50 protein-coding genes (1 of these 50 cut by a window edge) are annotated in these 55,090 nt (G+C 72.1%); 26 read left to right on the plus strand and 24 right to left on the minus strand.

What is annotated here, in order from left to right:
• Positions 1 to 48 precede the first annotated feature (48 nt).
• The 7 genes from metG to ACFZ8E_RS13365 all read right to left on the minus strand — a co-directional run bounded on the left by metG (position 49) and on the right by ACFZ8E_RS13365 (position 7,648).
• Positions 49 to 1,629, minus strand: coding sequence for a methionine--tRNA ligase (gene metG / locus ACFZ8E_RS13335; protein ID WP_405042958.1), 1,581 nt, complete (start codon positions 1,627 to 1,629; stop codon positions 49 to 51).
• Positions 1,630 to 1,722: 93 nt separating this feature from the next.
• Positions 1,723 to 2,784, minus strand: a complete 1,062-nt coding sequence (locus ACFZ8E_RS13340; protein ID WP_243945889.1) for a DNA polymerase III subunit delta' — start codon at positions 2,782 to 2,784, stop codon at positions 1,723 to 1,725.
• Entirely contained in the window at positions 2,774 to 3,490 is a 717-nt protein-coding gene (gene tmk, locus ACFZ8E_RS13345; RefSeq protein WP_243945890.1) for a dTMP kinase, read from the minus strand. Before tmk ends, ACFZ8E_RS13340 begins: the two co-directional genes overlap by 11 nt.
• Positions 3,491 to 3,536: 46 nt before the next feature.
• Complete coding sequence (locus tag ACFZ8E_RS13350) at positions 3,537 to 4,757, minus strand: D-alanyl-D-alanine carboxypeptidase family protein (RefSeq protein ID WP_243945891.1); 1,221 nt, start codon at positions 4,755 to 4,757, stop codon at positions 3,537 to 3,539.
• Positions 4,758 to 5,069: 312 nt separating this feature from the next.
• On the minus strand, positions 5,070 to 6,314 hold the full coding sequence (locus tag ACFZ8E_RS13355; protein WP_243945893.1) for a septal ring lytic transglycosylase RlpA family protein: 1,245 nt from the start codon (positions 6,312 to 6,314) through the stop codon (positions 5,070 to 5,072).
• Positions 6,315 to 6,639: 325 nt separating this feature from the next.
• Positions 6,640 to 6,957 carry a ribbon-helix-helix domain-containing protein gene (locus ACFZ8E_RS13360; protein WP_147727996.1) on the minus strand — a complete coding sequence of 106 codons (318 nt, stop codon included), beginning with the start codon at positions 6,955 to 6,957 and terminating at the stop codon, positions 6,640 to 6,642.
• Complete coding sequence (locus tag ACFZ8E_RS13365; protein WP_147727997.1) at positions 6,941 to 7,648, minus strand: ParA family protein; 708 nt, start codon at positions 7,646 to 7,648, stop codon at positions 6,941 to 6,943. Before ACFZ8E_RS13365 ends, ACFZ8E_RS13360 begins: the two co-directional genes overlap by 17 nt.
• A gap of 485 nt (positions 7,649 to 8,133) precedes the next feature.
• Between ACFZ8E_RS13365 and ACFZ8E_RS13370 the strand changes: the two genes are divergently transcribed.
• Positions 8,134 to 8,730 (plus strand): PAS domain-containing protein, encoded by a 597-nt coding sequence (locus ACFZ8E_RS13370; RefSeq protein WP_147727998.1) that lies wholly within the window; start codon positions 8,134 to 8,136, stop codon positions 8,728 to 8,730.
• Between the two features lie 75 nt (positions 8,731 to 8,805).
• Positions 8,806 to 10,452, plus strand: coding sequence for an acyl-CoA synthetase (locus tag ACFZ8E_RS13375; protein ID WP_243945897.1), 1,647 nt, complete (start codon positions 8,806 to 8,808; stop codon positions 10,450 to 10,452).
• Between the two features lie 54 nt (positions 10,453 to 10,506).
• Here ACFZ8E_RS13375 and ACFZ8E_RS13380 read toward each other — a convergent pair whose 3' ends face one another.
• Positions 10,507 to 12,750, minus strand: coding sequence for a TonB-dependent siderophore receptor (locus ACFZ8E_RS13380; RefSeq protein WP_405042959.1), 2,244 nt, complete (start codon positions 12,748 to 12,750; stop codon positions 10,507 to 10,509).
• 257 nt (positions 12,751 to 13,007) lie between these two features.
• Positions 13,008 to 14,204: an alpha/beta hydrolase gene (locus ACFZ8E_RS13385; RefSeq protein ID WP_147844607.1), complete on the minus strand. Its 1,197-nt coding sequence runs from the start codon at positions 14,202 to 14,204 to the stop codon at positions 13,008 to 13,010.
• A gap of 340 nt (positions 14,205 to 14,544) precedes the next feature.
• On the opposite strand from ACFZ8E_RS13385, the gene ACFZ8E_RS13390 reads away from it, so the two are divergent.
• Positions 14,545 to 14,706: a hypothetical protein gene (locus ACFZ8E_RS13390; protein ID WP_187274950.1), complete on the plus strand. Its 162-nt coding sequence runs from the start codon at positions 14,545 to 14,547 to the stop codon at positions 14,704 to 14,706.
• A 22-nt stretch (positions 14,707 to 14,728) separates the two neighbouring features.
• On the opposite strand, the gene ACFZ8E_RS13395 is transcribed toward ACFZ8E_RS13390, so the two are convergent.
• The gene (locus ACFZ8E_RS13395) at positions 14,729 to 15,259 is read right to left on the minus strand and encodes a winged helix-turn-helix domain-containing protein (protein ID WP_243945901.1); all 531 of its coding nucleotides are present in this window, start codon (positions 15,257 to 15,259) and stop codon (positions 14,729 to 14,731) included.
• A gap of 161 nt (positions 15,260 to 15,420) precedes the next feature.
• Positions 15,421 to 16,560, minus strand: coding sequence for a replication protein RepA (locus ACFZ8E_RS13400; RefSeq protein WP_405042960.1), 1,140 nt, complete (start codon positions 16,558 to 16,560; stop codon positions 15,421 to 15,423).
• An 802-nt stretch (positions 16,561 to 17,362) separates the two neighbouring features.
• On the opposite strand from ACFZ8E_RS13400, the gene mazG reads away from it, so the two are divergent.
• On the plus strand, positions 17,363 to 18,187 hold the full coding sequence (gene mazG / locus ACFZ8E_RS13405) for a nucleoside triphosphate pyrophosphohydrolase (RefSeq protein WP_243945904.1): 825 nt from the start codon (positions 17,363 to 17,365) through the stop codon (positions 18,185 to 18,187).
• 121 nt (positions 18,188 to 18,308) lie between these two features.
• Here the strand turns inward: mazG and rimO are convergent, their stop codons facing one another.
• Positions 18,309 to 19,664: a 30S ribosomal protein S12 methylthiotransferase RimO gene (gene rimO / locus ACFZ8E_RS13410; protein WP_243938454.1), complete on the minus strand. Its 1,356-nt coding sequence runs from the start codon at positions 19,662 to 19,664 to the stop codon at positions 18,309 to 18,311.
• A gap of 301 nt (positions 19,665 to 19,965) precedes the next feature.
• Here rimO and pabB point away from each other — a divergent pair, with 301 nt between their 5' ends.
• The 4 genes from pabB (at position 19,966) to ACFZ8E_RS13430 (ending at position 23,428) form a co-directional block, all read left to right on the plus strand.
• On the plus strand, positions 19,966 to 21,375 hold the full coding sequence (pabB, locus tag ACFZ8E_RS13415) for an aminodeoxychorismate synthase component I (RefSeq protein ID WP_243938455.1): 1,410 nt from the start codon (positions 19,966 to 19,968) through the stop codon (positions 21,373 to 21,375).
• Positions 21,376 to 21,520: 145 nt separating this feature from the next.
• On the plus strand, positions 21,521 to 22,141 hold the full coding sequence (locus tag ACFZ8E_RS13420; protein ID WP_147729349.1) for an aminodeoxychorismate/anthranilate synthase component II: 621 nt from the start codon (positions 21,521 to 21,523) through the stop codon (positions 22,139 to 22,141).
• A complete protein-coding gene (locus ACFZ8E_RS13425; protein ID WP_243945905.1) occupies positions 22,128 to 22,979 on the plus strand; it encodes an aminotransferase class IV in 852 nt (283 codons plus the stop codon). The genes ACFZ8E_RS13420 and ACFZ8E_RS13425 overlap by 14 nt, the downstream gene beginning before the upstream one ends.
• Positions 22,980 to 22,993: 14 nt before the next feature.
• Positions 22,994 to 23,428, plus strand: a complete 435-nt coding sequence (locus ACFZ8E_RS13430; protein ID WP_147844675.1) for a DoxX family protein — start codon at positions 22,994 to 22,996, stop codon at positions 23,426 to 23,428.
• A 172-nt stretch (positions 23,429 to 23,600) separates the two neighbouring features.
• On the opposite strand, the gene ACFZ8E_RS13435 is transcribed toward ACFZ8E_RS13430, so the two are convergent.
• Entirely contained in the window at positions 23,601 to 24,368 is a 768-nt protein-coding gene (locus ACFZ8E_RS13435; RefSeq protein ID WP_147860186.1) for an invasion associated locus B family protein, read from the minus strand.
• 302 nt (positions 24,369 to 24,670) lie between these two features.
• Between ACFZ8E_RS13435 and ACFZ8E_RS13440 the strand changes: the two genes are divergently transcribed.
• Together ACFZ8E_RS13440 and ACFZ8E_RS13445 are read left to right on the plus strand one after the other, a co-directional pair.
• Positions 24,671 to 26,011, plus strand: a complete 1,341-nt coding sequence (locus tag ACFZ8E_RS13440) for an AMP-binding protein (RefSeq protein ID WP_405042961.1) — start codon at positions 24,671 to 24,673, stop codon at positions 26,009 to 26,011.
• 317 nt (positions 26,012 to 26,328) lie between these two features.
• A complete protein-coding gene (locus ACFZ8E_RS13445) occupies positions 26,329 to 26,673 on the plus strand; it encodes a hypothetical protein (RefSeq protein ID WP_147729746.1) in 345 nt (114 codons plus the stop codon).
• Positions 26,674 to 26,700: 27 nt separating this feature from the next.
• Here the strand turns inward: ACFZ8E_RS13445 and ACFZ8E_RS13450 are convergent, their stop codons facing one another.
• Together ACFZ8E_RS13450 and ACFZ8E_RS13455 are read right to left on the minus strand one after the other, a co-directional pair.
• A complete protein-coding gene (locus ACFZ8E_RS13450; RefSeq protein ID WP_147729745.1) occupies positions 26,701 to 26,997 on the minus strand; it encodes a succinate dehydrogenase assembly factor 2 in 297 nt (98 codons plus the stop codon).
• Positions 26,998 to 27,057: 60 nt separating this feature from the next.
• Positions 27,058 to 27,408: a 4-fold beta flower protein gene (locus ACFZ8E_RS13455; RefSeq protein ID WP_147729744.1), complete on the minus strand. Its 351-nt coding sequence runs from the start codon at positions 27,406 to 27,408 to the stop codon at positions 27,058 to 27,060.
• Positions 27,409 to 27,639: 231 nt separating this feature from the next.
• On the opposite strand from ACFZ8E_RS13455, the gene recG reads away from it, so the two are divergent.
• The 3 genes from recG to mfd all read left to right on the plus strand — a co-directional run bounded on the left by recG (position 27,640) and on the right by mfd (position 35,238).
• Positions 27,640 to 29,796 carry an ATP-dependent DNA helicase RecG gene (gene recG / locus ACFZ8E_RS13460; protein WP_243945908.1) on the plus strand — a complete coding sequence of 719 codons (2,157 nt, stop codon included), beginning with the start codon at positions 27,640 to 27,642 and terminating at the stop codon, positions 29,794 to 29,796.
• 186 nt (positions 29,797 to 29,982) lie between these two features.
• Entirely contained in the window at positions 29,983 to 31,200 is a 1,218-nt protein-coding gene (locus ACFZ8E_RS13465) for a UbiH/UbiF family hydroxylase (RefSeq protein ID WP_405042963.1), read from the plus strand.
• A 408-nt stretch (positions 31,201 to 31,608) separates the two neighbouring features.
• A complete protein-coding gene (mfd, locus tag ACFZ8E_RS13470; RefSeq protein ID WP_405042964.1) occupies positions 31,609 to 35,238 on the plus strand; it encodes a transcription-repair coupling factor in 3,630 nt (1,209 codons plus the stop codon).
• Positions 35,239 to 35,245: 7 nt separating this feature from the next.
• On the opposite strand, the gene ACFZ8E_RS13475 is transcribed toward mfd, so the two are convergent.
• Positions 35,246 to 36,550, minus strand: a complete 1,305-nt coding sequence (locus ACFZ8E_RS13475) for a patatin-like phospholipase family protein (RefSeq protein ID WP_243938470.1) — start codon at positions 36,548 to 36,550, stop codon at positions 35,246 to 35,248.
• A gap of 226 nt (positions 36,551 to 36,776) precedes the next feature.
• Between ACFZ8E_RS13475 and ACFZ8E_RS13480 the strand changes: the two genes are divergently transcribed.
• On the plus strand, positions 36,777 to 37,829 hold the full coding sequence (locus ACFZ8E_RS13480; protein WP_405042965.1) for an HpcH/HpaI aldolase/citrate lyase family protein: 1,053 nt from the start codon (positions 36,777 to 36,779) through the stop codon (positions 37,827 to 37,829).
• Positions 37,830 to 37,940: 111 nt separating this feature from the next.
• On the opposite strand, the gene ACFZ8E_RS13485 is transcribed toward ACFZ8E_RS13480, so the two are convergent.
• The gene (locus ACFZ8E_RS13485; protein WP_243938437.1) at positions 37,941 to 38,960 is read right to left on the minus strand and encodes a GlxA family transcriptional regulator; all 1,020 of its coding nucleotides are present in this window, start codon (positions 38,958 to 38,960) and stop codon (positions 37,941 to 37,943) included.
• 54 nt (positions 38,961 to 39,014) lie between these two features.
• Here ACFZ8E_RS13485 and ACFZ8E_RS13490 point away from each other — a divergent pair, with 54 nt between their 5' ends.
• Both ACFZ8E_RS13490 and hspQ read left to right on the plus strand, forming a co-directional pair.
• Positions 39,015 to 39,731, plus strand: coding sequence for a DJ-1/PfpI family protein (locus ACFZ8E_RS13490; RefSeq protein ID WP_243945912.1), 717 nt, complete (start codon positions 39,015 to 39,017; stop codon positions 39,729 to 39,731).
• Between the two features lie 134 nt (positions 39,732 to 39,865).
• Positions 39,866 to 40,219 carry a heat shock protein HspQ gene (gene hspQ, locus ACFZ8E_RS13495; RefSeq protein WP_147728590.1) on the plus strand — a complete coding sequence of 118 codons (354 nt, stop codon included), beginning with the start codon at positions 39,866 to 39,868 and terminating at the stop codon, positions 40,217 to 40,219.
• A 46-nt stretch (positions 40,220 to 40,265) separates the two neighbouring features.
• On the opposite strand, the gene ACFZ8E_RS13500 is transcribed toward hspQ, so the two are convergent.
• Together ACFZ8E_RS13500 and ACFZ8E_RS13505 are read right to left on the minus strand one after the other, a co-directional pair.
• Entirely contained in the window at positions 40,266 to 40,901 is a 636-nt protein-coding gene (locus tag ACFZ8E_RS13500; protein ID WP_243945914.1) for a nicotinamidase, read from the minus strand.
• 58 nt (positions 40,902 to 40,959) lie between these two features.
• The gene (locus ACFZ8E_RS13505; protein ID WP_147842384.1) at positions 40,960 to 41,934 is read right to left on the minus strand and encodes a quinone oxidoreductase; all 975 of its coding nucleotides are present in this window, start codon (positions 41,932 to 41,934) and stop codon (positions 40,960 to 40,962) included.
• A gap of 277 nt (positions 41,935 to 42,211) precedes the next feature.
• Here ACFZ8E_RS13505 and ACFZ8E_RS13510 point away from each other — a divergent pair, with 277 nt between their 5' ends.
• Entirely contained in the window at positions 42,212 to 42,490 is a 279-nt protein-coding gene (locus ACFZ8E_RS13510) for a hypothetical protein (RefSeq protein WP_147728587.1), read from the plus strand.
• 1 nt (position 42,491) lies between these two features.
• Here ACFZ8E_RS13510 and ACFZ8E_RS13515 read toward each other — a convergent pair whose 3' ends face one another.
• Both ACFZ8E_RS13515 and ACFZ8E_RS13520 read right to left on the minus strand, forming a co-directional pair.
• On the minus strand, positions 42,492 to 43,310 hold the full coding sequence (locus tag ACFZ8E_RS13515) for a DUF502 domain-containing protein (RefSeq protein ID WP_405042966.1): 819 nt from the start codon (positions 43,308 to 43,310) through the stop codon (positions 42,492 to 42,494).
• A gap of 94 nt (positions 43,311 to 43,404) precedes the next feature.
• Entirely contained in the window at positions 43,405 to 44,607 is a 1,203-nt protein-coding gene (locus ACFZ8E_RS13520) for a PepSY domain-containing protein (protein ID WP_243938427.1), read from the minus strand.
• A 374-nt stretch (positions 44,608 to 44,981) separates the two neighbouring features.
• Between ACFZ8E_RS13520 and ACFZ8E_RS13525 the strand changes: the two genes are divergently transcribed.
• From ACFZ8E_RS13525 to ACFZ8E_RS13550, 6 genes are all read left to right on the plus strand, one after another.
• Positions 44,982 to 45,689: a DUF1013 domain-containing protein gene (locus ACFZ8E_RS13525; protein WP_147727603.1), complete on the plus strand. Its 708-nt coding sequence runs from the start codon at positions 44,982 to 44,984 to the stop codon at positions 45,687 to 45,689.
• Positions 45,690 to 46,027: 338 nt separating this feature from the next.
• Entirely contained in the window at positions 46,028 to 47,752 is a 1,725-nt protein-coding gene (gene rpsA, locus ACFZ8E_RS13530; protein ID WP_147727602.1) for a 30S ribosomal protein S1, read from the plus strand.
• Between the two features lie 398 nt (positions 47,753 to 48,150).
• Positions 48,151 to 49,134 (plus strand): signal peptide peptidase SppA, encoded by a 984-nt coding sequence (gene sppA, locus ACFZ8E_RS13535; protein ID WP_147842387.1) that lies wholly within the window; start codon positions 48,151 to 48,153, stop codon positions 49,132 to 49,134.
• Positions 49,135 to 49,187: 53 nt separating this feature from the next.
• Positions 49,188 to 49,499 (plus strand): integration host factor subunit beta, encoded by a 312-nt coding sequence (ihfB, locus tag ACFZ8E_RS13540; RefSeq protein WP_147727600.1) that lies wholly within the window; start codon positions 49,188 to 49,190, stop codon positions 49,497 to 49,499.
• Between the two features lie 103 nt (positions 49,500 to 49,602).
• Complete coding sequence (locus ACFZ8E_RS13545; RefSeq protein ID WP_147842388.1) at positions 49,603 to 49,959, plus strand: lipopolysaccharide assembly protein LapA domain-containing protein; 357 nt, start codon at positions 49,603 to 49,605, stop codon at positions 49,957 to 49,959.
• 23 nt (positions 49,960 to 49,982) lie between these two features.
• Positions 49,983 to 50,624: a phosphoribosylanthranilate isomerase gene (locus tag ACFZ8E_RS13550; protein WP_243985097.1), complete on the plus strand. Its 642-nt coding sequence runs from the start codon at positions 49,983 to 49,985 to the stop codon at positions 50,622 to 50,624.
• A 7-nt stretch (positions 50,625 to 50,631) separates the two neighbouring features.
• Here ACFZ8E_RS13550 and ACFZ8E_RS13555 read toward each other — a convergent pair whose 3' ends face one another.
• Complete coding sequence (locus ACFZ8E_RS13555; RefSeq protein WP_405042967.1) at positions 50,632 to 51,342, minus strand: GNAT family N-acetyltransferase; 711 nt, start codon at positions 51,340 to 51,342, stop codon at positions 50,632 to 50,634.
• The gene (locus tag ACFZ8E_RS13560; RefSeq protein ID WP_243938415.1) at positions 51,339 to 51,995 is read right to left on the minus strand and encodes an FMN-binding negative transcriptional regulator; all 657 of its coding nucleotides are present in this window, start codon (positions 51,993 to 51,995) and stop codon (positions 51,339 to 51,341) included. The genes ACFZ8E_RS13555 and ACFZ8E_RS13560 overlap by 4 nt, the downstream gene beginning before the upstream one ends.
• Before the next feature lie 159 nt (positions 51,996 to 52,154).
• On the opposite strand from ACFZ8E_RS13560, the gene ACFZ8E_RS13565 reads away from it, so the two are divergent.
• The 3 genes from ACFZ8E_RS13565 to ACFZ8E_RS13575 all read left to right on the plus strand — a co-directional run bounded on the left by ACFZ8E_RS13565 (position 52,155) and on the right by ACFZ8E_RS13575 (position 54,481).
• Positions 52,155 to 53,621: a PLP-dependent aminotransferase family protein gene (locus ACFZ8E_RS13565; RefSeq protein ID WP_405042968.1), complete on the plus strand. Its 1,467-nt coding sequence runs from the start codon at positions 52,155 to 52,157 to the stop codon at positions 53,619 to 53,621.
• Between the two features lie 145 nt (positions 53,622 to 53,766).
• A complete protein-coding gene (locus tag ACFZ8E_RS13570; RefSeq protein WP_405042969.1) occupies positions 53,767 to 54,087 on the plus strand; it encodes a BrnT family toxin in 321 nt (106 codons plus the stop codon).
• Entirely contained in the window at positions 54,029 to 54,481 is a 453-nt protein-coding gene (locus tag ACFZ8E_RS13575) for a BrnA antitoxin family protein (protein ID WP_405042970.1), read from the plus strand. The genes ACFZ8E_RS13570 and ACFZ8E_RS13575 overlap by 59 nt, the downstream gene beginning before the upstream one ends.
• Before the next feature lie 26 nt (positions 54,482 to 54,507).
• On the opposite strand, the gene ACFZ8E_RS13580 is transcribed toward ACFZ8E_RS13575, so the two are convergent.
• Positions 54,508 to 55,090, minus strand: partial view of an ABC transporter ATP-binding protein gene (locus ACFZ8E_RS13580; RefSeq protein WP_243938530.1) — the 3' portion only. Its footprint extends 434 nt past the window's final position; the window shows 583 of its 1,017 coding nt (coding positions 435–1,017); its start codon lies off the right edge, out of view; the stop codon is at positions 54,508 to 54,510.

A 55,090-nucleotide genomic window follows, 5' to 3' on the forward strand; every position in this document is an offset into this window, starting at 1 on the left:
CGGTCCGGGAGCCTGGGCGAGGGGTTCGGTGTGGCGGGAACGGCCGGCTCACGCAGCCGGTGCCTCGGGCTTCTCGAACCGCGGGAAGATCGGGCTCGGCGCCGGCAGCGGCGTTCCGGGCGCCAGGCGGCCGCCCTCCCCCACGTCGGCGAAGAGGCGCCGGTCGGCCGGCACCGCCAGCACGTCGAGCAGGCTCGCGGCCGACCGCGGCACGAAGGGCTGCACCAGGATGCCGACCGCGCGCAGAACCTCCGCGGTCACGTAGAGCACGGTGCCCATCCGCTCCGGATCGGTCTTCTTCAGCTTCCACGGCTCTTCGGCCGCGAAGTAGCGGTTGGCGTCGGCCACCACCGCCCAGATCTCGGCGAGGATGGAATGGAGCGCGAGGTCGTCCATCAGAGCCCGCGCCCGCGCCGGCAGGGCGTCGGCGGCGGCGAGCAGTGTCCGGTCGGCCTCGGTGAAGGCACCCGGCTCCGGGACCGCTCCGGACACGTTCTTGGCGATCATCGAGAGCGAGCGCTGGGCGAGGTTGCCGAGGTCGTTGGCGAGGTCCGCGTTGATGCGGGTGATGATGGCCTCGTGGCTGTAGCTGCCGTCGCCGCCGAAGGGCACGTCGCGCAGCACGAAGTAGCGCACGGCGTCGACGCCGTAGGTGTCGGCGAGGTCGATCGGGTCGAGGACGTTGCCGAGCGACTTCGACATCTTCTCGCCCTTCGAGAGCAGGAAGCCGTGACCGAAGACGCGCTTCGGGAGCGGCAGCCCGGCCGACATCAGGAAGGCCGGCCAGTACACCGCGTGGAAGCGGACGATGTCCTTGCCGATGACGTGCAGGTCCGCCGGCCAGAATTTCCGCCGTTCGTCGGCCTCGTCGGGGAAGCCGGTGACGGTGAGGTAGTTCGTCAGCGCGTCGACCCAGACGTACATGACGTGGCCGGGCCGGTCGGGCACCGGCACGCCCCAGTCGAAGGTGGTGCGGCTGACGGACAGGTCCTTCAGGCCGGAGCGCACGAAGCTCGCGACCTCGTTCTTCCGCGATTCGGGGCCGATGAAGTCCGGTTGCGCGTCGTAGAGGGCGAGCAGGCGGTCGGCGTAGGCCGAGAGCCGGAACAGGAAGTTCTCCTCCTCCATCCACACGACGGGCGTGTCGGTGGCGAGCGAGCGGCGGGTGCCGTCCTCCAGGAGGCGGGTCTCGTCCTCGCCGTAATAGGCCTCGTCGCGGACCGAGTACCAGCCGGCATAGGTGTCGAGGTAGATGTCGCCGTTGGCCTCCATCCGCCGCCACAGTTCCTGCGCGGCGGCGGTGTGGGCGGGCTCCGTCGTGCGGATGAAGCGGTCGTAGGCGCAGTCGAGCCGGTCGGCCACCGCCTGGAACCGGGCCGCCATGCCGTCGACGAAGGCGCGCGGCGTGGTGCCGGCGCGCGACGCCGTCTGCTGGATCTTGAGCCCGTGCTCGTCGGTGCCGGTGGTGAACAGCACCTCGTAGCCGTCGAGGCGCTTGAAGCGCGCGATCGCATCGGTGGCGACCACCTCGTAGGCGTGGCCGATATGCGGCGCGCCGTTGGGGTACGAGATCGCCGTGGTGATGCTGAAGGTCTTGGTGCTGTTCGTCTTGGCGGTCACGTCGGACATTCCCGGATACGCGGCTCTGCAGGATCGGCGCCGTTCCGGCGCGGCGTCGTGCGCGTTCGCCGGCGCCGAACCGGCACCGTTCGGGACGATGCTCTAGCCGGTCCGCACGGCGCCCGCGAGGTCCGCGAACAGCGACAGGACCACGGGCCGGCGATCGAGATTGTAGGTCGCGGCCTCGCGCGCCGTACGGCCGAACTTCTCACACACCTCGACCAGGGCCGCAAGGCGCGCCGGCGGCTCCGCCCGCCGGCGGTGGAGCTCGGCCGAGACGAAGCGCTCGACGGTCTCCAGGCCGGCCGCGAACAGGGGCTCGGCCTCGCGCCCGGCGAGCTTGTCGGCGAGCTTGAGGACGCGGCCCCAATCGGGATGGTCGGCGCGCGACAGCAGGGTCTCCATCTCGGCGACCAGCCCCTGCATCGCCGGATCGAGCATCGCGACGGCGCGCGCCACCGAGCCCTCGGACAGGTCGGCGGCCCGGGCGAGCGCCTCGGCGGAGGGCGCCGGGAACGGCGGCGGGAAGCCGGACACCACCGCCGCCACGGCGCCCGCGTCCAGGGGCCGGAGCGCGAGGGCGCGGCAGCGCGAGCGGATCGTCGGCAGGAGCCGGCCCGGCGCATGGCTGACGATGAGGAACAGCGCGCGGGGCGGGGGCTCCTCCAGCATCTTCAGCAGTGCATTGGCGCCGTTGGCGTTCAGGTCCTCGGCGCTGTCGACGATGCAGATGCGGTAGCCGGCATTGCCCGCGGTGGAGCCGAACAGCTCGAGCGCCTTGCGCACCGCGTCGACCGGGATCTTGGTCGGCAGCGTCTTCGCGGTCGGCACCCGGTGGCGGCGCAGGGCCACGAGGTTCGGGTGCGAGAGCGCCGCGATCTTGGCCGTCACGGGATCGCCCGCGGCGATGTCGAGGCCGGGCGCGCGCGAGACCCCGTCGGGGTCGGCGAGCAGGCGGCGGGCGACGCGGTAGGCCAGGGTCGCCTTGCCGACGCCGGCCGGGCCGCCGATCAGCCAGGCATGGTGCAGGCGGCCCGAGGCGATGCCCTCGGCGAAGGCCGCTTCCGCCTCGGCATGGCCGACGAGGCGCAGCGTCTCGCGCGGGCGGACGATGCCGGGAAGGTCGCCGGGCTCGACGTCGTCGGGGGCGCGATCAGGCGGCATCGGTGCGGCCTTCGGTGTCGGCAAGGAGGCCGGGCAGGCGGCCGGCGACCGCTGCGCGGACCGCGTCCGCGACGGCATCGGGATCGCGCGCCGCGTCGACGAGGACGCAGCGCGCCGGCTCGGCCTGCGCGATCGCCCGGAAGGCATCGCGGAGGCGGGCGTGGAAGGCCAGCGCCTCGGCTTCGAAGCGGTCCGGTGCGGCCTGCGCCCCTTGTGCCCCCTGCCCGGCCGCCCGCGCCCGCGCACGGGCCAGGCCGATTTCGGGGTCGAGGTCGAAGATCAGGGTGAGGTCGGGCCGGGTCGGCCCGACGACGACCCGCTCGAGCGCCGCGACGGCTTCCGCATCGAGACCGTCGGCGGCGCCCTGGTAGGCGCGGGTCGAATCCATGAAGCGGTCGCACAGCACGACCTCGCCCGAGGCCAGCGCCGGGCGGATCAGGCGGTCGAGGTGGTCGATGCGGGCGGCCGAGAACAGCAGCGCCTCGGCGAAGGGCCCGTAGGGCTTGGCGACCCCGGCGAGCAGCGCCGTGCGGATCTCCTCGGCGCGGGTCGAGCCGCCGGGCTCGCGGGTGGTCGTGACCGTGCGGTGCGCGCCGAGCGTCCGGGCGAGACGGGCCACCTGGGTCGACTTGCCCGCGCCCTCCCCGCCCTCGAAGGTGATGAAGACGCCGCGAGGTGTCGAAGCGGTCGGGGTCGAAGCGGTCATGGCTGCCGAAGCGGTGGTGGCAGCATGGGGCCGCGCCTCTCGGTCCTCACGACGGGTTGGCGGCCTTCTCGCCAGGCTTGTCGCCGGCTTTCTCGCCCTTGCCCGCCTTGTCGAAGGCGCGGCGGACGAGGCCGGTGCCGAACTCGAGCGCGGCATCCATCGCGCGCTGCTGGATGGTGCCGGCCTCGACGGAGGCGCCGGCATAGAGCGGCTGGTCGAGCGCCACCGCATCGCCGCGCATGATCTTCAGGCGGCCGACCTCGCGGCCCTCCTCCACCGGGGCGACCAGCGGCCCCTGGTAGACGGCGCGCGCCGTCACGCGATCGGAGGAGCCGCGCGGCAGCAGCACCCGCACCGGCTTCTTGGCGACCAGCGGCACCGATCCCGACGCGCCGCCGAACACCGAGGCCTCGGCCACCGTCTCGCCGGGGGTGAACACCTGCCGCGGCTCGAAGGCGCGGAACCCCCATTCCATCAGCTTGCGCGCCTCGGCCGCACGGTCCCGCGCGGTCTTGAGGCCGGAGATCACCATGATCAGGCGCTGGCCGTTCTGCACCGCCGAGCCGGTGAGCGCGTAGCCGGATTCCTCGAGGTAGCCGGTCTTGAGGCCGTCGGCGCCGATGTCGAGGGCGAGCAGCGGGTTGCGGTTCTGCTGCTTGATCTTGTTCCAGGTGAACTCGCGCTCGGAGAAGATCTTGTACAGGTCCGGGTAGGTGTCGATGATGTGCGCGGCGAGCCTGGCCATGTCGCGTGCGGTGACCCGCTGGTCGGGCGCCGAGTAGCCGGTGGCATTGCGGAAGGTCGAGCGCGTCAGCCCGATCTCCTTCGCGCGCTGGTTCATGATGGCGGCGAAGGCCTCCTCGGAACCGGCCATGTTCTCGGCGATCGTGATCGCCGCGTCGTTGCCCGACTGGACCACGAGCCCGCGCAGCAGGTCCTGCATCTTGATGCGGCTGTTGACCTGGGCGAACATCGACGAGCCGCCGCCCCCCGCCCCGCCCCGGCGCCACGCGTCCTCGGTCACCGTGAACTCGGTCTCCATCGTCAGCCGCCCGGATTTGAGGGCGTCGAACACGATGTCGGTGGTCATCAGCTTGGCCATGCTGGCCGGGGCGAACGGCTCGTCGGCCGCCTTCTCGAACAGCACCGAGCCGGAATCGGCGTCGACCAGGATCGCGTGCGGCGCCGCGGTCTGGAAGACCTGCGCGCGGGCCGGCGTTGCGAGCGCGCAGGCCGCCGCCAGAAGGAAGACCCAGGTCCTGCGCATCAAAAACTCCCGTGCGGCCGGGCCGCCACGCTCGCGAACATCCCGCCTCGGATAACAAGCGTGACCATATTACGGTTTCCGCGCCGGATCGAATGCGAAATGACGCAGCGCACCTGCCCGCGCACCGACCGATGCGGGTTCTTCTACGATCCGAGGTTGCTTCGGGCCGAGATCGCCGGGACTTGAACGATCCCCCGGCCGCAGGGATACGCAGGGGGTCGGTCCCGGCCCGCCGGCCCTCCCCGCGACCGCGGGACCGACGGTCGTCTTGCGGACGACCGGGCTCCGCCAGGACGGGACGGCGCCGGCTCGTCAGTAGATCCCGGCGAGCCGCGCGCCGCGCTTGTCGGCAGGCTTGCCGGGCGGCTTCGCGGCGAGGTCGACGCGGCTCTTCACGACTGCGCGGGCCGTTCCCTTGTCGCCCGAGCTCTTGTCGCTCGGGGCCGCGGCGCCCGTGAGCCGGGCCAGCGCGAGCTTGGCCGAGGGCGGCATCGCGGGCGGGACGGAGCCCGGCCGGGCCGCCGGCACCCGTGCGGGCACGGCCTGGGCCGTGCGCGTCGCGGGCGAAGTCGCGGCGAGACGGACCGGCGCGTCCTTGCCGGGGAGCCGGGCGATCGGCGCGGAGGCCGTCGCCATGCGCTCCGCGGCCGGGTTGAGCCCCGCCACCCGCACCGGCGCCGGCCGGAACGCCTGGCCGCGCACGGCCGTCGGCTGCAGGGCGGCCGGCACGGCCACCGCCGCCCGCGCCAGCACGATCGGCGCGCGCACCGGATGCGGGGCGGGGGCCTCGTCGCGCTCCTCGCGCTCCGGTGCCGGCTTGAACGCCAGCGGCGCCGGCGTCGTGCGCGAGAACCGCTCCGGCTCCTCCGAGGGCCCGAGATCGGCCACCATCACCGGGGTGCGCACGCCCGCCGGCCCGCCGTCGGTGCGCAGCGTTGCCAGGAGCTTGCGGTCGTCGGAGCCGGCGACCGAGGCCTTGCCGAGATAGGCGACGCGCACGTGCGCGGTGCCCTTGTTGTGGAACTCGAGCGCCCGGGCGACCTCCTCCGAGACGTCCATGACGCGGTCGGCATGGTAGGGGCCGCGGTCGTTGACGCGCACCACCATCGAGTAGCCGTTCGCGGTGTTGGTGACGCGGACGTAGCTCGGCAGCGGCAGGGTCGGGTGGGCGGCGGCGATCGAGTGGCGGTCGAACACCTCGCCGTTGGCGGTCATCCGCCCGTGGAAGGCGGCGCCGTACCACGAGGCCAGGCCCTCGCGGACGTAGCCGCGGGCATCCTCCTTGGGCACGTAGGTGCGGCCGGCGACCACGTAGGGCTTGCCCGAGAAGCGGCGTCCGCCGCCCTTCGGGATCACGTCGCCCTCGTTGTAGAGGCGCGGGCTGGTCTTCACGCCGTATTTCGGGTCGAGCCCGTTGCCGGCGGGGCCGGCGAACTTCTGCGGGTTCGTGCTGCAGTTGGCGGTGGCCAGCGCGATCGCCGAGACCGCGAGCAGGCGCCGCAAGGGAAGCGGGCCGCGGCGCGAATCCGGGATTCGAAGAAGCGTCGAACGCGCCATGCCCACCGGATCCGCCTGTACGCCACGTGCCGAAGGTCCGGCCCGCACGGGAGCGGTCACGCCGGGGCGTCCGGCTCGCCCCCTGCACAAGGGGGCGGCGACCGAACGAGCCGACACTTGTCCGAACGCCGTAAAGGAAGCCTGAACGGAACGCGCCGCGCGCCGTCCGACCGCCGCGATTCACAGGGTTTCGCGTTCCCGCATCGCTTGAGCGTTCGGCGCCAAGGCGTTCCAGAATCGTTCAGAAACCGCTCGCACGCGGATCGGCGAGACCGGGCGGGGGCAAGGCCCGTACCCGTGATCTCGCCGGTGCGGTTGCGGAGCCTCAGCGCTGAAGCGGCTCCGAGAGCTGCTCGATCGAGCGGGCGCCGCGCTGCTTGAACAGCAGGTCGAGGGCTTCCAGCATGATCGCGTGCATCTTGGTGCGCTCGGCATAGGCGAGGTCGCGCAGCTGGTCGTAGACCGGCGGCTCGAGATAGACCGACATCTGCCGGGCGCGCTCCTTCAGGGTGGCGGGCCCGCGCTTCGGCGGGCTCGCGCCGCGGTCGAGCTGGACGATCTCGGCGGTCTGCGGCACGGCGCGCGCGGCCGGCACCGAGGCCGCGACGATCGAGGCGAGATTGAGCTTAGGCGGCTTCGACATGCTTCACCGCCTTGCCGGATCCTATCTGGCCCGAAACGGGCTTGCCCGAGACCGCCTGTCCCGATCCGACCTTGCCCGCCTGCGTGCGCTTCTCGATCCAGGACCACAGCCGGCGCACCTCGCCCGCCGCCTGCCCCTTCGGGTTGAACTCGGTGACGCCCTGGCCGACGCCGATCGCGTCCTGGTGGTCGGTGCGCGCCACGATGTTGACGTCGGGGAGGATGCCCAGCACCGCGAGGCCGTCGGCCGCGTCGCGGATGCGGTAGGAGCGCGGCGGCGTCTGGTTGAGGACGAAGGCGAACTTCTTCTCGAGCCGGTACACGGCGGCGAGCGTCGGCTTGAACGCGCGCAGGTCCGCGGGCGTCGGCCGGCACGGGATGATGCAGAGGTCGGCGGCGCGGATCGCCGAGAGGGTGCCGGTGGAATCGACGCCGGGCGTGTCGATGAAGACGTAGTCGTAGGCCGAGTCCCGAAGCTGGGTCATCACGGCGTCGATCTGCGTCGCATCGATCTGCGCGACCTCGGGGCCCTCCGCGGTGCGGTGGTCGAGCCAGTCGGAGATCGTGGCCTGCCGGTCCATCTCCAGGATGCAGACCGAGCGGCCGGCCTCCTGTGCGGCGACCGCGAGCGAGATGCAGAGCGTGCTCTTGCCGCTGCCCCCCTTCTGGGTGACGAAGGTGATCGCTTTCATCGGCCGGTCCTCGGTTCAAGCTGCCTTGGCTCAAAAGCGCGCGCATGCGCGTCGCGGTGCGGCACGATCCGGCGTCCTGCCGGGCGCGGGCATGCCGCCGTCCCGTTCGCAGGCCAAAGCCGGAGTTGCGGCGCACGCGCTCCGGGCAACCTAGAATCGGGGAGCTCCGCGCGAAGGCGAGGATCCTGTGACCCAGGGATGCCGTGATCCCGATATCGCGTCGATTATGGTTAAGAGGCCGTTAACGGAGGCGGGCCCCGGCTCGGGCCGGCCGGCATCCGCTCGCCATCCGCCGGCTCCGGAACGCGGCCCGAGACCCGGGATGCGGAGGGTTTTTCCAACCTCAAGTTTGTTTTCGAGGGCTCCCTGTCGGTTCTCACTTTTCTTAGAGGAAGCGATGCCTTAGATTGCTTTTCGAGGGCGCCATCCCGTCCGTCGATCGTACCTCAAGTTTATTTTTGCTGCCGCCGGCCTTTAGGAGTTGCATGGCACAGGCTCCGAACCCGCACTCCAACGACGAGCTCCGGGCTGTCCTCGACGCCTCCGGCGTCGTCGGCGCCTGGGTGCACGATCACTGGGCGGGGCGTCTCACGCTGTCGGGCGACTTCGCCGGCTTGCTCGGCCTCGATCCCGAGGTCGCCGCCGGCGGGGTATCGATCGACACGTTCCTCGAGCGGACCCATCCCGAGGACCGCAGCCGGGTCGAGAGCTGCCTGCACGCGGCCGGCGAGATCGGCGGGCCGGTCGAGGCCGAGTTCCGGACCGTCGAATCGGCGGCGGGCGTGCGCAAGCTCCTCATCCGCGGGCGCGTCGAGCGCAATGCGGTCGACGGGACGGCGCAGGGGCGGGGCATCGCGATCGATCTCACCGAGAACCGGTCGGCGGACCTGCGCCAGACGGAGCGCCTCGTGAACCGCATGGCCGAGCACGCCATCGCGCTCCGCGCCCTCGCCGACGGCCTCGGGGAGGCGAACCTGACCAAGCTGATCGACGGCCTGATGATCGAGATCGGCTTCGAGCTCGCCAAGTTCCTGCAGGATCCGCGCGCCCTCGGCGAGCTCCGGGCCGAGCGCCACCACTGATCCGGGCGGCCGCAGGCCGTTGGATCACGCTGCCGTGCGCGGTACTGTCCGGGCCTTGCTCGCCGGGAGGCCGCCATGCGCCGCGACACGATCTACGACCGCGACCTCGACCGGAATCCGGCCAACCACCAGCCGTTGACGCCGCTGGGCTATCTCGACCGGGCGGCGCGGGTGTTTCCCGACCAGGTCGCGGTGATCCACGGGCCCCTGCGGCGCAGCTATGCCGAGCTCTACGCCCGCTGCCGCCGCCTGGCCTCGGCGCTCGCCGCCCACGGGATCGGCCGGGGCGACACCGTCGCGGTGCTGCTCGCCAACACGCCGGCGATGATCGAGTGCCACTACGGCGTGCCGATGGCGGGCGCCGTGCTCAACACCCTCAACACCCGCCTCGACGCCGCGGCCCTGGCCTTCTGCCTCGATCATGGCGAGGCCAAGGTCCTCGTCGCCGACCGGGAGTTCTCGCGCGTCGCGCGCGACGCGCTGGCGCAGGCCGGGCGCAGCCTGCTGGTGATCGATTACGACGATCCGCACTATGCCGGCGCCGGCGAGGCCCTCGGCACCCGCGACTACGAGGCGTTCCTCGCCGAGGGCGATCCCGAGCACGACTGGGCGATGCCCGACGACGAGTGGGACGCGATCAGCCTGAACTACACCTCCGGCACCACCGGCGACCCGAAGGGCGTGGTCTACCACCACCGCGGGGCGGCGCTGCTGGCGCTCGGCAACGTCGTCACCGGGAGCCTGGGGCAGCACCCGGTCTATCTCTGGACGCTGCCGATGTTCCACTGCAACGGCTGGTGCTTCCCGTGGACGCTGTCGATCGTGGCCGGCACCCATGTCTGCCTGCGCCAGGTCCGGGCCGAGGCGATGTTCGCGCTGATGGCCGAGCACGGCGTCACCCACCTGTGCGGGGCGCCGATCGTGATGCAGCTGCTGATCAACGCCTCCGACGCCGAGCGCCGCCCCCTGCCCCACCGGGTCGCGTTCTTCACCGCCGCCGCGCCGCCGCCGGAGGCGGTGCTGGCGGGCATGCGCGAGGCGGGCTTCGCCGTCACCCACCTCTACGGGCTGACCGAGAGCTACGGCCCGGCCGTCGTCAACGCGTGGCACGCCGAGTGGGACGACCTCCCGGCCGACGCGCAGGCCGCCAGGAAGGCCCGCCAGGGCGTGCGCTATCCCGTGCTCGAGGGCCTCGACGTGCGCGACCCCGAGACCCTGGAATCGGTGCCGGCGGACGGCCGGACGATGGGCGAGGTGATGATGCGCGGCAACGTGGTGATGCGCGGCTACCTCAAGAACCCGGCCTCCACCGAGGCGGCGTTCCGGGGCGGCTGGTTCCACACCGGCGACCTCGGCGTGAAGCACCCCGACGGCTACGTGCAGCTCAAGGACCGCTCGAAGGACATCATCATCTCGGGCGGCGAGAACATCTCCTCGATCGAGGTCGAGGACGCGCTGTTCAAGCACCCGGCGGTCGCCGCCGCCGCGGTCGTCGCCAAGCCCGACGACAAGTGGGGCGAGACGCCGTGCGCCTTCGTCGAGCTCAGGGACGGCGCCGCGGCCAGCGCCGACGACCTCATCCGGTGGTGCCGCGGGCGGCTGGCCGCCTACAAGATGCCCCGGACCATCGTGTTCGGGGAGCTGCCCAAGACCTCCACCGGCAAGGTGCAGAAGTACCTGCTGCGCGAGCGGGCGCGGCAGGAGCCGGGGCAAGGATCGTAGGGAGCCGAGGATCATGGCAGTCGACGCGGGCGGCGCGCGCCGCCCGCGGGAGGCTCACCACTTGTAGCTCAGGCTCGCGGTGATGCGTCGGGCCTCGCCGTAGAAGCAGGCCGCCGTCGACTGGCAGGCCGAGACGTAGCGCTTGTCGGCGATGTTCTGAGCGTTCACCGCGAAGCGCCAGTTGTCGCGGGTGTAGTGCACCACCGCGTCGAACAGCACCCGCTCGGGCACCGTCAGGGTGTTGGCGGTGTCCGCGAACGAGCGCCCGACGTATCGCGCGCCGCCGCCGAAGCCGAAGCCGCGCCACTCGCCCCCCGGGATCGTGTAGTTGGCGAACACGGTGGCCAGAGTCTCCGGGGTCGCGGTCGGCGCCCGGCCGATCACCCCGACGTCGCCGCGGGTGACCTCGATGTTGAAGGTCGTGAACGAGGCGGTGACGTTGAGGTCGCGGGTGAGGTTGGCCACGAACTGCGCCTCGAAGCCGCGCGAGCGCGTCTCGCCGAGCTGGAGCTGGTTGAGGTTGTTGCTTGGGTCGATCGTCAGCGAGTTGGCCAGGGTCAGATCGAAGGCGGCCAGCGTCAGGAAGGCGTCGTAGCCCGGCGGCTGGTACTTCACGCCGACCTCATACTGGTCGCCGGTGGTCGGCTTGAACGGCTGGCTGAAGAAGTTCGTCCCGATCTGCGGGTTGAAGAAGCTCGCGTAGGAGACGTAGGGCGCCAGGCCGAAATCGAAGTTGTAGATCAGGCCGTAGCGCTGGGTGCCGGCGTTGGCGGTCTGGCGCGTGACGGTGCTGGCCAGCAGGTTGTTGACCTCGTTCGAGGTGAAGTCGCCGCGGCCGGAAAGCACCAGGGTCAGCTCGGGCGTGAGCTTGATCTGGTCCTGCGCGTAGAGACCGACCTGCTGGAAGACGTCGTAGTTGACCAGGTAGGGCGCCGCCGCCACGGTCGGCGAGCCGTAGTTCGGCGCCAGCAGGTTGAAGTTCGCGACCGCCGGGCCGACGAAGCCGCCCGTCGCCTGGTTGTCGTTCAGCTGCACGTTCTTGTAGTCGAGCCCGACCAGGAAGGTGTGCCGGAACAAGCCGTCGTCGAACCGGGCGACCGCGTTGTTGTCGACGTTGAACGCGCCGATCCGCGAGGTGGCGCGGAAGCGGTAGCGCGCCAGCTGCGTCTGCAGCGGGTCGGCGTAGCCGTTGATGCTGAACGAGTTGTCGTAGGACTCGCTGTACGCGTAGCGCAGGTTCTGCCGGAACGTCCACGTGTCGTCGAAGACGTGCTCGAACTCGTAGCCGAGGCTGTACTGCGTCCGGCGATAGACGTTGTTGTCCTTGTCCTGGACGTTGTAGCTGCGCGGGATGCGCGCGCCGAACACGTCCGGGCGCGCCGTGCCCTGGTAGGGCAGGAAGGCGTTGATGCGGCCGGTGTCGTCGTATTGCAGGCTCGTCAGCACGGTGAGCGTGGTGGCGCCGTCCGGCTTGTAGGTGAAGCTCGGCGCGATGTAGCCGCGGTTCTCGTCGAGGCCGTCCACCTGCGTGCCGCCCTGCCGGCCGATGCCGGTCAGGCGGTAGAACCAGTGGCCCTCGGTGTCGGCCGGGCCGCCGAAATCGAAGGCGAGGTACTTCTGGCCGAACGAGCCGCCGCCGACCTCGACGTAGTTCAACGGCTCGAGCGGGGGCTTCTTGCTGATGATGTTGATCAGGCCGCCGGGGCCGCCCTGGCCGAACAGCACGGCGGCGGGGCCGCGCAGCACGTCGACGCGCTCGACCCCGAACGGATCGACCTTGTAGGAGGCGAAGCCGTAGTTGAACAGCTGCAGCCCGTCCCGGTACAGGCCGGTGTCGCTCGCGGTGAAGCCGCGGATCTGGAAGAAGTCGACCCGCGAATCCGGGCCGAAGGCGTTGCCGAACACGCCGGCCGAATAATTGATGATCTCGCCGATCTGCTGGGGCTTGATCGCGTCGAGCTGCTGCCGGCCGATCACGCTGACCGATTGCGGCGTCTCGATCAGCGGCGTGTCGGTCTTGGTCGAGGTCAGCGTGCGCTTGGCGACGTAGCCGTCGATCGGCCCGCGCGGATCCTCGCGCGGGACCACGACGCGCGCCGCCGTGCCGTCGCGCGACTCGACGGTCAGTTCCTCCAGGCGCACGCTGCCCTGCGCCGAGGGCTCGCCGACGCCGCGGCGCGGCGCGGTCGCCTCCTGCGCGGACGAGGGCAGGACGAACGGCGCCAGCGCGATCAGCGAGGCGCCAGCCAGCACGAGGCGACGCGGGTTCGGGGTGGGGCGGGGGGCGGGACGACGCATGGGACTGAAGGGCCTTGCCAGGATGCGGACAGCAGGGGACGATCGCTGCGAAAACGGCTTCGCGACGTTGTTTGGAATGATGCTAAACTGATGTTATTACTAGCTTTTCCGGGTCTTCGTTACGGCCGGGCCGGATCGCGCACAAGGCCTCGGCGGACGGATGCACCCGCCCTGTGGCCTGCAAGCCACGGTTGATACCGCCATCCCGGCCCCGGCGCTCCGCGTGCCCTGCCCTGCTCTTCTCTGCCCGGGCGGCCTCAGCGCGGGCGCGCGGCGATCCAGCCGATCACCGCGTCGGCGACCTGGTCGCTGTTCTTTTCCAGCATCATCATGTGGCCGTTGCCGCGCAGGCCCTGGTCGACGAGCTTGAGGCTGTCGGGCCTGGCACCGGCCTGGGCGAGGAAGGCGGTGGTGCAGTCGTCGACCGGGGTGCGGAACGAGGCTTCGGCGGTCACGATCACCGCCGGCACGCGGGCGAGGTTCGGGAGCCGGCGCACCGGCTCGCCCTGGAGCCAGCAGCGGATCCGACCCTCGGCCGCCGGGGCCTTGGCCTGCATCACCACGAGATCCTCGGGCGACGTCACCGGCGGGTCGAAGGTCAGCGGCACGCGGGTGATGCCGTAGGCGCGGGCGCGCCCGTCGCCCGCCTTCTCGTAGAAGTCCTTGCCGCCGCGCAGGCGCACGTCGAAGAACGGCGGCCCGTTCGGCTCGATCGCGACGTGGGCCTTCACGAGGTCGGGCCGCGCATCCGAGACCGCCCAGCCGAACAGCCCGGCCTGCCCGTGGGTGACCAGCACCGCCGGCCCGATCTTGTCCAGCAGCGCAATCAGCGCCGGGTCGACCAGCTCCTCGGTCTGCTGCGCGCCGGCGAGGTAGGGCACCTGGCTGGCGAAGAACTGGTCGAAGGCGGCGTTCCCCTGCACGCCGGGGCCGCCCGGCCACTGGGTGTGGAGCTTGGCCTGCGGGAACAGGTCGTAGAGCTCCTGGGCGGTGTAGGTCTCCTCCAGGGCGCGGGTCGAGAACCGGGCGTAGGGCCCGTAGACTTCCGGGTTGGTGCCGGACCGGCCGCGGCCGACCTGGTCGACGATGTAGACCGCGAACCCCTTCTCGACGAAGCGCTGGGCCCAGCCGGGCCGGCCGTCCGGCGTCCCGAGGAAGTTGACCCCGGTCTGCGAGATGCCGTGGACCATCACCACCGGCCAGGGCTGCGTGACGGTGGCCGGCCGCCGCGACTGCACGAACATCTGGCCGACCATCACGGTCTTGTCGGCGACGCGCTCGTAGCGGCCGCCGATGTAGAAGTAGCTCGCCACCGTCAGGGGCCCCTGAGCGGGGGCGTCCGCGGCGGCGGACGGCCCGGGCTGCACCCCGGCGACGGCGAGCCCCACGGCGACGAGACCCGCGCCGAGCCGCTTGCGCACGCCGCGCCCCGAAAAGCCCTGCCTGGCGATCATGCCGTCCTCCCGCCGAGGCCCTGCCCTCCGCCGGGCGGCTTATCGCGGGATTTGCGGCGATGGGCCAGCCGTCCGCGGCCGCATCCGGCCCGGAGCGGCCGCGAAACCCGCACCGCGGAAGCCCGGTTTGGGCGCTGTCGGGTCGGACGGATCGGCGAACCGAAGAAATTCTTCACGGTTTCTCCATCGATCATGCGTTCGATGCAGCATTCGCGTGCGGAGACGCACGAGACCCGAGCCGGGCACATGACTGCCACCGCGTGCGGCCCGGTGGTGCCCGCCGGGCACGAGGCCCAGATTCAGGGCCATCGCAACCGCACCCGCTTCAGGACCTTTCGCCGTGGACGTCTCGACCGCCAAGACCCTCGTCTCCGCCGTGCTGGTCTGCGCCATCGTGCTGTTCAGCGGCATCTCGCTGCGGATGTTCGTGCTGGAGGTCGGCCGGGATCTCCGCAGCGCGCGGGCGCAGCGCGTAACCGCCGGCAACGACCGCCGCGACTAGGCGCCCTTCCGCCGGATCCGCCTCAGCCCCGATCCAGATCGAGCGCCGGCGCGTAGATCGCGTCGCCGAGCCGCCGCAGCGGCCCGTGCGGGCCCGCGCGCTTCCACAGCCGCGTGTTCAGCGCCGCGACCGGATCCTGGCCGGGGACGGCGAACCCTTCCGCGACGAGCGCCTCCAGGATCTCGCCCGCATGCATCGGCCGGCCGGCGCGCACGAGGATGCCGCAGGCGGCCTCGACCAGGGCGCGGCCGTAGCGGCGCGCGCCGACGGGATCGACCTCGAACGCGACGGGCACCCGCTCCGGCAATGGCTCGGGAGCGGGAGCGGGAGCGGGAGGCTCGGCCCGGAGGGCGGCGCCGGCGGCGCGCGGTGCGTCGGGCTCCGGCGGGACGTGATCCTCGGGCGCCTCGATCGCCCGAGATGGCTCGCCCCCGCGCAGGCGACGGCCGAGCTCGAGGTAGAGGACGTGATCGGCGATCTCGCGCTCGAGGGCGTCGCGCTGGCGCCGCAGGCTCGCGAGCCGCGCCTCGATCTCCGCTTCCGACAATCCCATGATGGGCCCGCATCTTCCCTGATACTCAGATATGGAATATCAGGCATCGCGCTCGAACGGAAGATTGTTTTGCCTCGGAATTTTGCTCCGCTGAGGGAATGGAGGTGACGTTCCCTGGAAGCGTACTAAGAGAATAGATCAGTCAGGCGATGCCCGTTCCCTCAGGCTGCCGCGTCCTTCCCTGCCGACGCCTTCCGTATTCCCTTGCGCGGCGGGACGAGGAGCATGCCGGGATCGGCCGGCTGCAAGGTCATGCCGCCGTCGTCCAGCGCGATCGGCAGCTTCGGGAAGACCTCGCACAGGTGGGCGATGTCGGTCTTGAACGCCTGCCGGAAGCTGCGGATGCAGGCGTTCTCGGCGCCGAACTGGCCGTGCAGGTTGGTCCAGGTGAGCCTCAGGGGCCGCTGCAGGGCGCGCAGGCGGTAGCCGACCCAGAACAGCAGGTCGAGCTTGCGCGCCGAGCCCGAGAAGGCCCGCGCCGCCCGGATGTCGACGGGCAGGGCGTGCCGGATCAGGTTGTCGTAGAAGTCCTGGTGGAACTGCACGGTGCGGGACCAGGCCGCGCCCTCCCCGTCCCTCGCCCCCTCCCTCATCCCATCCTTGGCCCCGTCCCGGGCCGTGGGCCGCCACAGGTCGAGGCTGCGGAACGGCGGCACGTTGAGGGTGCTGGCCTGGTCGTGCCCGTCCCACAGGCCGATCTGCATCGAGCAGGCGGCGAGGCGGTTGAGCTGTTCCTTGAACTGCCGGATCGTGCCGCGCTCGCCGCCGGTGACGGCAAAACCCATCTCGCGCATGAAGCCGGAGAGGGAATCGGCGACCGCGATGGTCGGGCTGCGCTGGCGCACGGCCTCGGTGCAGAGGTGGAGCAGCACGAGCCGCGCCTTCGGGCCGTAGGGCAGGCCCTGCGGCTCCATCTCGCCGGTGATCGGGCTCTTCAGCCGGCCGGCGACGAGGTTCAGCGAGTTGCGGCCGTAATCGCGCGAGAATTCCCGCACCGGCCCGGGATCGCGGTAGGGCAGGCCGCAGAGCGCGAGCACCGAATGGATGTGCTGGAGGTTCTCCGGCACGGTCGGCTGGTTCTCGATCACCTCGCGCACGGCGTCGCGCCGGCGCTGGTCCCGCCCCATCCCGGCCCGCCGGCCGGCGACCGCGCCCTTGGCCGAGGCCTCCGCGTCGCGGACCTGCTGCCGGTGCAGGATGTGCTCGACGATCTGGGCGAACAGGAAGCCGCCACGCGCCGCCTCGACCTCCGCGCGGAGGTCGGCGTCGCGAATGCCGGCCAGTCTGTCCTCGATCCCCATGCCCGTTCCGAAACTCCGCGACCGCGCTGCGCGGACCATCCCTGCCCGGGCCGCACCTGCAAGCGCCCGATCCCGCGGCCGCATCGGGCCGGGGCACGATGGTCATGACACGATTTGCCGGCCCGGAGTCCCCGGGGGCGGGCGGGTTATCCCGGCTATCCACGCTTCCCCTCCCCCCAAGGTTTCGCGGGCGGCGTCCCCCAGGGGTTCGCGGGCGGCGTCCGATGCGTGGGGGTGGGTCGATGCGCGCCGCGCAGAGTTCGATGCGGGGTCGCGACCGCCGGCCGGCCACGCAGCTTTCGATACGCGCAGGGGCCGCCGACTTGTCCCCATTCCCCACCGCCCTTGGCGGAAATCACGCCGAATCGCATGCGGATCCACGCAGACTCCGATGCGGCCTCCCGGGAATCCCACGCAGACTTCGATGCGATCCCACGCAGAGTCGGATGCGGACCCACGCAGAGTCGGATGCGAGAACCCCCACCAAGCCATTGTCGGGGATAGGGTTTTCGGCGCCCCATATAACCTTCAGAACAGACTCTCTGAGAATCGTTTCTGATAGATTTCCTAGGACTCCTGCGGTGTCGTTCGCTTTGGCGAACACCCCGAAACCCTCAGAATGTCCACTTGGAACACAGGGAATATGCCGCTTTTGTCCCCAAAGGCGCGCCGGAAGCGCGGAGCCGGACCGGGAGCGGCGGCGTGCGCCGCGAGGCTCGCGCAGGTGATTTCGCGGCCGTGCCGGTCTACCCCTGCGGCCGGTGGGCGTCGGGCAGGCCGACCCCGTGAGGAGCCGTGACGCATGGCCGAAGCGCCGCTCGATGCCTTGAGGCGGGTGATGGCCGCGCTGCGCGATCCGAACCGCGGATGCACCTGGGACGTCGCCCAGACTTCGGCGAGCATCGCGCCCTACGCCCTCGAGGAGGCCTACGAGGTCGTCGACGCGATCGCGCGCGGCGATCTCGGCGACCTGCGCGAGGAGCTCGGCGACCTGCTGCTGCAGGTGGTGTTCCACGCCCGGATGGCCGAGGAGGCCGGCGCCTTCGATCTCGACGACGTCGCGCGCACGATCGTGGCGAAGCTGGTGCGGCGGCACCCGCACGTGTTCGAGCCCGACGGGACCCTGCTCCCGGCCGGCAGCCCGCGCCGCGACGCGCGCGCGGTCGAGGCGCAGTGGCAGGCGATCAAGGCCGCCGAGCGCGCCGCCAAGCCGTCCCGCGCCCCGGCGGGACCGCTCGACGGCGTCGCCCGGACGCTTCCGGCCCTGACCCGGGCCGAGAAGATCTCGCGGCGGGCGGCCGGCTACGGCTTCGATTGGGCGGATGCGGCGGACGTGGTCGCCAAGGTCCGCGAGGAGGCCGACGAGGTCGCCGAGGCGCTCGCCGGCGACGACGGGCAGGCCGTGGCCGAGGAGATCGGCGACCTGCTGTTCTCGGTGGCCAACCTCGCCCGGCACGCCGGGATCGACCCGGAGGCGGCGCTCAGGGCCGGCAACGACAAGTTCGTGCGCCGCTTCACCGCGATGGCCGCCCGGCTCGAGGCCGCGGGCGGGACGCTGTCGGATGCCGACCTCGCCGCGATGGAGGCGGCCTGGGCCGCGGTCAAGCGAACCGAGCGCGAGGCCTGATCGCGGATTTGAGATTCCAAAGGGATCATCCCTTTGGCGGGTGTCGGGCGGAGCCCGACGAATAGGCACCAGGGCTTCGCCCTGGACCCACGAAAGGGATGATCCCTTTCGAAACCCGCTCTCAGACCACGCTGCCGCGCAGGTCGTAGGCGTCGGCCGCCTCGATCCTCACGGTGACGATGTCGCCCTGGCGCACCGGCCGGCGGCTGGCGACGTGGACGGTGCCGTCGATCTCGGGCGCGTCGTATTTCGAGCGGCCCTTGATGCCGTCGGCCCCCACCGTGTCGACGATCACGGGCAGGCGCTTGCCGATGCGCGCCTTCTGCAGGCGCAGCGAGACCTGCTGCTGCGCTTCCATGAAGCGGCGCTTGCGCTCGGCCTGCAGTTCCGGCGGCACCGCCGCGCCGACGGAATTGGCGAGCGCGCCCGTCACCGGCTCGTAGGTGAAGCAGCCGACGCGCTCGAGCTTGGCTTGCCCGATCCAGTCGAGCAGCTCCGAGAACTCGGCCTCGGTCTCGCCGGGGAAGCCGACGATGAAGGTCGAGCGGATGGCGAGGTCCGGGCAGGTCTCGCGCCAGCGCCGGATGCGCTCGAGCTGGCGCTCCTGGTTGCCCGGGCGGCGCATGCGCTTGAGCACGGTCGGCGAGGCGTGCTGGAGCGGCATGTCGAGGTAGGGAAGGATCTTCCCCTCCGCCATCAGGGGGATCACCTCGTCGACGTGCGGGTAGGGGTAGACGTAGTGCAGCCGGACCCAGGCACCGAGCTCGCCGAGTTCCTTGGCGAGATCGTAGAACTTCGCCCGCACCGCGCGGTCGCGCCACGGGCTTTCGGCGTAGCGCAGGTCGACGCCGTAGGCGCTGGTGTCCTGCGAGACGACGAGCAGCTCCTTCACGCCGGCCTTGACCAGCTTCTCCGCCTCGCGCAGCACGTCGCCGGCGGGGCGGCTGACGAGGTCGCCGCGCAGCGACGGGATGATGCAGAAGGTGCAGCGGTTGTTGCAGCCCTCCGAGATCTTCAGGTAGGCGTAGTGCCGCGGGGTCAGCTTGACGCCCTGCGGCGGCACCAGGTCGAGGAACGGGTCGTGGGCCGGCGGCACCGCCTCGTGGACGGCGGCCACCACCGATTCGTAGGCCTGCGGGCCGGTGACGGCCAGGAGGTTCGGGTACTTGTCGCGGATCTCGTCGGGCTGGGCGCCCATGCAGCCGGTGACGATGACCCGGCCGTTCTCCGCCATCGCCTCGCCGATCGCCGAGAGCGATTCGGCCTTGGCCGAATCGAGGAAGCCGCAGGTGTTGACGATGACCACGTCCGCCCCGTCGTGGCGCCGGGCGAGCTCGTAGCCCTCCGCCCGCAGATGCGTGAGGATCCGCTCGGAATCGACCAGCGCCTTCGGGCAGCCGAGCGAGACGAACGAGATCTTGGGTGCGGCCGAGACCCTTGCGGGCGTCGGATCGGACGGAAGAGCGGATGCGGTCATGCTGCCTTCGTGCGGCGTGGACGCCGCCAGGTCGGACGCCTCGAGAATCCGAGGATGGGGGACATCCCGATCTTCGGGCCCGAATTTTCGTGATGGGGCATCGCTATAGCGGGATCGCGGCGCCCGCGCGAGCCCCGCCGGCGCGCGGCCGAGCGCCGAGTGGGATTGCGTCGGGCGCATCGGTCGCAAAACCCTGCGGCATCGGCTGCGGCTTCCCAGGGGCTACCGCCTGTGCGAGGCCTTCGGACCCACCGACGGGCCGGCACCCGTCGCCCTCGAACCGGACGCGACAGCGCAGGACATGGCGGCGCAACAGATCTGGACCCGGGAGATCCCGTTCGTCGACCCCGTCGCGGCGGCGATGCGGCTGCGCCGCTGGCCCGGCCTCGCCTTCCTCGACAGCGCGATGCGGCACGACACCCTCGGCCGGGTCTCGATCCTGGCGGCCGACCCCTTCGCCCGCTTCCGGTTTCGCGACGGCCGCGCCACGCTGGACGGGCGGCCCGTCCCCGGCGGGCCGATGGCGGCGCTCCGCGCCTGCCTCGCGCCCTACCGGCTCGGCCCGGAGGAGGGGGCCGCGTTCTCCGGCGGCGCGATCGGCTACTGCGCCTACGATCTCGGGCAGGCGCTGGAGCGGGTGGTCCCGCCCGCGCGCCGGGCCGGGCTGACGGACGACGCCGCCTTCGACCTCCACGACGTCGCGCTCACCATCGACCACGGCGCCGGCACCTGCCGCCTCGCCGCCACCGGCTTCCCGGAGACCGAGCCGTCGCGGCGCGAGGCCCGCGCGCAGGCGCGGCTCGCCGCCTTCGCCGATCGCCTGAGCGGGGCGACGCCGGAACCGGCCGCCCTGCCCCCGCGCGCTGCCCCGCCGACCTGGCACTCGAACTTCACGCGCGCCCGCTACGAGGCGGCGGTCGACCGGGTGCGGGACTACATCCGGGCCGGCGACATCTACCAGGCCAACATCGCCCAGCGCTTCACCGCCGCCCTGCCCGCGGGCTTCGACCGGTTCGCGTTCTACCGCCGCTTGCGCGAGACCAACCCGGCGACCTTCGGCGCCTATCTCGAGTTCGACGGGCTGACCGTCGCGTCGAGCTCGCCCGAGCGCTTCCTGAAGCTCGAGGGCGGCCAGGTCGAGACCCGGCCGATCAAGGGCACGCTCGCGCGCAGCCCCGACCCGGTCGAGGACGCGGCCCGCGCCGCGCGGCTGCTCGCGGACCCGAAGGAGCGCGCCGAGAACACCATGATCGTCGACCTGCTGCGCAACGACCTGTCCCGGGTCTGCGCGCCGGGCAGCGTGCAGGTGCCGGTGCTGTGCGGGCTGGAATCCTATGCCGGCATCCACCATCTCGTCTCGGTCGTCACGGGTACGTTGCGGGACGGTCTCGACGGCTTCGACCTGCTGGAGAGGACCTTTCCCGGCGGCTCGATCACCGGCGCGCCGAAGCTCAGGGCCATGGACATCATCACCGAGATCGAGGGCGACGCGCGCGAGCTCTATTGCGGGGCCATCGGCCGGATCGGGTTCGACGGGTCGCTCGACACCGCGATCGCGATCCGCACCGTGTTCATGGACGCGACGACCGCGGTGCTCCAGGCCGGCGGCGGCGTCACCCTGCTCTCCGAGCCGGCGGCCGAGTACGACGAGACCCTGACCAAGGCCGCCCGCGTGTTCCAGGCGTTCGAGGCAGAGGCGTTCGAAACATGAGCGCGCCTGCGCGAGCCCGGGCCGGCGCGACGACCGGGGGCCGCACGGGGAGATCCGAGCGGAGGTCGGCGCGCGCGACCGCGCGTCGCCGGCGGCGCGGCCGATGCCTGCGGCCGGCGACGGCCGGGGGCCACCGGGAAACCCCATGATCCTCGTCGTCGACAACTACGACTCGTTCGTCTTCAACGTCGTCCGCTACTTCGAGGAGCTGGGCGAGACGGTGCGCGTGGTGCGCAACGACGCCCTCGACGTGGCCGGCATCCGCGCGCTCGCCCCCGACGCCCTGGTGATCTCGCCGGGGCCGTGCACGCCGGCCGAGGCCGGGATCTCGCTGCCGGCGATCCGCGAGCTCTCGGGTCGGATGCCGATCCTCGGGGTCTGCCTCGGGCATCAGGCGATCGGCGCGGCCTTCGGCGGCACCGTCGAGCGGGCGCGGAAGCCCCTGCACGGGCAGGCGACGCCGGTGGCGCATGGCGGGGAGCGGCTGTTTGCCGGGCTGCCGCCGGCGATGCAGGTCGGGCGCTACCACTCCCTCGTGGTGGCGCCGCAGCCGGCGATGGCGGCCCACCTCACCGTCGACGCGCGGTCGGCCGAGGGCGAGGTGATGGCGCTGTCGCATCGCCGCCATCCGACCTACGGCATCCAGTTCCACCCGGAATCGGTGCTCACCGAGAACGGCCACGCGATCTTCTCGAACTTCCTCGGCCTGGCCCGCGACTGGCGGGAGCGGCCCGCATCCGGGGAGGGCGGCGATGCTGTGGCATGACGGCCGCCTGATCGACGGCACCACCCTGCCCTTCGACCTGACCGATCGCGGCCTGACCCTGGCCGACGGCGTCTTCGACACGGCCCTGGCGCTGGCCGGCCGGGTCGCCTTCGCGGACGCGCACGTCGCCCGCCTCGTCGCCTCGGCCGAAGGGCTGGGCTTCTCCGTGTCCGCCGATGCCGCCCGCACGGCGATGCATGCGCTCGCCGCCACGGGCGATCGCCTGGCGATCCGCACCACCGTCACCCGCGGCACGGGCCCGCGCGGCCTCGCCCCGCCGCCCGATCCGCGCCCGACGCTGTTTGCGACCGCGGCCGTCAGCGACCGCCGGATCGCGTTCGCGCCCCTGCGGCTGTGGCCCACCGCCATCGCCCGGAACGAGACCTCGCCGCTGGCACGGCTCAAGACCCTCGGCTACGGCGACGCGATCCTCGCGGCGCGGGATGCGCGGGCGGCCGGCTTCGACGAGGCCCTGTTCTGCAACACGCGGCGGCACCTCGCCTGCGCCGGCACCGGCAACGTCTTCGCGCTGTTCGGCGACCGCCTGGTCACGCCGCCGCTCGGCGACGGGGTGCTGGCCGGCATCGTGCGCGCCGTCGTGATCGCCGACCTCGCGCCGGCCTGCGGGCTCGCCTGCGAGGAACGGTCCGCGACGAGGGCCGAGCTGCGCCGCGCCGACGCGGTGCTCGTCACCAATTCGCTGCGGCTCGTCGCACCGGTCGCGGCGATCGGCGACACCGCCTACGCGACCGACCACCCGGTACTGATGCGGCTGATCGCGGCCCTGCGCGACCGCGTCGCAGCGGAATGCGGCGTTCCCGCCAGCGTCGTCGCATGACGGGCGGGCGATCGATGGAGACGCCCGGGCGGATCTGGCTGCGGCGCGGGCTGGTCGGCCTCTACGGCCTCGTCGGCGCGGTGCACCTCGCCGCGCCCGACACCTTGATGCCGATCATGCCGGCCTGGGTGCCGGAGCCGCGCCTCGTGATCCTCGGCACCGGGCTCTGCGAGGTCGCGGGCGCGCTGGCGCTGACGCGCCCGGCCCTGCGCCGGGCGGCCGGGATCGGGCTCGCGCTCTACGCGCTCTGCGTCTGGCCGGCCAACATCAAGCAGGCGGTCGAGGGGATCGTGGTGCCGCCGCTGCCGGATTCCTGGTGGTACCACGGCCCCCGGCTGGCCTTCCAACCGGTGCTGATCTGGGCCGGATTGTTTGCCGGCGGCGCGATCGACTGGCCGTTCCGCCGCGCGGCGTCGCGGGCTGCGGGCCGGCGCGCCCCGGGGCGATGATCCCGTGATCCCGGGATCCGGTCATGCTGCGATCCCGTGATCACGGGATCTTGTGCCGATCGCATCATGCCGGCACCCCGAAGCGGAAAAGCCCGGCGCTTCGGGGCGCCGGGCTTCTTGCAAAAGTCAATTTGCAGGGGCCGATCCCGACGGCGGGATCGGCGGTCGCGAATCAGGGCTTGGGGGCCGCCGCGGCGCCGGCGCCGGCCGCGCCCGGCTGCTCCAGCTTCTTGCGCATGTCCTCGCTGCGCTTCTCGAGCTCGGCCTGGAGCTTCTTCTGCTGCTCCTCGAGCACCTTCGGGTCCATGGCCGGGCCGTCGAAGGCCTTGCCGAAGCCGGCGAGCGGCACGGCGAAGGTCACCTCGCGCTGGGTCTGGTTCTGCACCGAGACGTTGAGCGTGGTGCCCTTCTTCATCGCAGCGACGACGCCGGCATCGACGCCGCCGGCCTCGGCGAAGCAGCCGTTGGGGAAGCAGACCGCGAACTTGCCGGCGGTGCCCTGCTGGCCGTCGACGGTGAAGCGGATGCCGGGCTGCAGCAGCAGGCCGAGCGGCAGCAGGTAGCGCACCACGCGCACCTCCTGCTTCGTGGCCGGGTTCTTCATCTCGTACACGGCGACCGCGAGGACCGGCTGGCCCTGGTCGGAGACGAAGTCGCGGGTGGTGTAGCAGATGTCGGTGCCCGACCCGCCGTCCTTGCCGCAGACCTTGGTCCAGTCGGCCTGGCTCGGCTCGGACTTCACGGTCACGGTCTGCGGGCCGGTCTGCGCCGCGGTGTTGGCCGCCGGCGTGCTCTGGGCCGGGGCGGGGGCCGCCGGCGCCGGGGCCGCGGGGGCCGGCGTCGCCTTCTTCGGCTGGGCGAGGGCGGGTCCGGCAAGGCCGGCGAGCGCAAGGAACGCGGCGGCGCGCATCAGGAGCGCCGGGCTTTTGGCGAAGGACATCGGCTCAGACCCTTTGAAGTTCGTCGATGAAGAGGACGTCGTCGTGACGGGAAAACGTGATGCGGTGCGGGACGCGGGCGGCCGGTCCGACAGGGCGCCGCGCTGGTCCCGGGCGATCGGGCGGCCTGCATTCCCCGCCGAATGCGGCGAAGGCATGACACCCACCGCGACACCCGGCCCCGCGCATGCGGGACATCCGCGGGTCGGCCTTAGGCGGGGGTTAACCCTAAACCTGCATCGATGGCCAGCCGTCCCCGTGCGGGATGTCGGGCGACGCCCTTCGGATGGAGTTCGAGAACCCCGTGAGCGCGGCGCAGCCCTCCCTCGAGCCGTCGACCGCCGGATGGGGGCCGGCCGCCGATCGACGCCCCCTGCCCCGGACGGCGGCCCGCGAGCCGGTGCGGTCGCCGGCCGCCGCCGAGGTCGTCCTTCCGCGGGTGGGGCTGTGCGCGCTGCTCGCCGGAACCGCCCGCCTCGACCCCGCGCGCCTCGCCTTCTCCGACGCCGCGCCCAAGCGCGGCTGGAGCGACAGGCCGCCGATGACCTGGACCTACGGGACGGCGGCCGAGATCGTCGGGCGGCTCGGCCGGGCCCTGCGGACGTGGCGGCTGCCGCCGGGAAGCCGGATCGGCCTGTGGTTTCCCGGAAGCACCGAGGGATTGGTCGCCCACCTCGCCGTCGAGGCGGCGGGGCACGTCCCCTGCCCGCTGCCCGCGTCCTGGACCGAGGCGCAGGCGGCGGCCGGCATCCAGGCGGCCGGCCTCTCCGCGGTGCTGACCCAGACCCATGTCGGGGCCGGCCGCCCGGCGGAGGCGATGTGCCGGATCGCGGCCGGCTATTTCGGCCTGCGCTATCTCGCCGCCTTCGGCCCGGCCGTGCCCGACGGCGTGATCAACCTCGACGCGCTCGCCCTCGACCGGGCCGGGGGCGCCGTTGCGTTGCCCGAGACCGGCGGCGGCCTCGTCAGCTTCGTGGCGGGCGATCCGGCGCGGCCGGTCCACCGGACGGGCGACGCCCTGCTCGCGGCGGTCGCCGCGCACCTGGTCTCGGCCCGGATCGAGCCCGGCGACCGCATCCTTACCCTGCTGCCGCCCTCGGATCTGCGCGGGATCGTCACCGGCCTCGGCGCGGCGCTCGCCGTCGGCGCCGACCTCGAGACGATGCCGGTCTTCGACGGAGGCGCGCTGATCGAGAGCCTGGCGCATCCGCGCCCGACCCATCTCGTCGCCCCGGCCTTCCTGGAGGGTGCGCTCGACGCCCTGCCCGCGACGACGCTGCGCTCGGTCGTCCTCGCACGCCGTGCGCCCGGGCCCGTGCCTCCGCCCGGACCGGACCCGGCACGGCCGGTGCTCGATGTGCTGGCCTTCGACGAGGATGCGATCCTCTCGGTCAGGCGCAAGGGGCCGGGCCTCGCCGGGGCGCTCACCGAGCCCGGCCACCGCGCCCTGCCCCCTTCCCTGCCCCCCGCCCTGTTCGACCTGCGCCGCGAGCCCGACGGCCGCCTCGCCTTCCGCGGCCAGGCCTGCGCGACGGCCCTGGTGCAACGCGGCGAGGCCGGCGCGTCCGAAGCCGATGAGTTTCGCGCCTCGCGCTTCCGCGTCGATCGCTTTGCCGGAACCGGGATCGCCGTGACCGAGGCCTGAGCGGCCGCTCGGGCCGCCCCGCGCCGCACCATCCGGCGCGGCGGTGCCGCGTGCCCGCCCGGCGCATCCCTCGACCGCGCATCCTCGCCCGTGAAACGAAACCGTTCCGAAAGCTCAGCGTCGCCAGGGCCTTGGCCGATCGTGCCCGCGCCTGTGCCCGGTACGATCGATGGCGCCGGCCGCGCGGTTCATCGGACGCTCATCGAAAGGGTTTATTTTCGCATCTGCAAAGGGCGCCGGCGAACCAAACCGTTGGCGGAGGGTTTAAAGCTCAGCTCTCTTCCCAAGTGGCCTGCGATGGGGTAGCTCTCGATCTTATGGGTGCGCTGCAACAAGTGCTCGTCGTCGACGATGGTGTCCGTGCCATCGATCACTCCCTGGCCGGAGAATTGGCCGAGCTCGGCTATGCCAGCGTCACCGTCTCCCTCGAGGCGGCGGCGGACGTGCTGGCGGTGATCGCCCGGCCTGCCGCCATCCTGCTCCAGACCTCGTCGCGCCGCGATTCGAGCTATGCCCGCCTCGCAGCCCGGCTTCGTGCGCAGGTCCGCGACCAGGGCATCCCGGTCCTGGTGATCGACGGCGCGAAGGGGCGCCGCGCGGGCGCGCCGATCGACCTGATGAGCCGCATCGGCCCCTACGTCGTCAACGAACCCGACCTCTAGGCATCGCCCGGCCCGGGCGCCGATCCGCTACGAATGGATCGGCGCGTCGTGCTTGTGGAACGCCTTGAGACGGCGGAACAGCGCCGTGTCGTAGTTTCCCGGCACCTGTTCCTCCCCGACGAGCCAGCGGAACAGGTCGCGGTCCGGCACCTCGATCAGGCCCTCGAACAGGTCGAGATCCGCATCGCTCATGCTGCCGATCTCGGCGTCGGCGAAGCGCCCCATGATCAGGTCCATCTCGCGGATGCCCCGGTGCCAAGCGCGGAACAGCGTGCGGCGGCGGCGGGGATCGAGATCCGCGCTGGTGCGGGTGGTGCCGGACATCGTGAGGGCCTTCGGATCGCTGGAGACAACCCGTGATCCGAGGATCACGGGACGAAAGGCTCAGACCAGGCCTGCGAAGGCGGTCTCGGACCACGCCGCGGACGGCCCGGGCGGGGCCGGGACGGGATCGCGCGGGCCGACCGGCGGCTTGTGCCCGCGCTGGCCCTTGGCGACCCGGGTGCCGCGGTCCGGCTTGGCCGGGCCGCCGACCGCATCGAACTCGAACAGCAGCCGGTTCCCGCGCGCGTCGCTGATCCATCCGTCGGAGAACCAGCCGACGAAGCGGCCCGAATAAGCGAAGACCTTGTCGTCGTCGATGATCGCCGCGGGCCGCCCATCCCAGTGGTAGACCGCCCGGCCGTCGTCGCAGAAGGCGGATGGACGTCCCTCCCGGTCGAAAAACTCGATCATCGCCTTGGCTCCCGCCGCCGGCCGCGCCGAGCGCCGCCACCGTCCGTATCTAAGCCATCGCGGCCGACCTGCCAGCCGGCCGCATCCGGGCGCCGGGCACAGGATCCTCCGATCCGCCGATCACGGGAGGGCGACGCGGCGCGCCAGCGTCGAGCGGCCGCGCGCGACGGGGCGGGATGCACGGGCTATTAGGGCCCGCCGGGCAGGATGGGCCGAACGAGCGGATTGGCGATGCGCGACGAGACGGCCCCTGCGCTCCTGCGCCCCAGCATCCTCGATCCGCTGTTCGCGCCCGCGCGCGGGCTGCCGGGCGTCGGCGCGAAGATGGCGCCCATGATCGAGCGGCTGCTCGGCACGCCCGAGCGGCCGGCCCGCATCGTCGACCTGCTGTTCCACCTGCCGCAGGGCGGCATCGCGCAGAAGCTCGTCGGCTCGGTCGGCGAGGCCCCTGTGGGCGAGCCGGTCACCGTCGGCGTCACCGTCTCGCATCACCGGCCGGCCGGGACCGGGCCGGGCAGGCGCCCGCACCGGGTGCTGGTCGAGGACGAGACCGGCGACATCACCCTGGTGTTCTTCGGGATGCCGGCGGCGCGGGTCGAGAAGATGCTGCCGCTGGGCAGCCACCGCTACGTCACCGGCCGCATCGACCTCTGGGACGGCAGCCGCCAGATGGTGCATCCCTCCCGCATCGTCGACGCGGAAGGCCTGGCCGCCCTGCCCTCCGTCGAGCCGGTCTACGGCGCCACGGAAGGCCTGACCTCGCGGGCGATCGGCAAGCTGGCGGTGGCCGCCCTGGAGCGGCTGCCGGTGCTGCCGGAGTGGCAGGACCCGGCCTGGCTGCGGCAGAACCGGCTGCCGCCCTTCGCCGACGCGCTGCGCGCCGAGCACCGGCCCGAGGAGGCGCCCAAGCCCTCGACGCTGGGCCCCAACGGCGTCGCGGTCCCGCCGCCCGCGACGCCGTCGCGAAAACGGCTGGCCTACGACGAGCTTCTGGCCTCGCAGCTGGCTTTGGCGCTGATGCGGGCGCGCAGCCGCCGCAAGCCCGGACGGGTCAACGCCGGCGACGGCCGCCTCTCCGCCCGGATCGAGGCGGGGCTGCCCTTCGCGCTGACCGGCGCGCAGACGCGCGCCGTCGCCGAGATTCGCGGCGATCTGGCCTCCGACAAGCGGATGCTGCGCCTGCTCCAGGGCGATGTCGGGTCGGGCAAGACCGCCGTGGCGCTCCTCGCCATGGCCTCGGCCTGCGAGGCCGGCCGGCAGGCGGCGCTGATGGCCCCGACCGAGATCCTGGCACGCCAGCACTTCGAGCGCCTGAAGCCGCTGGCCGGCGCCCTGCGCCTGCGCCTGATGACCGGCCGGGACCGCGCCGCCGAGCGCCGGGCGACGCTGGCCGACCTCGCCGCCGGCGAGATCGACATCCTGGTCGGCACCCACGCCCTGTTCCAGGACAGCGTGGTGTTCGCCGATCTCGGGCTGGCGGTGGTCGACGAGCAGCACCGGTTCGGCGTCCACCAGCGCCTCGCGCTCGGCGCCAAGGGCGCGGCGGTCGACATTCTCGTCATGACCGCGACCCCGATCCCGCGGACGCTGGCGCTGACCTGCTTCGGCGACATGGACGTCTCGGTCCTCGACGAGAAGCCGGCCGGACGGCAGCCGATCCGGACGATCACCATCCCGACCGAGCGCATCGACGAGGTCGTGGCCGGCCTCCACCGCGCGCTCCAGGGCGGCGAGCGCGTCTACTGGATCTGCCCGCTGGTGGCCGAATCGGAGTTCGTCGACCTCGCCGCGGCGGAGGAGCGCTTCGAGGACCTGAAGCAGCATTTCGGGGCCGAGGTCGGGCTGATCCACGGCAAGATGCCCGGCGCCGACAAGGATGCGGCGATGGCCCGCTTCGCCGCGGGCGAGACCCGGGTCCTGGTCTCGACCACCGTGGTCGAGGTCGGGGTCGACGTGCCGGAGGCGACGATCATGGTGATCGAGCATGCCGAGCGCTTCGGGCTGGCCCAGCTCCACCAGCTGCGCGGCCGGGTCGGGCGCGGCGCGAAGGCCTCGTCCTGCCTGCTGCTCTATCGCGGGCCGCTCGGCCAGGTGTCGAAGGCCCGCCTCGAGATGATGCGCGAGAGCGAGGACGGGTTTCGCATCGCCGAGGCCGATCTGCGGCTGCGCGGCGAGGGCGAGGTGCTCGGCACCCGCCAATCCGGCCTCGCGGCCTTCCGGCTCGCCCGCCTGGAGAGCGACGGCGCCCTGCTGGAGGTCGCCCGCGACGACGCACGGCTGATCGTCGAGCGCGATCCGACCCTGCGGACCGAGCGGGGCCAGGCGCTGCGGGTGCTGCTCTACCTGTTCGAGCGCGACGCCGCGATCCGGCTGCTCGGGGCCGGCTAGAGCATCGTCGAGCGAGGTGGATTCCCGCTGGCGTGACGACGATGCGCCCTCGAGACGAGAGCGAGCCGTGTCCGTGATTGACGGATCACGGACCATGCTCTCGCCGGCGCGGGTTGCCGCAGCCTGGGCGACAGGCGCGCGCGATCGCCCTAGATCCGTTTGGGTCGTACCAAGGATTCTCCGCCCGTGCCCCAGCCGCCCCGACAGGACAGGACGTTTGCCGTCGCGGTGGTCGGCGCCGGCGCCGCCGGCCTCGCCGCCGCCCTGGCGCTCGCCCGCGACGGCGTGCCCACGGCCCTGGTCGGACGCCATGCACCCGTGGCCGACGGGCGCACCGTCGCCCTGCTCGACGGGTCCGTGCGCTTCCTCGCGGCGCTGAAGGCCTGGGGCGGCATCGCCCCGCAGGCCGGCCCGCTGGCGACGCTGCAGATCATCGACGACACCGGCAGCCTGTTCCGCCCCCCGCCCGCGCGCTTCCAGGCCGGCGAGATCGGGCTGGAAGCGTTCGGCTGGAACGTCGAGAGCCGGCTCCTGGTCGAGTCCCTGCGCCGGCAGGCACGCGCCACCGAGAACCTCACGCTGTTCGAGAGCGATGCCGCGGAAGCCGTTCCTGGCGAAGAGGTTTCCGAGGTTCGGCTCGTCAATGGCGGGCGCGTCTCGGCACAGCTCGTCGTTGCCGCGGACGGGGGGCGGTCGCCGTTGCGGAGCGCGAGCGGCATCCGGGTGCGGGACTGGTCCTACCCGCAATCCGCGATCACCACGATCCTCGCGCACGACCGCCCGCACGGCGACGTCTCGACCGAGTTCCACACCCGCGGAGGCCCCTTCACCCTGGTGCCGCTGCCGGGGAACCGCTCGAGCCTGGTCTGGGTCGCGGCCGAGGGCGTCGCGCGCCGGCTCGCCGCGCTCGACGACGCGGCGCTGGCCGAGGCGGTCACGCGCCAGGCGCAGGGCATGCTCGGGACGATGCGGATCGACGGCCCCCGCGGCCTGGTGCCGATGCGCGGCCTCTCCGTGGCGACCCCGACCGCCCACCGCCTCGCCCTGATCGGCGAGGCCGCCCACGTCTTCCCGCCGATCGGCGCGCAAGGCCTGAACCTCGGATTGCGGGATGCCGCCGCCCTTCGGGACGCGGTGCTCGGTGCCACCCGCGAGCGCCGCGATCCGGGCTCCCGCGCGGCGTTGTCTGGCTTCGCCCGCGCCCGCCGGCTCGACGCGGCGCTGCGATCCACGGCGGTCGACACGCTCAACCGGAGCCTGCTCGCCGACCTCGTGCCCGTCGACGCGCTGCGCGGCTTCGGCCTGCTGGCGATGAGCGCGATCGGGCCCTTGCGCCGCGCCGTGATGCGCGAGGGCGTCCTGCCGCGGCTCGGCGCACCCGAGCAGATGCGGGCCGCGCGCTGAACGGAAAAACTCCTTTTTACGTGTTGGTTGTCCCTGTCGGCTCGCGTTGGGCATCAAGCGTTTCGGCGCGAAAATCGGGTGCGCGTCCCTCCGGCGATCCGCCCCTGCGACACCGGCATGCGGAGCACCGACCCGAGCCGCTCCGTGCCGGACCTATCGGCGCAAGAGCCGACGAGTCCGCATCGGGAAAAAACGATCGAAAATCGTTGATTGCGAGTAGGTTGCCTCGAAAAGCTCATCCCATGCATTCGTCCGGTCGGACCATGGCGGCCCGGGTCGGAGCGCCGCATCGTCGGATCGTCGCCTCCTGACACCCTGCCTTCCGGTCTATACATCCCGTTTCGTGGGCTCCACGTCCCGCCCCCGGGCATCGCCTGCCCGCCCGATTCGACGACGAACAGACACCCGATGGCCAAGCCCGCATCCAAGACGTCCGCATCCAAGACGCCCGCGCCCCCGGTCCCCGCGCCGAAGGTTCAGACGGCGCGCTTCGCGCTTCCCAAGTCCGGGCCGCTGGCGCGGATCCGCGACGCGTTCGCGCGCGGCGAGAGCCCGACGCTGGCCGGCGTCCCGGACGGGTTCGACGCCCTGGTGGTGGCCGACCTCGCGCGCGCCCTGAGCGCCGGCTTCGAGGGGCCGGCGGTGCTGGTCCACGTCGCCCGCGATTCCGGGCGCTCGGCGGCCTTCGTCAACGCCCTGAAGTTCGTCGCGCCCGAGATCGAGGCGATGAGCGTGCCGGCCTGGGATTGCCAGCCCTACGACCGGGTGTCGCCCAACGGCGCCACCGCGGCGCAGCGCATGACCGCGTTCTCGCGGCTGACGCGCACGCGCTCCTCGGAGGCCGCGCCCCGCATCGTCTGCACCACGGTCAACGCCCTGATCCAGCGCGTTCCGCCGATGAAGCGCATCGCCGTCGAGACCTTCTCCGTCGCGATCGGCAACGTCGTCTCGATGGACAAGGTCGTGGCCTGGGTCGAGGCCAACGGCTTCCTGCGCACCGGGACGGTGCGCGACACCGGCGAGTACGCCGTGCGCGGCGGCATCCTCGACCTGTCGCCGCCGGGGCTCCCGAACCCGATCCGCCTCGACTTCTTCGGCGACACGCTGGAATCGATCCGCGCCTTCGATCCGGAGACCCAGCGCACCGTCGGCCAGCTCCGCTCCCTCGATCTCGTGCCGATGAGCGAGGTCCAGCTCACCACCGAGACCATCCGGCGCTTCCGCCAGGGCTACGTCGCCAATTTCGGGGCCGCGACCCGCGACGACCGCCTCTACGAGACCGTGAGCGAGGGCCGGCGCTATGCCGGCCTCGAGCACTGGATGCCGCTGTTCTACGAATCCCTCGACACCCTGTTCGACTACGTCGCCGGGGTGCCGATGGTGTTCGAGCCGCAGATCGAGGATGCGGCCGCCGAGCGGCTGGCCCTGATCCAGGACTACTTCCAGGCTCGCGAAGGCGCGCGCAAGACCCCGCAATCGGGCGTCGCGCCCTACAAGCCGCTGCCGCCGCGCGCCCTCTACCTGACCCAGAACGAGCTGCGCGACCGGATCGCGGCCTGCTCCGTCGCCCGGCTGACCCCGTTCGCGGTGCCCGAGGGCGGAGCCGGCGGCCCGGCCATCGATTGCGGCGCCGAGCCCGGCCGCACCTTCGCCGCCGAGCGCGCGAGCGAGGGGACGAGCGTCTTCGACGCGGCGGTGGCGCACGTGAAGGATCTGCAGGGATCCGGTCATCACGTGATCCTCGGATCCTGGTCCGAAGGCTCGCGCGACCGGCTCTGCGGCGTGCTCGCCGACCACGGCCTCAGGAAGCCGATGGCGATCTCGCGCCTGTCGGACGTCTACGCGCTGAAGCGCGGCACCGACGTCGCCGTCGCGGTCTGGGGCCTCGAATCGGGCTTCACCGCCGGCCAGCTCGCCGTGATCTCGGAAGGCGACATCCTCGGCGACCGGCTGGTGCGCCAGAAGCGGAAGTCCAAGCGCCCGCAGGACGTCATCCTGGAGGTGCAGGCGCTTCAGCCCGGCGACCTCGTCGTGCACGCCGACCACGGCATCGGCCGGTTCGTCGGCCTGAAGACGGTGACGGCGGCCGGCGCCCCGCACGATTGCCTGGAGCTGCAATACGCCACCGGCCTGCTGCTGCTGCCGGTGGAGAACATCGAGCTCCTGACCCGCTACGGCTCCGAGGATTCCGAGGTGGCGCTGGACCGCCTCGGCGGCGCCGGCTGGCAGGCCCGCAAGGCGCGGATGAAGAAGCGCATCCTCGAGATGGCCGGCGAGCTCATCAAGGTCGCCGCCCAGCGCTTCGTGCGGCAGGCGCCGCGGCTGGTGCCGCCCGAGGGCCTCTACGGCGAGTTCGCCGCCCGCTTCGCCTTCGAGGAGACCGAGGACCAGGCCAACGCGATCGAGGCGGTGCTCTCGGACCTCAACGAGGGCCGCCCGATGGACCGGCTCGTCTGCGGCGACGTCGGCTTCGGCAAGACCGAGGTGGCGCTCCGCGCCGCCTTCGCCGCCGCGATCTCCGGGCGGCAGGTGGCGGTGGTGGTGCCGACCACCCTGCTCGCGCGCCAGCACTTCCGCACCTTCGCCGAGCGCTTCAAGGGCCTGCCGATCCAGGTGGCGCAGCTGTCGCGCTTCGTCGGCGCGGCCGAGATGAAGCAGACCCGCGCCGGGCTCGCCGACGGCACCGTCGACATCGTGGTCGGCACCCATGCGGTGCTGGCCAAGACCATCGCCTTCAAGGACCTCGGCCTGATCATCGTCGACGAGGAGCAGCATTTCGGCGTCAGCCACAAGGAGCGCCTGAAGGCGCTGCAGGCCGACGTGCACGTGCTGACGCTCTCGGCCACCCCGATCCCGCGGACGCTGCAGCTGGCGATGACGGGCGTGCGCGACCTCTCGATCATCGCGACCCCCCCGGTGGACCGCCTGGCGGTGCGCACCTTCGTGACGCCGTTCGATCCGCTGACCATCCGCGAGGCGCTGCTGCGCGAGCGCTACCGCGGCGGCCAGTCGTTCTACGTGGTGCCGCGGATCGAGGATCTGGCCGAGGTGAAGCGCTTCCTCGACACCGAGATGCCCGAGACCACGGTGGCGGTCGCCCACGGGCAGATGGCGGCGGGCCAGCTCGAGGACGTGATGACCGCGTTCTACGAGGGCAAGTACGACGTGCTGCTCTCGACCACGATCGTCGAATCCGGTCTCGACATCCCCACCGCCAACACGCTGATCGTCCACCGGGCCGACATGTTCGGCCTGGCCCAGCTCTACCAGCTCCGCGGCCGCGTCGGCCGCTCCAAGGCCCGCGCCTACGCCCTGTTCACGACGCCGGCCAACCGCACCCTGAGCGCCCAGGCCGAGCAGCGCCTCACCGTGCTGCAGACGCTCGACACGCTCGGCGCCGGCTTCCAGCTGGCCTCCCACGACCTCGACATCCGCGGCGCCGGCAACCTGCTCGGCGACGCGCAGTCCGGCCACATCAAGGAGGTCGGCTACGAGCTCTACCAGCAGATGCTGGAGGACGCGGTCACCGCGCTCAAGGCGGGCTACGAGGAGCCGGTGGAGGAGGCGTGGTCGCCGACCATCGCGCTCGGCGCCCCGGTCACCATCCCCGAGACCTATGTCGAGGATCTCGGCGTGCGGCTCGCCCTCTACCGCCGGCTCTCGACCCTGGAGAATGACGCCGAGATGGAGGGGTTCGGCGCCGAGCTGATCGACCGCTTCGGGCCGCTGCCGCCGGAGGTGGAGCAGCTGCTCAAGATCGTGACGATCAAGATCCTGTGCCTGGCCGCCAACATCGCCAAGGTCGAGGCCGGGCCGAAGGGCGTCGTGGTCCACTTCCGCGACAAGTCGTTCGCGAACCCGCAGGGGCTGGTCGCCTACGTCGCCGAGCAGGCCTCGTTCGCGAAGGTCCGGCCCGACATGAGCGTGGTCTTCATCCGCGAGCTCGACTCGATCCCGGCCCGGCTCAAGACCGCGACGCAGGTGGTGCGGGCGCTGGCAGGGATCGCCGAGCGCGGGGGGAAGAAGAAGGCGGCGTAAGCGCCGCTCAGCGCGTCGCCAGGGCCTGCGAGGCGTCCGGTCGCGATGCGTCCAGGCGCGGCGTCGCCGGCTGCGGGGCCTTCGGATGCAGCGCGCCGAGCGAGCCGGTCGGCAGGTTCGACGAGCCTTCGGCCAGCGCCTCCGGTCCGCCGAAGGCCGTGCCCTCCTGGCCGAGCTTCTCCGCGTGGGCGAACAGCGCCTTCATGTAGCGCTGGTCGAACGGGGCCGGCGAGGTGTCGGTGAAGCGGTCGTCGATCTCGGCGACCTTCAGGTCGATGGATTCGCGGCGGGCGAAGGCGTCGGCCAGCGCCAGGGCGTCGCGCGTCTGCGCCTTGATCGCCGACGACATCGCCCGGCCGAGCACCGAGAGCGTGGTGTGCGTCGCCATCTGGAAGTACGGCGCGAGCTTGTTGTTGACGACGAGGTAGACCGTCCGGGCCGGGATCCTGACCCCGCCGGCACCCGTCTGCGCCGCGATCAGCGCCGGCTTCGGCGCGAGGAAGAACGGCGCCGTAGTGCCGCCGTCGACGTGCATCTCCTGGATCGTCTTGCCCTGGTTCGTCTTGCCGTCGACGGTCGTCGAGTCGATCGAGACGGGCGGGAACACGCCCGGCACGGCGGACGAGGCCAGCACGATCGACCGGAACAGGTTCAGCGCCTTGTCGTCGCCGATCGTCGCGATCGCGCCCATGTCCCACAGCACCGGGCGCTCGGTGTCGAGCTCGGTGGTGGCGACCAGCAGGCGCCGGCCCTTGGCGTGCTCGGCGGCGATCGCCTTGAGCAGGCGCGGCGTCACCGCCTTCTCGATCCGGCGCTTGAGCGGCCAGGTGTCGGTCAGGGCCTCGGCGGAGCCGCCGAACTCGAACACGTCCGCCGCCGAGACCGTGGTGTAGGCCTCGCGCAGGGCGGCATCGCCGGCGGCACCGATGAAGGCGAAGGGGGCGATCAGGGCGCCCGTCGAGACGCCGGTGATCACGCCGAAGGCCGGGCGGCGCCCGCTCGCGCTCCAGCCGGAGAGGAGGCCCGCGGCGAAGGCGCCGTTCTCGCCGCCGCCGGACAGCACGAGCCAGGGGTCGGCCGCCGCGGACGCCCCGTCGATCAGCGCCTGGAAGGCCTGCCCGTCGTCGCCGGCGATGCGGATCGCGCCCTTCAGGGCGGCAGGACGCGCCGTCGCGATCTCGCCGGCGGTGAACGCCGTGCGCTCGGTGCGTTTGGCAGTATCCGATCCGGCACGGGAAAGGTCAGGCGCACCGATTCCAAGTGCGAGGATCGTCGCGCAAAGCGCGAGCTGACGCGTCTTCGAAGAGGGCATAGCCCGTTTCCCGATACCGATTGACCCGCCTCGTTTCGAAAACGCTGCGCCGTCCGCCGTGTTCCCGCAACCGGGCACGACCACCGAGCCGGCCGCGCCATTCGTGCGGCAGCGCACCATGACGCTTGCCACGCGGATCGCTTTACGCCGGGCCTGTGCTTGCACTAACCGGACGAACCGGTCCGTCACGCCGACTCGGCAAGCCGACCTGCAACGAGGTTCTTCCATGAAACTGCCGCGCCGCTTCTTCCAGCCGCTCGCCGCCGGCGCGCCCGAGCCCTTCCGCGAGCTGCCGGTGCGGCTGGAGCGGATGATCCACTTCGTGCCGCCCCACAACGACAAGGTCCGCGCCCGCGTGCCGGAGCTCGCGCCGACCGTCGACGTCGTGCTCGGCAACCTCGAGGACGCGGTGCCGATGGACCAGAAGGAGGCGGCCCGGAAGGGCTTCGTCCAGATGGCGCAGGCGACCGACTTCGCGGCGACCGGCACCGGCCTGTGGAGCCGCATCAATGCGCTGAACTCGTCGTGGTTTCTCGACGACCTGTTCGAGCTCGTGGCCGCCGTCGGCTCGAAGCTCGACGTAGTGATGATTCCCAAGGTCGAGGGCCCGTGGGACATCCACTACGTCGACCAGCTCCTCGCCCAGCTCGAGGCGCGCCACGGTGTGACGAAGCCGATCCTGATCCACGCGATCCTGGAGACGGCCGAAGGCGTCGCCAACGTCGACGCCATCGCCTGCGCGTCGCCCCGCATGCACGGCATGAGCCTCGGCCCCGCGGACCTGGCGGCGTCCCGCGGCATGAAGACCACCCGCGTCGGCGGCGGCCACCCGGAATACCGCGTGATCGCCGACCCGGCCGGCGAGGGCGTCGCGCGCGCCTCCGCCCAGCAGGACCTCTGGCACTACACCATCGCGAAGATGGTCGACGCCTGCATGGCCAACGGCATCAAGGCCTTCTACGGCCCGTTCGGCGACTTCTCCGACGGTCCGGCCTGCGAGGTCCAGTTCCGCAACGCCTTCCTCATGGGCTGCGCCGGCGCCTGGACGCTGCATCCGAACCAGGTCGCCATCGCCAAGCGCGTCTTCGCCCCCGATCCGGACGAGGTCGCGTTCGCCGCCCGCATCGTCGCGGCGATGCCCGACGGCACCGGCGCGGTGATGCTCGACGGCAAGATGCAGGACGACGCCACCTGGAAGCAGGCCAAGGTCATCGTCGACCTGGCCAAGCTCGTGGCGGCCAAGGACCCGGAGCTGGCCGCGGTGTACAAGCTCGGCTGATGACCAAACCTCGATGAGCCCGACGCATCGAGGCTTGGCCCCCGCGACCGCGGGGCGGCGGCTCTCCGCCGGACCTCACGGGTTCTCGCCCATGAGGTCCGGCATGAGCCGTCACGGCCCGAACCGGCTTCGGTAATCCTGCGGCAGCGCAGCGACGAGCCGCAGGAAGCTGCGGCGCATGGTTTCCTCCGAGCCGAAGCCGCAGGCCTGCGCGATGCGCTTCACCGGGCGCCTGGTCTCGGACAGCGCCCGTTGCGCCGCCTCCACCCGCAGGCGCTCCACCCCCTTGGCCGGCGTCAGCCCGGTCGCCGCGCGGTAGTGCCGGCCGAGGCTGCGCTCGCTCATGCCCGCCACCGCCGCCAGCGCCGGAAGCGAGAGGTCGCCGGCCAGGTTCTCCCGGATCCAGGCATGGAGGGCATCGAACCGGTCGTCGCCGGCCTGGAGCGCGAGCGCCGCGCTGAACTGCGCCTGCCCGCCGGGGCGCTTGAGGAACATCACGAGATGGCGGGCGACGCCGAGCGCCAGCGCACGGCCGAGATCCTGTTCCACCAGCGCCAGCGCCAGGTCGATGCCGGCGGTGATCCCCGCCGAGGACCAGACCGGGCCGTCCTGCACGAAGATCGGGTCCGGCTCGACGCGCGCCAGCGGATAGAGCTCGGCGAGCCGCTCGCAATGGGCCCAGTGGGTGGCCGCCCGGCGCCCGTCGAGGAGCCCTGCCGCCCCGAGCAGGAAGGCGCCGGTGCAGACCGAGGCGACCCGCCGCGCCCGCGCCGCCCGCGCCCGCATCCAGTCGACGAGGTCCGCGTCGGCCGAGGCCGCGACGACGCCGGGGCCGCCGGCGACGATCAGCGTGTCGAGCGGGGCGTCGCGGTCGGGCAGGGGGTCGACCGCCAGCCGCAGGCCCGCGGACGAGGTCAGCGCGCCGTCGCCCCAGCCGACCACACGCGGCGCGTAGGGCCGCGAGCCCCGCGCCTGCTCGTTGGCCGTCGCGAAGACCTGCAGCGGACCGGCCACGTCGAGCAGTTGCACGGACGGAAAGGCCAGCACCTCGACGATGCGGGGCGATCCGGCGTGGGTTCGAACGGTATGGGTTCGAGCGGCATCTGGCTGGAAACGAGGGTCGTCTGGCATCCCGGCCAGATCTTGAGGCCTTAGGGTGTCCCTGTCCACCACGGAGACCCCGCGATGATCCCCCCCGAGACCCACCTGCAGATCGGCTCGCTCCTGTTCGAGGGGCTGGACCAGATCGACCTCACCGGCCCGTTCGAGGTGCTGTCCCGCATCCCGAACGCGACCTACCGGATCTACGCCCCGACCGCCGAGAGCGTGCGCGACGTCCGCGGCCTGCGGCTCACCCCCGACGCGGCCTTGGCCGATGCGCCGCAGCTCGACGTGCTGCACGTGCCCGGCGGCTTCGGCCAGGAGGCGCTGATGCGGGACGAGGCCGTGCTCGGCTGGATCCGGCGGCAGGCGGGGGGAGCCGGGCACGTCTTCTCGGTCTGCACCGGCGCCCTGCTCCTCGGCGGTGCCGGGCTGCTGAGGGGGCGCCGGGCGACGACGCATTGGAGCGCCTTCGCGCTGCTGCCGTATTTCGGCGCGCAGCCCGTCGACCGGCGCGTCGTGGTCGACGGGTCGTGGGTGTTCGCGGCCGGCGTCACCGCGGGCATCGACGGCGCGCTGCAGCTTGCGGCCGAGCTGCGCGGCCCGGAGGTCGCCCAGGCGATCCAGCTCGGCATGGAATACGCCCCCGAGCCGCCCTTCGACAGCGGCACGCCGCGGACCGCCCCGGCCGCGATCCTCGAGCGGGCGCGCACCGGCGTCGCCGAGATCACCGCGCGGCGGGAGGCGACCGCACGCAGGATCGCCGCCGAGCTCGGGATCGCCCTCCCCGCCGGCGGGTGAGGCTCGTCTCGATCACGCCGGCCGCACGGGCGAGGCCGGCCCGCGACGCGGGTCGGTTCCGATGCACCGCCCCCCGGAACCCGGTGACAAGCCCGCCATCCGCGCCTATCTGATCCGTCATGATGGATCAGGCCATGACCGACCCGCGACCGACCGAATCGAGACTGCGCATCGCCAAGTTCGGGATCGGCGCGGTGGTGCGCCACCGGATCTACCCGTTCCGCGGCATCGTGTTCGATGTCGACCCGGTGTTCGACAACACCGAGGATTGGTGGCTGGCGATCCCCGAGGAGGCGCGTCCGCGCAAGGACCAGCCGTTCTACCACCTGCTCGCCGAGAACGCCGAGACCGAGTACGTCGCCTACGTGTCCGAGCAGAACCTGGTGCCCGACACCTCGGGCGAGAGCCTGCGCCACGCCGGCATCCCGGAGATGTTCGAGCGCGACCCCGGCGGCACCTACCGCATGCGCGACCGCACCGCGAACTGACCGTTTCGGGACGCGCGCCGTCCGGTGCTCCGAGCGCCTTCGTGGCCTACGATCCCGTGACGTCGGCGCTCGTCGCCCTGCCGATTCCGGCGGCTTCCATCCGTGCCCAGGCGGCGGCGAGCGATCCGCCCTGGTCGATCGCCCGCGTCGCGTCCGCGACGACGGCGGCCGCGAAGCCTGCCGCGCGCGCATCGAGGGCGCTCCAGGCGACGCAGTAATCGGTGGCGAGCCCGCACAGGACCACGCGCCGGACGCCGCGCTCGCGCAGGTAGCCGGCGAGCCCCGTCGGCGTCCCGTCGGCCTCGACGAAGGCCGAGTAGCTGTCGACTCCGGGGCTCAGGCCCTTCCGCAGGACGAGGGCGGCGCCGGGCAGGTCGAGGCCGGGGGCGAGCCCCGCCCCGGCGCTGCCCTGCACGCAGTGGTCCGGCCACAGCACCTGCTCGCCGTAGGCCAGCCGCACCGTCTCGAACGGCGCCCGGCCCGGATGCGCGCTCGCGAACGAGACGTGCCCGGCCGGGTGCCAGTCCTGCGTCAGCACCAGGGTCCGGAACCGCGCGGCCAGCGCCCGGATCGGCGCGACGACGGCGTCGCCGTCGGGCACCGCGAGCGCGCCGCCGGGCAGGAAGTCGTGCTGCACGTCGACGACGAGCAGGGCCTCGGCCGCGCCGACCGTCACGGGCATCCCCCGGCTTCGGCGGAAAGGCGTCCGCCCGGGATCCTCCGATCCGGCGATCCCGGGATCACGGGACCATCACCGTCGAGCCGGTGGTCTCGCGGCCGGCGAGGTCGCGGTGGACCTGCTGGGCCTCCGACAGCTTGTAGGTCCGGTTGACCGGGATCCTGACCGCCCCGCTCTGCACCACCGAGAACAGGTTCTTCGCCATCTCGGCCAGGATCTCCGGGCGGCTCGCGTAGGTGAACAGGGTCGGGCGCGTCACGTAGAGCGAGCCCTTGGCGGCGAGCAGGCCGAGGTCGAGCGCCTTGATCGGGCCGGAGGCGGAGCCGAAGCTCGCGAGCAGGCCGAGCGGGGCCAGCGAATCGAGCGAGCCCATCAGCGTGTCCTGCCCGACGCCGTCGTAGACCACCGGAACGCCCTTGCCGCCGGTGATCTCGCGGACGCGGGCCGCCACGTCCTCTTCGCGGTAGAGGATGACGTGGTCGCAGCCGTGGGCGCGGGCGAGCTCCGCCTTGTCGGCCGAGCCGGCGGTGCCGATGACGGTGGCGCCGAGGTGCTTGGCCCATTGGCAGGCGATCAGGCCGACGCCGCCGGCGGCCGCGTGCCACAGGATCGTGTCGCCCGGCTTCACCGCATAGGTCCGGTGCAGCAGGTACTCGGCGGTGAGCCCCTTCAGCATCATGCCGGCGGCGGTCGAATCGTCGATCCCGTCCGGCACGTGCACGGCGGCCGAGGCCGCGATCAGCGGCTCCTCGGCGTAGGTGCCCTCCCCCGATCCGGTGGCGACCCGGTCGCCGACCGAGAACCCGGTCACGCCCTCGCCGACCGCCGTCACCGTCCCGGCGACCTCCTTGCCTGGGGTGAACGGCAGCTGTGCCGCCTTGTAGGCGCCGGAGCGGAAGTAGATGTCGATGAAGTTGACGCCGATCGCGCCGGCGCGGATGCGGATCTGGCCGGGGCCGGGCTGCGGCGTCGGCACGTCCTCGTAGGCCATCACCTCGGGGCCGCCGTAATCCTGAACGCGTATCGCCTTCGGCATCGTCGTCGCCTCTTCCTCGCGTGAGATCGTGCCCGGCGAGATAAGGGACGGGGCGCCCGGCGCAATGGCTTCGATCGGGGCGGGCGATACAGAGCGGGGCGCGCATCCCGGCGCCGCGAGCAAATCATCGATCCGGGGAGGGAACGCGATCGGCCCGGACGCGGTTGAGAGGCCCACGTCGCCGAGCATGCCTTGCAGTGGCCATGTTTCAATCTTAACTGAACCTGAACGAAAGGCTGATTCGTTCAGGCCGTCACGGGAAAGATGGAGGACAGCGATGCTGACCGGACCGTTCCAACGCCTGCCGGGGTCTTCCGAGGGATGGCAGTCCCTCGCTCACGAGCCCTGGCTGCTGCCGATCTCCGACGCCGCCTCCGAGCAGGCTTCCGACGTGGGTATCGCGGTTCGCCGGGCCGCGCGGCCCCTCTGGATCGCCGCCAACGGCCTCTGCTTCGCCCTGGCGCTCCTGCTGGCCGCCGAGACCTCGACCGGCTGGATGAGCGGCAACCGTGTCGCGGCGACGCCGAAGACCGTCGTCACCGCCAGCGCCTCCTGAGTCAGACCGTTTCGCGACGCGGGGCGGCGCCTGCCGGCGGCGTCTCCCGCGACGTCTCGGGCGCGAGCCCCTGCGCCGTCCGCAAGGTCGCGGCCATGGCCTGAAGCCGGGCCTGCGGATCGTCCGGCTGGATGACGCCGGCCGACATCACCAGCTTGGCCGCATCGTCCACGCTCATCCCGACCTCGATGATGTCGGTGCGCGGCAGGTAGAAGAAGAACCCCGTGGTCGGGTTCGGCGCGCAGGGCAGGAACACGCCGACATAGTCGTTGCGGCCGTCCTCCCCTGCTTCTCCCTTGCCGCCGGGAAGCGCCGCCTGGACGTCGGGCGCGGCCGGCGCCGACAGGAACACCACCGACCAGGTTCCCTTCACCGGGAACTCGACGAGGCCGACCGTGCGGAACGAGGTTCCGTTGGCGGAGAACAGCGTCTCGAAGATCTGCCGCAGGCCCTTGTAGAGCCCCGAGATCACGGGCGTGCGCGCCAGCAGCACCTCGCCGAACTCGATCACGCTGCGCCCGACGAGGTTCGCCGTGAGGAAGCCGAGCAGGGTCACCGCCACGAAGGCGATGAGCATGCCCAGCCCCGGGATCGAGAACGGCAGGTAATGGTCCGGCAGGTAGCTCGCCGGCACCAGCGGCTTCACGAACCCGTCGATCAGCGTGATGATCCACCACGTGATGTAGGCGGTGATCGCCAGCGGCCCCGCGACGATGATGCCGGTGAGGAAGTACGTCCGCAGCCGTCCGCGCGCGCTCACGCGGGGGCGGGGGCCCGCGGGGTCCGGCTCGGGCGTCGGCAGCGTGGTCGGCGGTCTCACGGAAACCAGGGCAGCCCCCGAAGGCAAGGTCGCGAAGGCACGATGCCGGGCACGGCTCCGGTGCCCTCAGACCTACTCCCTCCGCCGGCCCGTCTCAAGGCCGCGGTTCGGCGACGAGACCGGGGCCGCGCGGCGCCGACCGTCGCGCGGCCCCGGCACGCCGGCGCAGGACGTAGAGCACGAGGCCGGTGATCGCGAGCAGCGGCATCATGAGCGCGGCGAGGCAGAAGACCAGGGCGAAGACCCCACCGAAGAAGCGCCCGCGATGGACCTCGAGCATGGACTCGGCGATCTGCCGGCCGAGCGCCTCGTCGGAGAAGCGCACGCGCGAGAGGCGGGCGCCGGTCGCGGCGTCGAAGGTCGATTCGTTGCGCGCCTTCGGGGCGTCGGACGCCGCGGCGATCCAGCGGATGCGGATCCGCGTCGCGTCGCGCCCCGGCAGCGTCACGGTCGCGAGCGCCGCCGACGCGCCCTCCTCCGCCCGGAACGCGGCCCAGGCCCTGTCCAGGGCGAGCGGGTTCTCGGTGCTCCCGACCGGGCTCGCCTCGCCTTGCCTCTCTCCCGCCTTGCGCCCGGCCGCGCGGTCCGCGCGCGCCTCGGGCGCCTTGCCCGTGAGGAGCCGGGTCGCGGCCGACCTGTACGGCTCGTAGGACCACCACAGCCCCGTCAGCGCGATCACGGCGTAGACCGGCAGCAGCCAGGTGCCGGCGACGGCGTGGAGCGACCAGTAGCGCGGGCGCCCCGGCCGGCGCAGACTCGGCCTCAGCCAGATCCGCCAAGCGTGGACCTTGGGCCAGCGCAGGTACAGGCCGGTGGCGAGGAACGCGAGCAGCGCCACCGCCGCCGCCCCGGTGATCGTCCGACCCCAGCCCCTGCCCTCCCCGGGCAGGAGCAGCCACCGGTGCAGGCCGCGGATCGTCGCGAAGGTCGCCTCGCCGCGGATCTCGCCGCGCAGCGTGCCGTCGTAGGGATCGAGGTAGACCGAGGGCGGCCGCGCGCCGGACGTGTCGTCGGCGAAGCGCACGCGGGGGACGATCGCCGGGTCGCCGGCGATCGTCAGCGTGCTCACCCTGAGGCCCGGGCGCTGCGCGCCGAGTCGCGCGACCAGCGCCTCCGGGCCGAGATGCGGCCGGTCCAGGACCGCGATCCGCGCACGGTCGGCATTGGCGAGATCGACGATGGCCTCCTCGTAGCTCATCATCGCGCCGGTGACGCCGACCACGGCGAGGACGAGACCGGCGGTGAGGCCGAGCGCCCAGTGCAGGCGGAACAGGACGGTGCGGAGGGGGACGGGCATCGCGGGCGGTACGTCATGAGAACGACGTGAAGTCAAGTTTTCCGGCGGAACCCCGATATTTTCGACGCCGAATTACTACAATTCAGGGTAATGTCCCCTCGCGTTGCTTGCCCGGCCACGGTCGAACGCCCCGAAACCCTTCGCCCGACACGGACGGACCGGAGGGCCGGGGCCGGTTCTTCGACCCGGCGCCGCCCGACGATCGCCCGGTCGCAGGCCGTCGAGTCGATTGCGCCCTCCGGCGGCCCCGCGTATACAAGGTCATTCCCCTTTTGAATGCGTGAGACGGGACTTTCGGATCGAGCGGTCCGGAGCCTGCGGACCGATGCCCGGCCCCGTCCGTCCACGCGTCGGTTTTGGAGCCCGTGCGAAACATGACCCAGGGTCCGCTGATGCCCAAGGCGACCGCCGTCTGGCTGGTCGAGAACACCTCGCTCGCCTTCGAGCAGATCGCCGATTTCTGCAAGCTGCACCCGCTGGAGGTGAAGGGCATCGCCGACGGCGAGGTCGCCGCCGGGATCAAGGGCTTCGATCCGATCACCGCGGGCCAGCTCACCCGCGACGAGATCGAGAAGGCGCAGAAGTCGCCGGCCTACAAGCTCAAGGTCGCGGTCTCGAAGGTGAAGCTGCCCGAGGTCAAGCGCACCACCAAGGGGCCGCGCTACACCCCGCTGTCGCGCCGTCAGGACCGCCCGAACGCGATCCTCTGGCTGCTGCGCAACCACCCCGAGCTGAAGGACGCGCAGGTGATCCGGCTCGTGGGCACCACCAAGTCGACGATCCAGCAGATCCGCGAGCGCTCGCACTGGAATTCCGGCTCGCTGCAGCCGATGGACCCGGTGACGCTCGGCCTGTGCACCCAGATCGACCTCGACTTCGAGGTCCAGCGCGCCGCCAAGGACCGGCCGGCCGCGCTCGCCGCCGATTCGGGAGCCTCGCTCCTGCCGACCGAGGTCTCCACCCGCGACGAGGCGCCCGAGGCCGACGAGCACCGCCACGGCGGCCGCGAGGAGCGGATCAACGCCGATTCGGTCTTCGCCAAGCTCAAGGGCGTCCGCCCGGCGGACGACGACGAAGACTAGATCGTACTCGGGGGGCTCAAGTCTCCGGACCGAAGGCGTGGGCCTGCTTCGAAGGAAGCGGGCCCATTTTCGTGCCGACATCCGTTTCTGTTGAACTTCAGGGCCCGTTGCTGTAGAGAGCCGGCGTCCTTCCGGGCCGACCGCACGCGCGTGTTCTCGTGTTGCGCCGCGCCGCCCCGGGACGACCGCCCTCGGACACCGTACGAACGCGTCGGCAAGCCGATCCCATTTTCGGATCGGTCGCTCCCCCATCCGGAGCGGCAGCGGCAACGGGGGCGTTCGCAACACGAGCCGCCGACGTGAGGGCATCCCTTGAGGGAGCCCGTTCAGGAGACAGAATGACTGCTGGTACCGCTCTGCAGCGCGACGCCTACCGCGACGACTTCGCGGCGCTGCTCGAGGAATCGTTCCTCCAACACGAGATCACCGAAGGCTCCGTCGTCAAGGGTCGCGTCGTCGCGATCGAGAAGGACGTCGCGGTCATCGACATCGGCGCCAAGACCGAGGGTCGCGTCGCCCTCAAGGAATTCAACGGCCCCGGCCGCGAGGGCGAGCTCGCCGTCGGCGACGAGGTTGAGGTCTACGTCGACCGCATCGAGAACGCGCTCGGCGAGGCCGTCATCTCGCGCGACAAGGCGCGCCGCGAGGAGTCGTGGGTCAAGCTCGAGAAGGCCTTCGAGGCCAACGAGCGCGTCTCCGGCACGATCTTCAACCAGGTCAAGGGCGGCTACACCGTCGACCTCGACGGCGCCGTGGCGTTCCTGCCGCGCTCCCAGGTCGACATCCGCCCGGTGCGCGACGTGACCCCGCTGCTCGGCACCCCGCAGCCGTTCCAGATCCTCAAGATGGATCGCCGCCGCGGCAACATCGTCGTCTCGCGCCGCACCGTCCTCGAGGAGAGCCGCGCCGAGCAGCGCTCCGAGCTGGTGGCCAACCTTGAGGAGGGTCAGGTCATTGACGGCGTCGTCAAGAACATCACCGAGTACGGTGCGTTCGTGGATCTGGGCGGCATCGACGGCCTGCTCCACGTCACCGACATGGCGTGGCGCCGCGTGAACCATCCGTCCGAGGTCGTGACCATCGGCCAGACGGTCAAGGTCAAGATCATCAAGATCAACCACGAGACCCACCGCATCTCGCTCGGCATCAAGCAGCTGCTCGCCGATCCGTGGGAGGGCATCGCCCAGCGCTATCCGGTCGACGCCAAGCTCAAGGGCCGCGTCACCAACATCACCGACTACGGCGCCTTCGTGGAGCTCGAGCCGGGGATCGAGGGTCTGATCCACGTCTCCGAGATGAGCTGGACCAAGAAGAACGTCCACCCCGGGAAGATCGTCTCCACCTCGCAGGAAGTGGAAGTGCAGATCCTCGAGGTCGATCCGGTCAAGCGCCGCATCTCGCTCGGCCTCAAGCAGACCCTGCAGAACCCGTGGGAGGCCTTCAACGAGAAGCATCCCGTCGGGTCCGAGGTCGAGGGCGAGGTCAAGAACAAGACCGAGTTCGGCCTGTTCATCGGCCTGGAAGGCGACGTCGACGGCATGGTCCACCTGTCGGACCTCGACTGGAACCGTCCCGGCGAGCAGGTGATCGAGGAGTTCAAGAAGGGCGACATGGTCAAGGCGCAGGTTCTCGACGTCGACGTCGAGAAGGAGCGCATCTCGCTCGGCATCAAGCAGATCGGCGGCGACCCCTTCGCGGAGGCCGGCGACGTCAAGAAGGGCCAGATCGTCACCTGCGAGGTCGTCGAGGTGAAGGATTCGGGCATCGAGGTGAAGATCGTCGACACCGACATGTCGACCTTCATCCGCCGCGCAGAGCTCGCCCGCGACCGTGGCGACCAGCGCCCCGAGCGCTTCGCCGCCGGCGAGAAGTTCGACGCCCGCGTCATCCAGTTCGACCGTAAGGCGCGCCGCGTCCAGCTGTCGATCAAGGCGCTGGAAGTCGCCGAGGAGAAGGAGGCGATGGCCCAGTTCGGCTCCGCCGATTCGGGTGCCTCGCTCGGCGACATCCTCGGTGCAGCCTTCAAGAAGGCCCGCACCAGCGACGACGTCGAGGAGAAGTAGTCCGGTCCAGGCCGGCCGCCCGGTCCATCCGGGCGGCCGTCAGGTCCCGGTCGATCGAAGGCCCGCGCCGGACACCCGTCCGGCGCGGGCCTTTCGTTTGGCGGGGCAAGACGATCCGGCGCCCCATGACAGGCGCGGCGCAACCGCAAGGCGATGCGGTTTTGGCCCCCTGCGCCCCTTGCCGGTCCGTGTCCGGCAGGGCTAGAACACCGCTCGCGGGCAACCGCCCGGCGCCCACGAGCTCAAGCCTGCCAAGGACTTGGTCTGTACCGCTGCCTAAGGTGCGGACCGCGTCGCGGCACGTGAGCCTCGTGCGCCCTGCCCCGGGCATCGGTCTGCGGGTGGGCTGAGAACCGGCCGGCCCGCGCGGCTGGGACCGTGAGGGAGCAGACCATCGCATGGCAGCCGACGCCGAACTCCTGATCGACCGGCGGCGGCTGCGCCGCAAGCTGTCCCTGTGGCGCGTCGTCGGCATCGGCGGCCTCGTCGTCGCCGTCGGCGCGGTCGGCCTGCGGGTCCGCGCCGGAACGGAGGGCGGGCTGTTCGGTGCGGTGAAGCCGCAGATCGCCCGCATCTCGATCTCGGGCTTCATCTCCGGCAGCGAGGCCACCGCCAAGCTGATGAAGCGGGTCGGCGAATCCGCCGCCGTCGAGGGCGTGGTGGTCTCGATCAACTCGCCGGGCGGCACCACCACCGGCTCCGAGGAGCTGTTCCGCAACCTGCGGGCGCTGGCCGAGAAGAAGCCGATCGTCGCCTTCGTCGACGGCACCGCGGCCTCGGGCGCCTACATCACCGCGATCGCCGCCGACCACATCGTCGCGCGCGAGACCTCGCTCGTCGGCTCGATCGGCGTGCTGTTCCAGTATCCGGACGTGTCGGGGCTGCTCGACAAGGTCGGCGTGAAGGTCGAATCGGTGAAGTCCTCGCCGCTCAAGGCCGAGCCGTCGGGCTTCACCCCGACCTCGCCGGAGGCGCGCGCCGCCCTCGCGGCGGTGGTCGGCGACACCTACGCCTGGTTCAAGAACCTCGTGGCCGAGCGGCGCGGGATGGACGGCGCCCAGGTCGCCACGGTCTCCGACGGCCGGGTGTTCAGCGGCCGCCAGAGCGTGCCGCTGAAGCTCGTGGACGAGCTCGGCAGCGAGCGGCAGGCGATCGCCTGGCTCGAGAGCGCGCGCAAGGTGCCCAAGAACCTGCCGGTGACCGACTGGAAGCCGGCTTCCGGCCAGGGCTTCGGCCTGTTCTCGGCGCTCGGCCTCGGTGCCGACCTCCTCGGGCTCGACGGCCTGTCCGCCCGGTTGGCCGAGGCCGGGGCCGAGGCGGGGGCCGTCACCCGGGGCGGCATGCTCGTGCTGTGGCGCCCGAGCCCGTCCGCCGCGCCCTGATCGGTGCGATCCATCAGGATTCGCGCCCCGGAACTTCGAGAAGACCAGACGCCATGATCAAGTCGGAGCTCGTCCTCAAGATCGCCGAGCAGAACCCGCACCTCTACCAGCGGGACGTCGAGACGCTGGTCAACGCGATCCTCGACACGATCGCCGACGCGCTGGCACGGGGCGACCGGGTCGAGCTGCGCGGCTTCGGCGCGTTCTCGGTGAAGCGCCGGGATGCGCGCCGCGGGCGCAACCCGCGCACGGGTGCGGCCGTTGCCGTGTCGGAAAAGGCCATCCCCGTGTTCAAGACCGGCAAGGAGATGCGCCTGCGCCTCAACGCGGCCGGGATCGGCGAGAGCCAGTCCGCGGCCGAGTAGGGCGCCGCGGGATGCCGGGCGGCCGCGTCGCCGCCGGTGCGGCGGATCGCGGATGGCCCCTCGGGCCATCCGCAGCACGGTTAAGAACGGTTCGGAGAGATCGATGGTCCGCTTCCTCAAGAGTCTGGTGCTGCTGCCCATCGCGGTCCTGGTGATCCTGCTCGCGGTCGCCAACCGCGATCCCGTCCGCCTCTCGCTCGATCCGTTCTCGCCCGATCCGGTGTTCAGCGTGACGCTGCCCCTCTACGCGATCCTGTTCGGCGCCGTGGCGCTCGGCATCGTCGTCGGCGGCATCTTCGCCTGGCTCGGGCAGGGCAAGGCGCGCCGCCAGGTCCGCCACCGCGGCCGCGAGATCCGCCGGCTCGAAGGCGAGACCGAGCGGCTGAAGGCCTACGCCCCGCCGGAGCCCGGCACCGCCCTGACGCTGCCGGGGCGGACCGCGCTGCCGGCCCCGCGCTGACGCGCGATTCCGGTTCTCGGGCCATGTCAATTCGCGTCAAGATCTGCGGCCTGAGCACGCCCGAGACGCTGGCCGCCGCGCTGGAATCCGGGGCCGACTGGATCGGCCTCGTGCGGTTCGAAAAGAGCCCGCGCCATGTCGGCCTCGACACGGCCCGCGCCCTCTCCGAGCAGGCCCGCGGCAGGGCCGAGCGCGTCGTGCTGCTGGTCGATCCGGACGATGCCGCGCTCGCCGCCGCGATGGAGGCGATCGATCCCGACCTGATCCAGCTGCACGGCTCCGAGACCCCGGAGCGCGTCGGCGAAATCCGCCGCCTCGCCGGCCGCCCGGTGATGAAGGCCATCGGCGTCGCGACCCGCGCCGACCTCGATCGGATCGCGGCCTACGCCGTCGCCGACCGCCTGCTCCTCGACGCCAAGCCGCCGCCCGGAGCCGCGCTGCCCGGCGGCAACGGCCGCGCCTTCGATTGGGATCTGCTCGCCGGGGCGGACCTTCCCGCCGGCTGGATGCTGTCGGGCGGCCTCGACGCGGTCAGCGTCGCCGCGGCGCTCGCCCGCACCGGCGCCACCGCGGTCGACGTCTCCTCAGGCGTCGAGGCGGGCCCGGGCGTGAAGGATCCCGACCGCATCGCCGCCTTCGTCAAGGCGGCCCGCGCGGGGGGCTGAGCCGGGATCAGCCCGCTCGCAGATCGGCGAGGGATCGCCGCTGCCGCCCGTCTTCGAAAAAGTTGCCGGGGGCGAGCCAGGCCCCGAACGCCGCCCTCACCCGGGGCCACTCGGCGTCGGTGACCGAGAACCAGGCGGTGTCGCGCGAGCGGCCCTTCACCACGACGGCGTTGCGGAAGACGCCCTCGAAGGTGAAGCCGTAGCGCAGGGCCGCCGCGCGCGAGGGCGCGTTGAGGGCGTCGCACTTCCACTCGTAGCGGCGGTATCCGAGCTCGTCGAAGGCGCGGGCCATCATCAGGGCCATGGCCTCGGTCGCGGCGGGCCGCCGCGCCAGCAGGGCCGAGAAGTGCAGGTGCCCGACCTCGATGACGCCGTTGGCCGGATCGATGCGCAGGTACGACGCGATCCCGACCGCCCGGCCGGTGCCGGCATCGACGACCGCGTGGAACAGCGGGTCGGCGCCGGCCGCCATCGCCGCCAGCTCGGCCCGGTAGGCCCCCTCCGTCTCCGGCAGGGTGTTGCCGAGATAGGTCCAGCCCCGCCGGTCCGGCGCCGCGGAGAAGGCCGAGAACAGGTCGGCGCCATGGCGCTCCGCATCGAGCGGCTCGACCCGGCAGGTGCGTCCCTGCATCGCCTCCCGCGGCGGCAGCGGGCGCGGGCGCCAGTCGGGCAGGGCCGGCCCGATCGGCTGGCCGAAGCTGTTCTCGCGTGCGCTCATCGTCCGCTCCGTTCCTGCACCAGGTCGGCCATGTGTGCTGACATGTCCGCCGCCATATCCTCCCGGCCGCCCGCCGCGCGAAAACCCGCGACCACGCCGGCGCGGTCGGCCTCCGGCCGGTTCTGGCTGAGCTTCCACTTGCCGGCGATGCGCGCGACCGGGATCTCGATCCCGACGATGCCCTTCACCTGCGCGTCGGTGAAGGGTTTGGGCGCGTCGTCCACCGACCAGGGCTCGGGCCGCGACGCCTCGCGCTGGTCGGTGAGTTCGGCGATCTGGCGGCGGAGCCAGTCGGGGTCGTCGACCACAAGCGGCCGACCCCAGGCGTGGACGGTGGCGTAGTTCCAGGTCGGCACCACCTTCCCGGTCTCGCGCTTGGTCGCGTACCAGGACGGGGTGACGTAGCCCTGGGGACCCTGGAACACCACGAGGCATTCCGCGACCTGCGCCAGCTCGCGCCATTGCGGGTTGGCCCGCGCCAAGTGCGCGCGCAGCGTCCCCCGTTCGGACGCCGCGCCGTCGATCAGGAACGGGATCGGGTTCGCCATCAGGCCCCCCGGACCGGCGGTGACCAGGAGCCCGAGGGGATGGGCGCGGATCAGGGCATGCTGCGCCCCGAGGTCGTCCTCTCGGAAATGCGGTGGCTGGTACATCGCGGCGCTCCGGACCGGTGGAGGCCCGTGCTTGACCGATCTCCGGTCCAGGCAAAAGATCCGGTTTCACGCAAGCGACTGGACCACTTCGTGCGCAAGGACCCGGAGAGGGAAACGGCGGGGACGAGCCCTCCCGGGGACGCGAGCGCCCTCCCCCTCGTGCTCGATCTCGCGCCCGGCGGGGCGCTGCCGCTGCAGGCGCGCATCGGCTACGCGCTTCGCCGGGCGATCCTGGAACGCCGGATCGCCCGCGGCGCCCGCCTCCCCGGCTCGCGGGCGCTGGCCGAGGATCTCGGATGCGCCCGCGGCACCGTGCTGGCCGCGCTGGAGCAGCTGGTCGCCGAAGGCTACCTGACGGCGCGCGGGGGCTCCGGCACCCGCGTGGCCGCCATCCTCCCCGACGACACCCTCGCCGTCGCGAGCCCGCCCGAGGCCGCCGGGTCCTTCCCGGCACCGCCCGTGCTGTCGCGGCGCGGGACGGCCCTGATGGCGTCGTCGGCGCGGGCGTGGTTCTCCGCGCCGGTCGCGCCGGATGCCTTCGCCCTCGGGCGGCCGGCCGCCGACGCGTTCCCGTTCGCGACCTTCGGGCGCCTGCTCCAGACCGAGTGGCGCGACGGCGCCCCGCCGCCCCAACCCCTCGGCGACCCGCGCCTGCGCGCCGCCACCGCGGCCTACCTCGCCGCCACCCGCGGCGTCGCCTGCACGGCCGACGAGGTGATCGTGACGGCGGGCATCCGCCAGAGCCTGCGGCTACTCGCCCAGCTGCTGCTCGATCCGGGCGAGACGGCTCTGGTCGAGGATCCGGGGTTTCCCGGCATCGCGTCGGCGCTGGCGGAGGCCGGCCTGCGCCCCGCCCCCGTCCCGGTCGGGCCGGGCGGCCTCGCGATCGACCGGGCCGGCGCCGCCATGGGCGCGCGCCTCGCCGTGGTGACCCCGGCGCATCACTATCCGCTGGGCCACGCCATGAGCCTCGAGAACCGGCTGGCGCTGCTCGCCTGGGCCGAGGCCACAAGCGCCTGGATCGTCGAGGACGATTACGGCGGCACGTACCGCTATGCCGGCCGGCCGCTGCCGCCGCTGCGCGCCCTCGACCGGACCGGACGGGTGATCTACGCCGGCAGCTTCTCCAAGGTGCTGCTGCCGGCGCTGCAGCTGAGCTACCTCGTGCTGCCGCAGGGGCTCGCCGGCCCGGTCCAGCGGGCGCTCGCGGAGACCGGGCCGGCGCCCTCCGGCCTCGGCCAGGGCGCGCTCGCCCGCTTCATCGACGAGGGCCATCTCGGACGCCACCTGCGCCGGACGCGGAAGCTCCATGCCGGGCGGCAGGCCGCCCTGCTCGACGCCGCCCGCGACCGGGCCGCGGGCCTGCTCGACGTCGCGCCGCTGGAGGGCGGGATGCACCTGGTCGCCCGCCCCGGTCCGGACTGGCCGCCCCGGCTCGGCGACGCCGCGGCCGTCGCCGCCCTGGCGCAGGCCGGCATCGCGGCCGTGGCGCTCTCGGCCTACCATGCCGACCCGATGACGGCCGAGCCGGGCCTGCTGCTCGGCTACGCCGCCGTGCCCGAGCGCGCCATCGCGCCGGCGGTGACGCGCCTGGCGACGACCCTGTGGGCCGCCGGCGGGGGATGAGGCGACGTGGCCCGCGCCTTGCCATCCGCACCGCGCGCCTGTGCTGTCATCCCGAATCCGGCTTTAGAAGGTTCGACAAGCGACCGATGCGGCACCAACGAGCCGACCGGATTGTCCCTCATGGTTTTCGGAGTTACATAAACCCGTGACGGCGGTCTGGGACGAGGCGAAGCGGCAGGCGAACCTGCTCAAGCATGGGCTCGACTCCGCCGAGTTCGAGACCGCTTTCGATGGCGAGGATGCCGTCTACCTGCCCGTGCAGCCGAGCCGCACCGGCCGCATCCGCTACAAGATCATCGGTCGATGGCGGGACCGGTTGGTCGTCGTCGTGATCGTCTCGCCATTGGGGGCGGAAGCCATCGCCCTGGTGAGTTTGCGCTACGCCAATCCGAAGGAAAGGGCCGTCCATGATCGTCTCGGATCGCAAGACAGACGCGCCGGCATTTTCCCAGGCGGATTGGGATGAGGTCTCCGACAACCCCGACCTGACGGACGTGGAACTCGCCGCGTTGAGACCGGCTCGCGAGCTGCCTCCGGATATCTACGCCGCGCTTCCGAGAAACCGCGGCGGACGCCCGCGGGCCGCGTCGCCCAAGGTGCAACTCACGCTTCGGATCGATCGCCGTGTGCTCGATGCCTACAAGGCGACCGGTCCCGGTTGGCAGACCCGCATGCATGACGTGCTGGCCCGCATCGTGGATGATCCAGGCGCAGGTCCGCATGTGGAAGCCGATACGGCGCGTGAGGCGGGGATTTATCGGCGGACGGGATCGGACCGAGGGGTCGCCGTCGCAGCCGGTCAGCCGTTTCCGCCTTCGCAGGACGCCGAGTCTGGTCCCTCCGGCCGGAAGAAGGCCTGATCGGGCCGATCGTCCGCGTTTCCCCCTTAGGCCGCCGCCTCGGCCCTCACCGGCTGCGGCCCGGCGCGGTAGGCGGCCGACGCCTCCTCCGTGCGCCAGCAGGCGGCGAGGTGCCCGTCGCCGACGCTGAGCGAGGGCGGCGTCTCGCGGCACTTGTCGATCGCGAGGAAGCAGCGCGGGGCGAACGGGCATCCGGCCGGGCGGTTGGCGAGGTCCGGCGGGCTCCCCGGGATCGTCTGGAGCCGCGCGCCTTTGGCCAGCGCCCCCTCCGCGCGGCTGCGCAGCAGGCCGATCGTGTAGGGATGGTGCGGATCGAGCACGACCTGGTGCGCGGTGCCGGTCTCGACGATGCGGCCGGCATACATCACCGAGATCCGGTCGGCGACCTCGACGGCGGCGCCGAGGTCGTGCGTCACCAGGATGATTGACAGGCCGAGATCGCGCTGCAGCTCGCGCAGCAGAAGCAGGATCTGGATCTGCACCGTGGCGTCGAGCGCCGTGGTCGGCTCGTCGGCAAGCAGCACCTGCGGCCGGCAGGCGAGCGCCAGCGCGATCATCGCGCGCTGGCGCATCCCGCCGGACATCTCGTGCGGGTAGGCGTCGAGGCGC

The organism is Methylobacterium sp. HMF5984, from assembly GCF_045033435.1.
Taxonomy (GTDB): domain Bacteria; phylum Pseudomonadota; class Alphaproteobacteria; order Rhizobiales; family Beijerinckiaceae; genus Methylobacterium.

What these genes read in the sequence shown, in the direction of transcription:
- ACFZ8E_RS13380 (WP_405042959.1), bottom strand. Translation starts at nt 12,750, where the DNA reads ATGCGTCGTCCCGCCCCCCGCCCCACCCCGAACCCGCGTCGCCTCGTG.
- ACFZ8E_RS13430 (WP_147844675.1), top strand. Translation starts at nt 22,994, where the DNA reads ATGGAGACGCCCGGGCGGATCTGGCTGCGGCGCGGGCTGGTCGGCCTC.
- ACFZ8E_RS13365 (WP_147727997.1), bottom strand. Translation starts at nt 7,648, where the DNA reads ATGAAAGCGATCACCTTCGTCACCCAGAAGGGGGGCAGCGGCAAGAGC.
- ACFZ8E_RS13480 (WP_405042965.1), top strand. Translation starts at nt 36,777, where the DNA reads ATGAAACTGCCGCGCCGCTTCTTCCAGCCGCTCGCCGCCGGCGCGCCC.
- ACFZ8E_RS13505 (WP_147842384.1), bottom strand. Translation starts at nt 41,934, where the DNA reads ATGCCGAAGGCGATACGCGTTCAGGATTACGGCGGCCCCGAGGTGATG.
- ACFZ8E_RS13350 (WP_243945891.1), bottom strand. Translation starts at nt 4,757, where the DNA reads ATGCGCAGGACCTGGGTCTTCCTTCTGGCGGCGGCCTGCGCGCTCGCA.
- sppA (WP_147842387.1), top strand. Translation starts at nt 48,151, where the DNA reads ATGGCAGCCGACGCCGAACTCCTGATCGACCGGCGGCGGCTGCGCCGC.
- tmk (WP_243945890.1), bottom strand. Translation starts at nt 3,490, where the DNA reads ATGACCGCTTCGACCCCGACCGCTTCGACACCTCGCGGCGTCTTCATC.
- ACFZ8E_RS13525 (WP_147727603.1), top strand. Translation starts at nt 44,982, where the DNA reads ATGACCCAGGGTCCGCTGATGCCCAAGGCGACCGCCGTCTGGCTGGTC.
- pabB (WP_243938455.1), top strand. Translation starts at nt 19,966, where the DNA reads ATGGCGGCGCAACAGATCTGGACCCGGGAGATCCCGTTCGTCGACCCC.
- ACFZ8E_RS13550 (WP_243985097.1), top strand. Translation starts at nt 49,983, where the DNA reads ATGTCAATTCGCGTCAAGATCTGCGGCCTGAGCACGCCCGAGACGCTG.
- ihfB (WP_147727600.1), top strand. Translation starts at nt 49,188, where the DNA reads ATGATCAAGTCGGAGCTCGTCCTCAAGATCGCCGAGCAGAACCCGCAC.
- ACFZ8E_RS13560 (WP_243938415.1), bottom strand. Translation starts at nt 51,995, where the DNA reads ATGTACCAGCCACCGCATTTCCGAGAGGACGACCTCGGGGCGCAGCAT.
- metG (WP_405042958.1), bottom strand. Translation starts at nt 1,629, where the DNA reads ATGTCCGACGTGACCGCCAAGACGAACAGCACCAAGACCTTCAGCATC.
- ACFZ8E_RS13385 (WP_147844607.1), bottom strand. Translation starts at nt 14,204, where the DNA reads ATGATCGCCAGGCAGGGCTTTTCGGGGCGCGGCGTGCGCAAGCGGCTC.
- ACFZ8E_RS13425 (WP_243945905.1), top strand. Translation starts at nt 22,128, where the DNA reads ATGCTGTGGCATGACGGCCGCCTGATCGACGGCACCACCCTGCCCTTC.
- ACFZ8E_RS13355 (WP_243945893.1), bottom strand. Translation starts at nt 6,314, where the DNA reads ATGGCGCGTTCGACGCTTCTTCGAATCCCGGATTCGCGCCGCGGCCCG.
- hspQ (WP_147728590.1), top strand. Translation starts at nt 39,866, where the DNA reads ATGACCGACCCGCGACCGACCGAATCGAGACTGCGCATCGCCAAGTTC.
- ACFZ8E_RS13375 (WP_243945897.1), top strand. Translation starts at nt 8,806, where the DNA reads ATGCGCCGCGACACGATCTACGACCGCGACCTCGACCGGAATCCGGCC.
- ACFZ8E_RS13395 (WP_243945901.1), bottom strand. Translation starts at nt 15,259, where the DNA reads ATGGGATTGTCGGAAGCGGAGATCGAGGCGCGGCTCGCGAGCCTGCGG.
- ACFZ8E_RS13445 (WP_147729746.1), top strand. Translation starts at nt 26,329, where the DNA reads ATGGGTGCGCTGCAACAAGTGCTCGTCGTCGACGATGGTGTCCGTGCC.
- ACFZ8E_RS13500 (WP_243945914.1), bottom strand. Translation starts at nt 40,901, where the DNA reads ATGCCCGTGACGGTCGGCGCGGCCGAGGCCCTGCTCGTCGTCGACGTG.
- mazG (WP_243945904.1), top strand. Translation starts at nt 17,363, where the DNA reads ATGGCCGAAGCGCCGCTCGATGCCTTGAGGCGGGTGATGGCCGCGCTG.
- ACFZ8E_RS13510 (WP_147728587.1), top strand. Translation starts at nt 42,212, where the DNA reads ATGCTGACCGGACCGTTCCAACGCCTGCCGGGGTCTTCCGAGGGATGG.
- recG (WP_243945908.1), top strand. Translation starts at nt 27,640, where the DNA reads ATGCGCGACGAGACGGCCCCTGCGCTCCTGCGCCCCAGCATCCTCGAT.
- ACFZ8E_RS13360 (WP_147727996.1), bottom strand. Translation starts at nt 6,957, where the DNA reads ATGTCGAAGCCGCCTAAGCTCAATCTCGCCTCGATCGTCGCGGCCTCG.
- rpsA (WP_147727602.1), top strand. Translation starts at nt 46,028, where the DNA reads ATGACTGCTGGTACCGCTCTGCAGCGCGACGCCTACCGCGACGACTTC.
- ACFZ8E_RS13555 (WP_405042967.1), bottom strand. Translation starts at nt 51,342, where the DNA reads ATGAGCGCACGCGAGAACAGCTTCGGCCAGCCGATCGGGCCGGCCCTG.
- ACFZ8E_RS13435 (WP_147860186.1), bottom strand. Translation starts at nt 24,368, where the DNA reads ATGTCCTTCGCCAAAAGCCCGGCGCTCCTGATGCGCGCCGCCGCGTTC.
- ACFZ8E_RS13575 (WP_405042970.1), top strand. Translation starts at nt 54,029, where the DNA reads ATGATCGTCTCGGATCGCAAGACAGACGCGCCGGCATTTTCCCAGGCG.
- rimO (WP_243938454.1), bottom strand. Translation starts at nt 19,664, where the DNA reads ATGACCGCATCCGCTCTTCCGTCCGATCCGACGCCCGCAAGGGTCTCG.
- ACFZ8E_RS13420 (WP_147729349.1), top strand. Translation starts at nt 21,521, where the DNA reads ATGATCCTCGTCGTCGACAACTACGACTCGTTCGTCTTCAACGTCGTC.
- ACFZ8E_RS13455 (WP_147729744.1), bottom strand. Translation starts at nt 27,408, where the DNA reads ATGATCGAGTTTTTCGACCGGGAGGGACGTCCATCCGCCTTCTGCGAC.
- ACFZ8E_RS13545 (WP_147842388.1), top strand. Translation starts at nt 49,603, where the DNA reads ATGGTCCGCTTCCTCAAGAGTCTGGTGCTGCTGCCCATCGCGGTCCTG.
- ACFZ8E_RS13485 (WP_243938437.1), bottom strand. Translation starts at nt 38,960, where the DNA reads ATGCCAGACGACCCTCGTTTCCAGCCAGATGCCGCTCGAACCCATACC.
- mfd (WP_405042964.1), top strand. Translation starts at nt 31,609, where the DNA reads ATGGCCAAGCCCGCATCCAAGACGTCCGCATCCAAGACGCCCGCGCCC.
- ACFZ8E_RS13370 (WP_147727998.1), top strand. Translation starts at nt 8,134, where the DNA reads ATGGCACAGGCTCCGAACCCGCACTCCAACGACGAGCTCCGGGCTGTC.
- ACFZ8E_RS13400 (WP_405042960.1), bottom strand. Translation starts at nt 16,560, where the DNA reads ATGGGGATCGAGGACAGACTGGCCGGCATTCGCGACGCCGACCTCCGC.
- ACFZ8E_RS13450 (WP_147729745.1), bottom strand. Translation starts at nt 26,997, where the DNA reads ATGTCCGGCACCACCCGCACCAGCGCGGATCTCGATCCCCGCCGCCGC.
- ACFZ8E_RS13490 (WP_243945912.1), top strand. Translation starts at nt 39,015, where the DNA reads ATGATCCCCCCCGAGACCCACCTGCAGATCGGCTCGCTCCTGTTCGAG.
- ACFZ8E_RS13475 (WP_243938470.1), bottom strand. Translation starts at nt 36,550, where the DNA reads ATGCCCTCTTCGAAGACGCGTCAGCTCGCGCTTTGCGCGACGATCCTC.
- ACFZ8E_RS13340 (WP_243945889.1), bottom strand. Translation starts at nt 2,784, where the DNA reads ATGCCGCCTGATCGCGCCCCCGACGACGTCGAGCCCGGCGACCTTCCC.
- ACFZ8E_RS13520 (WP_243938427.1), bottom strand. Translation starts at nt 44,607, where the DNA reads ATGCCCGTCCCCCTCCGCACCGTCCTGTTCCGCCTGCACTGGGCGCTC.